Here is a 55,951-nt window from a genome sequence, read left to right as displayed (position 1 = left end):
GGTCGGTCACGATGATGGCCTCGCCCGGGCTCATCCATTGCCGAAATGCCTGCGCCAGCACATAGGTGTTCTGCGTGGTCGAGGGGCCAAAGCTGATCTCGTCGCTGTCCACCCCCAGCATCGCCGCCATCCGGGCGCGCGCCTCGTCCATCTCCTCCCCCGCCAGCCGGCTGGCCTCGTAGGGCGCATAGGGCTGCACCTTGCGCTGGGTGTAGAACCGGGTCAGCCGGTCGATCACGGGCTGGCAGGCATACGACCCGCCGGCATTCTCGAAAAACGCCTGCCCCTGCAATGACGGTTCGGCAAAGGCCGGGAACTGCGCCCGGACGAAATCGGTATCAAGACGGGTTTCGGACATACGGAGATCCCCTGCACGACAACAGCCCCGGCGACCAAGCCGGGGCTGTTGCATAAGGGCGCAATGCGCGCCGGGTTTCAAGCTTTGCGTGCAGGCCTATCGGGTTTCCGATTGCAACCCCTTCAGGACCGCCCAGCACATCAGCAGCAGGACCAGCGTGAACGGCAACCCGGTCGAGATCACCATCGCCTGCAACGCGCCCAGCCCGCCGCCGATCAGCAGCACGATGGCCACCGCGCCCTCGAAGGTGCACCAGAACACCCGCTGCGGCACCGGCGCGTCGATCTTGCCGCCGGCGGTGATGGTGTCGATCACCAGCGACCCCGAATCCGACGAGGTGATGAAGAACACGATCACCAAGACGATCGCGATGGTCGAGGTGATCGCCGCCATCGGCAGCCCTTCGAGCATCGCAAAGAGCGAGATCGGCGGGTTGTAGCTGTCGATCACCTGCGCCTTCACCGCGCTGCCGACCGGGTCGGAGAGAACCTGGTCGATCGCCGCGCCACCGAACACCGCCATCCACAGCACGCAGACCAGCGACGGGATGATCAGCACGCAGATCACGAATTCGCGCACGGTCCGCCCCCGGCTGACGCGGGCGATGAACATGCCCACGAAGGGCGACCAGGAAATCCACCAGGCCCAGTAGAAGGTGGTCCAGCCGTGGATATAGCCGGTATCGCTGCGCCCGTGCGGGTTAGACAGCGGCAGGATGTCCCGCGCATAGGCCCCCAGCCCGGCGATGAAATCCGACAGGATCGCCCCGGCCCCCGCCGCGAACAGCACGAAGAACAGCAGCAGCGCCGCGATCACCATGTTGATCTCGGACAGCACCTTCACCCCGCCATCCAGCCCGCGCAGAACCGAGATCAGCGCGATGGCGGTAATCACGGTGATCAGGATCACCTGCACGCTGACGCTGTTGGGCACGCCGTAGATATGCTCAAGCCCGGCATTGGCCTGCTGCGCGCCAAACCCCAGCGACGTCGCCAGCCCGAACAGGGTTGCGAACACCGCGAGCGTGTCGATGACATGCCCGGTCCAGCCCCAGATCCGTTCGCCGAAAATCGGGTAGAAGGCGGACCGGATCGTCAGCGGCAGGCCCTTGTTGTAGGTGAACAGCGCCAGCGCCAGCGCCACCACCGCGTAGATCGCCCAGGGATGCAGGCCCCAGTGATAGATCGTGGCCGCCAGCCCCATGCGCTTGGCCGCATCGACATTGGCGGCGATGATCGTGCCATCCTCGGCGATCGGCGACGGCACGCCCAGCGGTTCGGACACGGCCATGTGATAGACCGGCTCCAGCACGCCGAAGAACATCAGCCCGATCCCCATGCCGGCGGCGAACAGCATCGCGAACCAGCCGAGATAGCTGTAATCGGGCGATGCGTCGGAACCGCCGATGCGCACGCTGCCCCACGGCGTGACGATCAGCATCAGGCAGAACAGCACGAAGATGTTCGCCGACCACATGAAGAACCAGTCGAAATTCGACGTCAGCGTCGGCCGCAGCCACCCGAAGAACGCGGCGGCCTGTTCCGGAAGCGCCAGTGCGTAGAACACGAACGCGACGATGGAAATCCCGGACACCAGGAAAACCGGGTTGTGAATGTCGAACCCGAACGGGCCAAGATTGCCTTCGACGTTGTCCTGTCCGATTTCATACGAGGTGTCGATCACATCCGCGTCGCCCTCGGGTTCGGGTATTCCCTGGTTGGTGGTTTCGTCGACCATCTGTGGGCCTCCCGTTGCTTGGATTGTCGCGATGATCCCGGATCAGTGGCCTTCCTCGCGCACGATCATCACCGAGACCCCGGCATGTTGCGCCATGTGCCCGCCGTGGTTGGGCACCAGCCAGTCCGCGATTCCCGGCACATGACTGGCCATGACCACCAGGTCCGCGCCGGTTTCCTTGCGCGCCGCCAGCAGCGCAGTGTCCAGATCGACCGCCGGATCGTGGCTGACGACGCTGTGCGAGGTGGCCGTCACGCCGCGCCTGTCCGCCTCGGACCGCGCGAAATCGTCGAGCCGGGCCGCGAATTCCTTCGGATTGTGCGCCAGCGGCCCCGGCGTCGCCGCGGTGACCGCGACATAACAGATCTCGGCCCCGTAATGCCTGGCCAGGTCGGCGGCAACCTCCAGGGCGCGGCCCAGCTTGCCGCCATGCGTCAGGTCGACCGGCACCATGATCTTGCTGAACATTGTCCCCTCCTCCTGTCTTCGAAACCGCGCCGGCCGGGCCGAACCCGTCATGTTGGCCGGGGCCTCGGCCCGGCCTGCGGGGCGGTTCTTCGGCCACCAGCGTAACGTCATTCGGCGGCAACACGCAACCGGAGGCGCCGCAACGCGCCGCATCACCGGCACGCGCCCCGCTGCCGCGGCCTCTGAATTGACCCGGTCTTCAGGCGTTCACATCCACCACCACGCGGCCCTGCACCCGGCCCTTCAGGATATCCGCGCCCAGCTGCGGCAGATCGGCCATCACCGCCGGCCGCACCATCGCCTCCAGCTTGTCCATCGGCAGGTCGCGCGCGATCCGCTGCCAGGCCCGCAGGCGGTTGTCATAAGGCTGCATCACGCTGTCGATGCCCAGCAGGTTCACCCCGCGCAGCAGGAACGGGATCACGGTCGCAGGCAACGCCGCCCCGCCGGCCAGCCCGACCGCGGCCACCGGGCAGCCATATTTCATCTGCCCCAGGACGCGTGCCAGCATCGCGCCGCCCACCGCGTCGACGCAGCCGGCCCAGGTTTCCCCTTCCAGCGGCCTTTTGGTGGTCTCGTTCAGCTCCTCGCGCGGAACGATCCGCGCCGCGCCCAGCGCGGTCAGATACTCCGCCGTCTCGGGCCGCCCGGTCACCGCGGCCACGTCATGGCCCAGGTTGGCCAGGATCGCCGTCGCCACGCTGCCGACACCACCCGCCGCGCCGGTCACCAGCACCGGGCCGTGCCCGGGCTCCAGCCCGTGATCCTCCAGCGCCATCACCGCGAGCATCGAGGTGAACCCCGCCGTGCCGACCGCCATCGCCTGCCGCGTGCTCAACCCGTCGGGCAGCGGCACCAGCCAGTCGGCGCGCACCCGCGCCTTCTGCGCATAGCCGCCCCAATGGGCCTCGCCCACGCGCCAGCCTGTCAGCACCACCCGGTCGCCGGGCGCATAGCGGTCGTCCGACGACGTCTCGACCGTTCCGGCGAAATCGATCCCCGGCACATGCGGATACTTGCGCACCAGCCCGCCGCCCGGGCCGATACACAACCCGTCCTTGTAGTTCACGGTCGAATACTCGACCGCCACGGTGACTTCGCCCTGCGGCAGATCCTCGAGCGATACCTGTTCGACCGCGGCACCGGTCTTGCCGCTCTCCTCGTCCTTCCTCACAACCAATGCGTTGAACATCTCGTCTCCTGTCCGGGCGGTCCCGCCCCTTCCTCTTGCCAAAAATATCCCCGCCGGAGGCTCCCGTCGTCACCGCCCGCGCCGGCCTGGGCCGTCATTCAGCCCCCGGCATGAACACCAGGTCGCTGACCGGCGCGGCGCTGCCCGCCGCCGTCAACATGGCATGCACCTGGCCGCGGTGATGGGTCTGGTGGTTGAACATATGCACCACGCAGGTTGCCAGCGGACGCGTCGCCTCCTGCCCGGTCGCGCCGGAGACCCAGCGCAGATCGCCGCGCAGCGCGGCCTCGCCCACCCCGGCCGCCCAGGTTTCGATCCGCGCGTCCAGCGCCGCCCGTTCCCCGGCCCAGCCTTCGTATCCGTCATGCCTTGCGGTGCCGTCGCCGATCCCACCCACCGGGCGGTCGCTGCCGTCGAACCGCGCCATCCAGATCAGGTCGCCCCAGACCAGGTGATTGAGCGTGCCGAGGATCGACCCGAAGAACGCGCCCCGGTCGCGGGTCAGTTCGCCCGCCTCCATCCCCTGCAGCAACCCCGACAGCTGCCGGTTCTGCCAGGCGTTGTAGCGCGCCATTTCACGGCAGTAGCCGGGGGTGATCATCACCGCGGCCCTTGCCAGTCGATCTGGCAGATCTCGGCTGAACGGCCATCGAAATCCCACACCCGGCCAAAGGCGCGGACCCGGCCCCTGGTCGCGGTCGCCACGGTGATGTCGGGGCCCATCCAGTATTGGGTGTTGGTGACGACGATGTCCTCGCCCTTGTGGCCCTCGACCGGCACCACCTCGCCCTGGATCTTCTTGCCGACCATCAGGCGGCGCGCCTTGCCTTCGGTTTCGAACACCACCGGCGCGCGTTCCGCGCCCAGGAATTCGCTGACCAGCACCGAAAACAGCCCCGTCGTGCCGCGTGCCGCGCCGGAAAAGATGTTCACCAGCCCGTCATAGGCGGCATCGGTCGCCCGGTCGTCGATATAGGCCGCCGCCTTCCAGTTGCCGCGCCCCATCAGGCCGGGGATCTCCAGCATCAGCCCCACATTCAGCCCCGAGATATCCTCGTCGCCATACTGGCCCTCGTCGATGCGCACACCCGCCCAGGCCTGGCAGTAGCCTTCGGTCGGCGGATGCTGGCCGAGGCTGACCACGCAGGGGCAGAATACCGTGCAGTTGCAGTTCAGGATCAGCTCGCCCTTGATCGTCCAGGGCACCGTGCCGACCTCCAATGTGTCCAGAGCCATCTGTCTTCTCCCTTGTCTAAACGATTGTCGCCAGCCGCAGCGCCGCCGCCGCGATCAGCACGACCCCCAGCGGGCGGGTTACGAACCGCCCGATCCCGGGCAGTTTTTCCAGCACCATGATCAGCGTCGCCAGCCCCATGACGGCCAGGTTCATCACCCCGCCGACAAAGGCCAGCGCCATCAGCGCCCAGCAGCAGCCGAGACAGACCAGCCCCAGCCGCAGGCCGTTGCGCCACGGCCCCTCGTCCCAGTACTGCATGAAAAAGACCAGCGGCCGGCGACATCTGCTCAGGCAGGCCTCTTTCATCGGCGCGAACTGATAGACCCCCGCCCCGGCGAGCAGAAACGCCGACAGGACCGGCACCGCCCGCTGGCCCAGCGGGTCCATCAGCCCGGCCGAGAACAGCGCCAGCTGCGCCGCCGCGGCCAGCAGCGAATAGCCCAGCCAGACCGCCAGGTAACCGGCCACCAGCACCCCCGGTCGCGGCGCCGCCCCGGCATGGCGCAGGTCCTCGTATGTGGCCAGCGCCGGCAGCACGGTCGGCGCCATCATCGCCGCCGTCATCAGCGCCCACATCGCCGCCATGCGCGCAAACCCGGCCGCATCGGGTGTCAATGTGCAGAAATCGCGCCAGTAATCGCGGCCATAGACCGCCACCGCGTCGCGCAGCCCGGCCGGCTCGGCCATCAGGTAGAGCAGCAGCCACGCCCCCAGGATCATGCCGAACAGGGCCAGCCAATGCGGCGCCCCCATCGCCCTGATCCGGTCTGACAGCATCGAATCCCCCCGATTCCACTTGCGCTCTGAATGTCAGACTTTTAAATGTCAGACAAATGAAAAGTGACCCGACAGCCCCGGCGCCCCGCATGAAGCTGGACCCGCAGAGCCCGGCGGACCTGTCCGCCCAGATCGCCGCGGCGATCCGCGACGCCATCGTCGGCGGCGCATTGATCGTGGACGAACGGCTGCCATCCGAGGCCGAGCTTGCCGAACAGTTCCGCGTGTCGCGGCCCACCGTGCGCGAGGCGCTGAAACGGCTGGCGGCGCAGTCGCTGATCCGCACCCAGCGCGGGGCCGCGGGCGGCGCCTTTGTCAACCGGCTGAGCTATGAAGACGCCTATGCGCAGCAGGTGACCACCGCGACCCTGCTGCTGAGCATGAACGCGGTCAGTTTCGAAACCGCCTGCGAGGCGCGCTATGCGCTGGAACGCGCCTGCGCCCCGCTGTCGGCCCAACGCCGCAGCGCCGATCACCTCGCCACCATGCGCGCCGAATGCTTCCGGCAGGCGCAGCCGGGCCTGACCGACGAAGCCTTCTGCGCCTCCGACGTGGCGTTTCACCGGGCGCTGGTGGACGGGGCGGGAAACCCGGTCCTGTCCTACCAGCTGGCCGGCGCCGTCGAGGCGATGCAGCCGCTGATGAACATGATCACCTTCACCGCGCGGTCGCGGCAGGCCATCGTCGCGCTGCACAGCAGCATCGCCGACGCGATCGAGGCACGGGACGCGCAGAGCGCAGATGCCGCGCTGTGCGAACTGGCCGATTACACGCTGACGCTGGGGCGCGACGTGATGCAGCAGCGCAACGCGCGTGCCGATCGCGACGGCTGATCACCCGCGGAAACCGAAAAAACCGGTCGCCCTCGCCGGAACAGCGCCCTCAGGCCTGCGCCAGTATCCGCGCGGCCCGTGTCGCCGGCTGTGGCCGCGCGGCCTCGAACGGCTGGCCTCCGGTGACCAGCTCCGGGAACAGCGTGAACAGTTCGCCCCGCTGCGCCGCGGTCATCGCCAGAACCGTCCGCGCGGCGGGAAAGAAGCTCTCGGTTTCCAGGCCCTCGGACCAGATCACCTCGTGCCGGTCGAACGCGATATGGTAATAGGTGACGCCCTGCGACGCATGATCGACGGCCACCGAGCCATCGTTGCACATGGCAATGGCGGGCACCAGCACACCGTCATCGACACCGAACATCAGCGCCGCCCGCCAGTCATCGACCAGAACACGGTGCTGGCGCGACACATGCAGATCGGCGGCGGGCCGGTCCTTGCCCAGCGCCCCCTGCCGGATCACCACCGGGCGCAGTTCGGGCAGCCGCGCGATCTGCGCCGCCGAGACATGCGACACCCCGATCCAGCGCACCGGCTGTGGCCCGTGATCGCGGGTCATCACCAGGTCACCGACGCAGAGATCCTCGACCCTGACCTGCCCTTCCGGCGTCCGGATATGGGTGCCAAGCACGAAACAAGGCACAACCATCAGGTTATGGACCGTGGTCACGACCTGCGGACCCGAGCCGGGATTGCCCGGATCTTCGGCAAAGACACTGTTGACCGTAATCTCGACATTCTGACCCGAGGGAAAATCCGGATCGATCGGGAAACTGTCGAGCACCCAGCCCGACGGGTTCGACTTGATATAGGGCTGGCCGGTGTCGGGGTTGATGTCGGTGGGCAGGATCTGCACGGTCTGGGTGTGCGGGTTGCCGAATTCGTCCACCCCCTCGATCACCACCTCGACATAGTCCAGTTCGGCGGCGGACAGCGGCTTGACGATCTCGTCGATCAGTTCCTGCCCGGTCGACACCTTGGTGGCGCCGACCGTATTGTCGAGCTGGTTCAGCGCCGTGAGGCTGCTGTTGTCACCGACACCGATGCCCGCGATATCGACATTCCAGTCGTCTTCCAGCGTCTGCGCCGCCCCGGGGATATCCTGCCCGCCGGGACGGGGGCGGCCGTCCGACATGAAAACAAGTAGGTTGTTGTCGTTCGGATCGGCCCCGGCATCGGTAAAGGCGTCGCCGGCCGCCCCCAGCGCCCTTTCGTAGTTCGTCCAGCCGCCCGAGGTCATGCCGTCCAACACGTCCTCGAAATCGGACTGCCCGACAGAGTCGAGCGAAAACGGGCCATAATTCTGCGCGTTGGTCGAATAATCCACCAGCGAGATCGTAACCTCGCTGGGGTCATACCCGGCATCCACATAGGCCTGGAACAACTGCTTGGCGGCATAGACCTGGGCTTCGAGATAGGTATCCTCGACGCCGTCGCCATCGACATCCGATCCCGACAGGTTGCTGGTCGACCCAGAGGTATCAACGGCAACGACCACGTTGATCGGGTTGTTGATATTGCCGGTCACAAGGTTGGCGGACAGATCGAACCCGTCATCGTCAACGCTGTTGTTGTTGCTGTTCGTGGTTTCAACCATCGTCGTCTGCGAGACGCTGGTCGGGTTGTTGGAAGTCGGATCGATCGTTTCCGTGGTTGGCCCTTGAACGTCAGCCATGAACTGGTCCTCACCTAAACGCCCCGGCCCAGCGACCGCGGCAAAATTCGTTACACATCGTGGCAACATGCCACGCGCCCGCGAATCATCGGGATCAGCACCTAGGCTAGGACGCCGCCCAGATCGCAAAAAAGGGGAAAATACCGCCAAACTGCCCCAATTTTAAGGCAAAATCAGGACGACTTACGCCACGGGCTAAGTTTCCCCTACGTCAACTCGCCTGAGGATAGAGAGCCCTTTCATCCGGCCAGAGCGCAAGTGATCACCACGCCCCGGCCTGCGCGCCGATCCCGAATCACCCCCGCGACATGAGATCCGGGGCATTCTCTGTCCGCCGCCCTCAGGCCCGCGCCAGCATCCGCGCGCCCCGTGTCGCCGGCTGCGGCCGCGCGGCCTCGAACGCCTGACCGTTCGTGGCCAGTTCCGGGTACAGCGTAAACAGTTCGTTCCGCTGCGCCGCGGTCATCGCCTGGACGGTGCGCGCGGCGGGAAAGAAGCTTTCGGTTTCCAGACCCTCGGACCAGATCACCTCGTGCCGGTCGAACGCGACATGGTAATAGGTGACGGTCTGCGGGGCATGATCGACGGTCACGGTGCTGTCGTTGCACAGGGCGATGGCGGGCACCAGCACGCCGTCATCGGCGCCGAACATCAGCTCGGCCCGCCAGTCATCGACCAGAACACGGTGCTGGCGCGACACATGCAGATCGGCGGCGGGCCGGTTTTCGCCCAGCGCGCCCTGCCGGATCACCACCGGGTAGAGTTCCGGTTGCAGGGTCAACCGCGCCGCCGAGACCTGCGCAACCCCGATCCAGCGCACCGGCTGCGGCCCGTGATCGCGGGTCATCACCAGGTCGCCGACGCAGAGATCCGCGACCCTGACCTGCCCTTCCGGCGTCAGGATATGCGTGCCATGCACGAAACAGGGCGGCGCAAGAGTGCCGGGATCGAAGGGGTCGAAATTGCCGACACCACCTTTGTAGTTGGCAGGAAAGTCCGTAAGGTTCGGATCAAGAGGATCAATCGTGAGCAACATCGCCTGGGTCGTGGACTGGATACCCTGGTTGCTGGTGCTGTAGGCCACGGTCGGTTGCGGCCCGGTGCCATCATAGTCAACCTCGTATTCACCAAGATACCCTTGGTTGTTCGATGGATTCGGCGCGGTCGACCCGTTCAGCGCATCGCGCATTTCGGTCGCCGAAACCAGCCCGTCCGAATTGACGTCCACGATCACGATGTCGTAGATACCGGGATCGGGCAGTGCATTGTATTCAGCCTGAGTTCCGAACCAGACTTCGTATTGCACCGATTGGCTGGGGTCCACGTCCCAGTTCGGGGCGTTGCTGCCGCTACGGGTGATCGGGGTGAGATACCAATAGTTGACTTCCGCCATGCGTTGAACACCTTTGCTGCTACTACAATTCGCTCGCTCGGGCGATCACATCAGGCGCAGGCAATCCCGCCCATTTGCCAGGCGGCACCCTGCCCTCGAGCAGACCGCTTTCGTTAACTAATACCGTAACGTCACCTGTTTCTCCAAACGGAGAGTCGTATTAACACATTCAAAACATTGATGTTATTTCTATCACAGATGGCATATTTTCGCTAGCAATCTCCCACAGGTTGCGCCACCGGCCCGGCGCGACAGATGCCACGAACACATTGCAGCACGGCGCCAACCGTCCTATATACGTCCTGTCCTTCGGGACTATGGACATAAACGCGCTCGAAATAAGCGGATCGGACCCGGGGGCGGTACCCGGCGGCTCCACCAAAATCCCTTGTTGGGGGATCATGGGGCCGAAACAGGATCGACGAACGTGTAAAGGGGTTTGCTTTGTCCCGGCGGGGTACCACCGTTATCGGTCCGTAAAGCATAATTGCCAACAACAATCGTGCTCCGGTTGCTGTCGCCGCTTAAGCGGTGCCAAAAGCCGAAATCTAAGCCCTTGCACCTAGCCGTGTAAGGCGGGGTTCGCAGGCACCTGGCAACAGAAGCCTGCACTTTCCCCGGCCCCGACAGACCCCCGCGAGACAGATCCCGCAGAACAGCCCCCGCATTCGCGCAGGAACGGGGCCGCATTTCCTTTCCCGTTTCCCGACAATGGCGTTATCCTGCCCCGGCATATTGCCGCCACGAATTCATTGCCCAAGCGACCGGAGTTGTTCATGCCCGAAGACGTCAAATCCCTGACCAAGAAATGCGCCGACCTGGAAAAACGGCTCAAATCCGCCGAGGCCCGGATCAAGGCGCTGGCCGACAACATGACCAGCCCCAAGGACATCGAAAAGTATATCGACGTCGTGCGGAAGGAATCGTCCAACAGCGAAAAGGGCGTGAAACGCGAGCTCGAACTGCAGCAGAAGGCGAACGAGGCGCTGGTGAAGCAGGAAACGCAGAAGGCCCTCAAGCATGTCGAAAAGATGAAGCTCGAAAGCCGCCTGACGCGGCTGGAAGCCCTGGTGCACGCCGCGCTGGCAAAATAGGCGGCCGCCCGGGGGCAATCGTCAGGGCCACGGCGGGCATGGTTCCCGGAATGGTGCGGTGATCGCTATGCGCTTTCGCTTCGGCGCGAATCTCTTATAAGATGAGCGCAACAGATGCGGAGACCGCGATGAGCGCCCAGATCGACTATGGCAACCTGATGCACAGCGCGATGCGCGGGCTGATCAGGACCGTGCTGCGCGACGTGGCCGAACGCGGGCTGCCCGGCGCGCATCATTTCTTCATCACCTTCGACACCACCCATGACGGCGTGCGGATGGCCAGTTGGCTGCGCGACCGCTATCCCGAGGAAATGACGGTGGTGATGCAGCACTGGTTCGAGGATCTCGAGGTCGGAGAGGACGAGTTTTCGGTCACGCTGAATTTCGGCGATGCGCCCGAGAACCTGTGCATTCCCTATGACGCGATCAAGACCTTCGTCGATCCGTCGGTCGAGTTCGGCCTGCGGTTCGAAACCGCCGAGGACGACGAGGACGAGACGGCCGAGGCCATCGAAGACGCCGACCCCGACCAGGCGCCGCAGCCCGAAGACCCCCGGCCCGACGCCGAGATCGTGTCGCTCGACAGTTTCCGCAAATAACCCGGCCGGGCCTCACCTGCGGTCGAGGAAGGTATCGACCGACCGCATCTGCCGTCCGTTGCGGTGACTGGTGAACCGCAGCCGCAGCCCGCCCTCGGCCAGGGTCCGGTCGAACTGCTGCATCTCGTAATCGCCACGATCATCGACGAACAGCGAAAAGACGGTCATGGTGTCGCCCTCGATCCGCGCCCAGACAAAGGGATCGCCCTTCATCGGGTCCATCGGAACTTCGTGGCCGAACACGTTGGTCTGCATCTGGGCCGCGAAGATGCCGGGCCGGTCGCTGGGCCTGAAATCGATCTGGTAGCTTTTCGTGCGCGACGAGGTGTCGGGATAGAACGACGTCGACCCCCACGCCACCGAAAACCCGCCGCCCTTGCCGGCCGAAATCGTGACCGACATGTCGCGCGGCGTGACCGTGCCGTCGGACAGCACCAGATCGGCGGATCCCTCGTAGTGCCCGGCGAAACGGCTGGCATCCGCCATCGCCGCCAACGGCAGCGCCAGCAGCACCAGCGCCAACAGGTTTCGGACCGGCAGACAAGACATGGCACCCCCCGTTCGTGGCATCAGGCGCGGATCGCACCCCGACCCCGAGAATAGCAGCCCCGGGGCGCCGGGCAATGCGGTGCCTGCGCGCAACTGGCAGATTGCGCGCACCCGACCGGGCCGCTAAACGGCATGCGACAGTATTCCTGACGGAGCAGACCGATGGCCGAGACCCGCACCGAGACCGACAGCTTTGGACCGCTGGAGGTGCCCGCCGACAAATACTGGGGCGCCCAGACCCAGCGATCGCTGATGAACTTTCCCATCGGCTGGGAACGCCAGCCCGTCGCCATAGTCCGTGCGCTCGGCGTGATCAAGCAGGCCTGCGCCATGGCCAACAAGGCCAACGGCAAGCTGGATGCCCGGCTGGCCGACGCGATCATCGCCGCCGCGTCCGAGGTCGTCGCCGGCAAGCTGGACGAGAACTTTCCGCTGGTGGTGTGGCAGACCGGTTCGGGCACCCAGTCGAACATGAACGCCAACGAGGTGATCGCCAACCGCGCCATCGAGATGCTCGGCGGCGAGATCGGCTCCAAGGACCCGGTCCACCCCAATGACCACTGCAACATGGGGCAGTCGTCCAACGACACCTTCCCCACCGCGATGCATATCGCCACCGCGATGACCGCGCGCGACGTGTTGCTGCCGGGGCTGGACAAGCTGCACCGGGCTATGGCCCGGAAGGTCGAGGAATTCGACGGCATCATCAAGATCGGCCGCACCCACACCCAGGACGCCACGCCGCTGACGCTGAGCCAGGAATTTTCCGGCTATACCCACCAGATAGCCATGGGCATCCAGCGGGTCCGGGACGCGCTGGGGCGCATCTACGAACTGGCGCAGGGCGGCACCGCCGTGGGCACCGGCCTGAACACGCCCGAGGGCTGGGGCGAAACCGTCGCCGCCAACATGGCCGGGATCACCGGCCTGCCCTTTGTCACCGCGCCCAACAAGTTCGAGGCGCTCGCCGCCCATGACGCGATGGTGGAAATCTCCGGCGCGCTGAAAACCGTGGCCGCCAGCCTGTTCAAGATCGCCAACGACATCCGGTTCCTCGGCTCCGGCCCCCGCTGCGGCCTGGGCGAACTGATCCTGCCCGAGAACGAACCGGGCAGTTCGATCATGCCCGGCAAGGTGAACCCGACCCAGTGCGAGGCGCTGACCCAGGTCTGCGCCCATGTGATGGGCAATGATGCGGCGGTGGGCTTTGCCGGCAGCCAGGGCCATTTCGAACTGAATGTCTACAAACCGATGATGGCCTACAACGTCCTGCAATCGATGCAGCTCCTGGGCGACGCCGCCAGCGCCTTTACCGACAACCTGGTGGACGGGCTGAAGGCCGACGCGGACCGGATCGAGAAGCTGATGCGCGAGTCGCTGATGCTGGTCACCGCGCTGGCGCCCGAGATCGGCTATGACAACGCCACCAAGGTCGCCAAGACCGCGCACAAGAACAAGACCACGCTCAAGGAAGAGGCGATCGCGCTGGGTTTCGTGGACGCGGAAACCTTCGACCGCGTCGTGCGCCCGGAAAACATGGTCGGCCCCAAGGCCAAGTAACCGCCACGGCGGCTCGGCAGGCAAGACGCCCCCGCTGGCGCCATAAATCCGGCGGCCCCGAAACAACCTTCGGGGCCGCCACCGCGCCATCTACCGACCGTGGCAAGCCCGCCAAAAGGCGCTGGAACGCGTCACATAACCCGTTGCCCCCGTCTGGCCACGATCACGACTGCCGCTGGCCATTGGTTTCGAGGGCGGAGGTGACGGCATCCGTCGTGCGCTGGATGTGACTGGCGATCACCTCCTGCGCACAGCCGACATCGCGGGCGATGCAGGCTTCGAACAGGGCTTCGTGTTCGTCATGGATGGCCCGCGTGGTGACCGACATGATGCGGCTGAAACGTCGATAGCGTTCATGCTGGCGGAACAGCTGTTGGCGCACCCGCAGCAGCCAGAGACTGTCACAGGCCGCCACCGTCGCCTCGTGAAACTCGAAATTCCGCTGCTCCCATACAGCCAGTTCCTCGATGCCCTGATCGCGCTTGACCTCTTGGCGCGAAAGCCGGTGATAGGCGGCGATCAGGCGTTCTTCCCAGGCGCTGTCGCCGCGCGGAATGGACCGCCCCAGGGCCTCGGCCTCGAGCATCTTGCGGAGATCGCCGATTTCCTCGGCATCGCGTGGATAGATCGGGGCGACGGCAAACCCCCGCTGACCCAGAACCTCAACCAGATTGTCGCCGGCGAGCCGCGACAGGGCCTCGCGCAGCGGCCCCGCGTTCAGGCCGTATCGCTGGCGCAACATGTCGATCTTCAGCTTCTGGCTGGGCACAAGCGCGCCTGAGACGATATCCTCGCGGATCGCGCGATAGGCCCGTTCGGACAGCGTCTTTTCCGGCTCTTCGGAGTCAAACTGGTTCAACGCAGGCGATCCCTCGTGTTTGGCATGTCGCAGCAAGACTACCCGAGCCGCCGGGCAAGAGCAATAATATCGATTTTAAGTTTGACAGCCCAAAAATATCGATATTTATTCATGCGGCGGAGAGGGCCGGCCAGAACATGGGTCACCCGCAAGGAATAGGGGGGATGATGGCCGAGGTTCGACGGATGGCCGGGCAAGGGCCGCTGCAACGGCTCAGCGCGGCTATTGTATGGGCAGAGGCGCGAGTGACGGGATTGATGATCTTCGCGGTCCTCGCGCTGCTGCTGGCAAATGTCGTGTCGCGCGCATTCGGGCGACCGTTGATCTGGACGGATGAACTGGCCGTCTACCTGATGGTCGTGGGCGCCTTTTCCGGGGCCTCCCTTGGCATCGCCAAACGCCATCACCTGGCGGTGACGCTGCTGGCCGACAGGCTTGGTCCGGCAGCCCGGACAAACCTGCTGCGCGTCGTCGATGCCGTTCTGCTGGCGATCCTGCTGGTCTTTGGCATGACATTGTGGAACTGGTTCGACCCGCCCGGCGTCATGGCGGCGGAAAACATGTCGGACTACGCCCGCGAGAGCTTCAATTTCCTCTACCAGGAACCGACGACGACGCTCGGCATCCGCAAGCTGTGGTTCTGGCTGATCATGCCGCTATTCTGCGTCGCCGGCCTGATCCACGTCCTTGCCCGCTTCGGCCAGCCGGCACCGGACCCGCTACGATGACCGGGCTGTCATTTCTTGCCCTGCTCGTCATCGGCCTGCCGATTGCCTTTGCCCTGATCGCCTTGGCGATGATCATGATCTGGACCAGCGGGAACCCCATCCTGTTCCAGAGCTTTCCGCAACAGTTTTTCGGCGGGCTGGAGAATTACGGGCTTCTCGCCCTGCCGCTGTTCATCCTCCTGGGAGAATTCATGAATGCCGGCGGCATCGGACGGCGGCTGATGAACGTTTCCGTGGCGCTGCTGGGCTCGGTCAGGGGCGGGCTGGCCTATGTGAACCTCGTGGCGAACATGATGATGGCCTCGATCCTCGGCTCTACGGTCGCGCAGATCACCATCATGTCCCGCGTCGCGGTGCCAGAGATGGAACGCACCGGCTATCCCCGCGATGTATCGGTCGCGATCACGGCAGCGGGCGGGATGCTGGCGCCGATCATCCCGCCCTCGATGCTGTTCATCATCTTCGGGGTCATCGCGCAGCTTCCCATCGGCGATCTGTTCATCGCCGGGATCCTGCCGGGCGTGATCCTGTTTGTCGTCTTCCTGGCGGTGATCGGCTGGCTTGGGCAGCGCCACAACTTCCCACGCAGCGAAAAGGTCGCACTGGCGCAGCGTCTCCGCGCCATGCGCGATGCACTGCCCGCCGTGCTGATCCCGGTGGTGATCATCGGCACCATTCTCGGCGGTGTCGCCACGCCCACCGAATCCGCCGCCGTCGCCAGCATTCTCGCCATACTGATTGGGCGGTTCGTGTATCGGGAAATGAACTGGTCCGATATCTGGTCTTCATTCATCCGGGCCGGCGCCTCGTCGGCGGTGGTGCTGTTCCTGATCGCGGCGGCGGGGCTGTTTTCATGGGTCATCACCTTCAACAACCTGCCTGCCATCGTCTCGGACTGGTTGCAGGGCGTGACGTCATCGCCGCTGATCTTCCTGCTGCTGATCAACCTGATGCTGCTGTTTCTGGGCATGATTACCGACCCGATCCCGGCGATCATACTTGTTGTGCCGGTTTTCCTCCCGGTTGCGGTAAATGTCTATGGCATCGACCCGTTCCAGTTCGGCGTCATCGTCTGCCTGAACCTGACCGCCGGCCTGCTGACGCCGCCGGTTGGAACCGGCCTGTTCGCCGCGGCCATGATGGGCAATGTCCGGGCAGAGCGTCTGGCCGTGCTGATCACACCCTTCTTCGTTGCAGTCGCTTTCGTGCAAGCGCTGCTGGTCCTGTTCCCGCCGCTGACACTGGGGCTCAACAATTGGCTCCGCTAGCGCGCATAGCCGTGCTTGGCGGCGGGCTGATCGGGACGGGATGGGCCGCAGCCTTTGCGTCGACAGGTCATGATGTCGTGGTGCTGGACCCTGATCCGGCGGCAGCGGACAGGCTGGACGATTGCTGGCAACAGGCACGGTCGGTTCTGGCACAGGTGGGACGAGGTTCCCCAAACGCCACGCCCCCACGGATGGGCCGCGCGGAGGAGGCCGCACAGGCGGATTTCCTGCAAGAGGCACTGCCCGAAGATCTTGCTCTCAAACAGCGCGCCCTGCGCGATCTGGCGCCGCATCTGGCTGAGGTGCGGGCCATCGCCTCCAGTTCGTCAACCTTTACGGCAGACCAGATTGCCGAGGCCACGGGCCTCGGGAACCGGCTGTTGATCGGCCACCCCTGCAATCCGCCCTGGTTGATGCCCATCGTCGAGATCTCTCCGGGATCGGCCTGCAATCCCCAGGCGATCGAGGCCGCGCGGGGGATATATGAAAACGCCGGCAAGACTGTCCTGACGCTGCGCAAGCCGATGAAAGGCCATCTGGTCAACCGCCTGCAGATCGCGCTGTGGCGGGAGGCCCTGCATCTGGTCGTGAGCGGTGCCGCCAGCCTTGAGGACACCGAACGCGCCGTGACCGAGGCGCTTGCCCCCCGCTGGTGCGATATCGGCCCGCATTCGGTCTTTGCCCTGTCGGGCGGCCGGCAGGGCATGGCGGGCTTCCTGGACGCGCTCGGCCCTGCCTTTCAGCAGATCTTCGATGATCTCGGCCAGCCGCAACTGGACGCCCCGACCCGCGCCGCGTTGCTCGGCGCCTATGAAACAGCCGATTTGCCGCCCCTGACATCACTTGCGAGGCTGCGCGATTCCAATCTGCCGCAACGCCTGGCGGCGAAAACGCCGGTCTCGCGCAAATAATATCGATTTTTTTGTTGATATTCTAATAATATCGATATTCAATAGCGTTGCCGCCCTGCGCCAGAGGCAAGGCCGGCCAAAAACTGGGAGGAAGAAATGACCAAGTTCACCCTGGCCGGGATCGCCGCCGGCAGCCTGATGCTTGCCGGCATGACCTCGGCAGAAGAATACCGGATGGGCCTGATAACACCGCCCCCGCATCAGTGGACGGTGACGGCAGAGGCGCTTGCCGATGAGATCCGCGAAAAGACCGAAGACCGCGTCGATATCCTGATCTTCCCCTCGGGGCAGCTGGGGAACGAGGCTCAGATGCTGCAGCAATTGCAGACCGGCGCGATGGATTTCGCCTTTTTCACCCTTGGCGAGTTCGCCAATCGCGACCCGAATTATGGCATCTTCCTGGCCCCCTATATCGTCGATGACGTGGCGGGCGCCCGCGCATTGCTGAAGGGTGAAACCGCGCAGAAACTGCTGGACGGGATGAGCGAGTTCGGACTTGTCGGCCTTGGCTGGGGGATGGCCGGGATGCGGATGATCGTAACCGGCGACAAGGTCGAGACCGTCGAAGGGTTGGCCGGCAAGAAGATCCGCACCATTCCGTTCGAGCCGGAGCTGGATTTCTGGAAACAGGTCGGCGCCGCACCCACGCCGATGCCATTGCCTGCGCTTTACGATGCCTTCGCCAATGGCCAGATCGACGGGATGCAGATCGATGTCGAGGGGACCTGGAATTCCAAATATTATGAACACGCCAGGTCGATCATCATTTCGGATCACATGATGTTCCCGATGGCTGCGATCGCATCGGGCCGGAAATGGGCCACCATGTCCGAAGAGGACCGCGCCTTGGTCGAAGAGACCTTTGCCACGCATATCGACGAACTGGTCGGTCGCTATGCCGATATCGACGCCGATTACCGTTTAAAACTGGAGGGCACCGATGTTCCGGTGACCGAGGTCGGGCGCGCGTGGTTCGGATCGTCCATCGATGACTGGTACACGGCATGGCGCGAACGCGCACCTATGCTTGAAGCACTCGAAGCCGAAGCGGAAAATCTCTGATCATGGCGCGGGTCGGGCGCGTGGCCCGACCCATGCGGAAAGGTGAAACATGACCTATCGCGACCTCAGATATCTGCGGCTCAGGGTCGATGATCTCGATCAGGCACGGCGTTTCGCCGGCGAGGTCTTCGGGTTGCAGCCCGCCGATCAGGGCGAGGATTTCGCCATGTTCCGATCCGACGCCCGCAACTATTCGTTGTGCCTGACCGGCGGCGCGGTCGACGATGCCGTGGCGCTCAGCGTGGCGCGGTCCGAAGACCTGGATGAGATCGAGGCGCAGCTGCGCGCAACCGGGCATGATCCGCAGCGCCTGACCGGCGCGCAGGCGACCGCGCGTCAGTCGAAATCCGGGCTGGCGGTCAAGGCACCCAATGGCGTGACGATCGAAATCGTCTGGCGTCCGCTGACATCCGGCTGGCGCTGTCACGGGCCGCGCGATGCCGGGATCGTCGATTTTGCCGCCGTCCAGCTATGCTGCACGGATATCGCCGCAAATGAAACGTTCTGGACACGGGGGCTGGGGCTTCGCGTGTCTGACTGGGCCGGTGATGCGGCCTATCTGACACTGGATGATGCCCATCACCGCATCGCGCTCTATCCGTCCGACCGCGACGGTATTCTGGGGGCCCTGTGGGAGGTCGATGACAAGGACAGCCTCATGCGCAACCGGTATTTTCTGGAGAAATCACAACTGCCGATCATCGCCGGCCCGGATCGGCAAGCCGCATCGAACGGCTTTTACGTCACCACGCGCGGCCCCGCCGGAATGCTGTTCAGCTATGTGACCGAATTCGACAAGGGCCCCCATATCGCCGCGCGCGGACCACGCCAGTTCGCGGGCACCGCGCAAAGCCACGGCATCTGGGGCGCACCCACCGAACAACCCGAATTCCTGGGGAGGGACGGGCTGTGATCGAACTCAAGGACGTTGTCTATTGCCGCCTCGGCACCCGCGATCTGGAAGGGGCCGAATGGTTCGCGCAGAACATCCTCGGTCTGGAAGTGGCCGAACGCCGCAAGGGAGCGACCTATTTCAGGTCCGATGAGCGCGCGCATACGCTTTGCTATTTCGAAGGCGCGGCCGAGGACCAGATGACCGCCTTTGAACTCGGCAGCGGCGAGGACCTGCAACGGGCGGCCGCCACGCTGGAAGCACTTGGCAAGGATGTGCATTCCGGAACGGCCGCGGAATGCGAGGCGCGGCTGGTGCGCGAATTCATCCGTTTTCGCGACCCGACCGGAAACCTGATCGAATTCGTCGTCCGGCCCGAAACCACCGGCCACCGGTACCATGGCACGCGCGATGCGGGGATTACCGGGTTCAGCCATGTCGGCCTCTGCACCACCGATGCCGCGCGGGACGAGGCGTTCTGGACCCAGGTCTGCAACGCCCGCGTCAGCGACCGGATCGGCGATGCGCCCCTGATGCGGCTGGGAACGATCCACCATTCCATCGCGCTGTTCCCGTTCCACAAGGCAGGCATCCAGCATATCAACCACCAGGTCGGCGGCACCGATGACATTCAGCGCAGCTTCAACTTCGTGCGCGACAATCAGGTGAACATCACCTTCGGGCCGGGCCGGCACCCCACATCATCCGCGGAATTCCTGTATTTCACCGGCCCCGACGGGATGACATTCGAATACTCGACCGGCGTTTGCGAAATCCATGACGAACCGCTCTGGCGGGACCGCCAGTTCCATTTCGAACCCAAGGGTTTCTGCCAATGGGGCGCCGCGCCGCGCATCGAAGCCTTTGGCGACAAGAAACGGGGCCGGGAATGAGCGACGCCACCACGGTGCGCATCGCCGCGCGCGCGCTGGGCCGGGCCGGGCTGGTTCATGCCTATGGCCATTGCTCGGCACGGATTTCGGCGGATCGCTTTCTGGTCTGTCCGGCCCGGCCCATGGGCCTGATCCGGCCGGGAGAGGCCTGTCCCGACGTGCCGGTCACGGGCCCGCTGCCGGATGGCGTGCTGGGAGAGGTCAGGCTGCATCAGCGCATCTATGCCGCGCGACCCGATGCGGGCGGGGTGGTGCGTTTCATGGGGCCGAACGTCATGGCGCTCGGCGCGCTTGGGCTGGTGCCGGAGATGCGGCACGGTTTTGGCTGCTATTTTCATCCGCGCGCCGGTCTTTGGGACGATGTCCAGCTGGTGCGCGACGACGAAAAGGCCGATGCGGCCTTTGCCGCGATGGGCCAGAGCGTCGGCTTGATCCTGAAGGGGAACGGCGCCGTGGTGGCAGGTAAAACGCTGCAGGAAGCGGTGATGCTGGCCTACTACCTGGAAGATGCCTGCCGGATCGAACTGTCGGCGAGAGTGGCCGGCCGCGCCGATGATGCGCTCGTGCCACTCGATCAGGCGCGGGCAAGGGCCACGCGCGCGGGCGGGATCGTCGAACGCATGTGGGATTACCTGACCGACGGAGACGTCGAAAAGCCGTCGCGGGATGAGGGATAGAAATTGACGGAATTCAACAATTTTATCGACGGCCGGTTCGTCGCGGGCCGGGGCGACGCCTTTGCCAATCATTTCCCGACTACGGGCGAGGTCATCGGCCAGATCCGCGCCGCCGATCGCGACCAGGTCGATGCCGCCGTGGGCGCGGCGCGCGCGGCGCTGAAAGGCCCTTGGGGAAAGATGAGCACGCCCGACCGAATGGGCCTGTTGCGCAAATTGGCGGATGCCATCACCGCCCGGTTCGACGACTTCCTCGCCGCCGAGATCCGCGATACCGGCAAGCCGCGTTCGATTGCCAGCCATATCGACATCCCGCGCGGGGCGGCGAATTTCGGCGTCTTCGCCGACCAGGTCGCGGTGCTGGGCACGGAATGTTTCGACCAGCCGACACCCGACGGAGCCGGGGCACTGAACTACGCCATCCGCACCCCGCGCGGCGTCATCGCGGTGATCTGCCCGTGGAACCTGCCTCTTCTGCTGATGACCTGGAAGGTCGCCCCCGCGCTCGCATGCGGCAATACGGTGGTGGTCAAGCCGTCGGAGGAAACCCCGGCAACGGCCACCCTGCTGGGCGAAGTCATGAACGATGTCGGCATCCCGCCCGGCGTCTACAACGTGATCCACGGTCGCGGGCCGGGATGCGCGGGTGAGTTCCTGACCTCGCATCCCGACGTGGACGGCATCACCTTTACCGGCGAAACCCGCACGGGCGAGGCGATCATGAGAGCCGCGGCAAGCGGCGTGCGCCCGGTCTCGCTGGAACTCGGCGGAAAGAACCCCGGCATCATCTTCGACGACGCTGATTTCGATGCCACGATGGAAGGGATCGGACGGGCCTGTTTCGCCAATACCGGGCAGGTCTGCCTGGGGACCGAGCGGATCTATGTCCAACGCGGCATCTTTGACCGCGTGGCCGAGGGGCTGGCGCAGCAGGCACGCGGCTATCGCCTTGGCGATCCCTTCGACGATGCGACGACGATGGGACCGGTGATCTCGGCCGGGCACCGCGAAAAGGTTCTGTCCTACTACGACAAAGCCCGCGCCGCGGGTGCCGATATCCTTGCCGGGGGCGGCACGCCCGAGATGCAGGGATATGAGGGCGGCTATTGGGTCCAACCAACGGTCTGGACAGGCCTCGCAGAGGATGCCGCTGTCGTCACCGACGAAATCTTCGGCCCTTGCACCCATCTGCAGCCCTTCGACAGCGAAGACGAGGCCGTGGCCCTTGCCAACAATTCGCCCTACGGCCTTGCCACTTCGATCTGGACCACCAACCTTGCGCGCGCGCATCGCGTGGCCGCGCAGGTCGAGGTCGGGATAAGCTGGGTCAATTGCTGGTTCCTGCGCGATCTCCGCACCGCGTTCGGCGGCGCGAAATCCAGCGGGATCGGCCGCGAGGGCGGCATCCATTCGATGGAATTCTACTCCGAACTTCGCAATGTCTGCGTCAAGCTATAGGTCAGCCCATGTTAACTGATGCGCAACGCCACGAGGCCGTCGCCTCGCTTCTCGAAAGCCATCGCACCAAGGTGCAGGGCAGGCGCCCGTCCGAGATGTTCCCCGAAATCGAGATCGAGGACAGCTATGCGATTTCCTCGATGGTGGCCGAGGCGAGGATCGCGGAAGGGCGCAGGATCGTAGGCCACAAGGTCGGGCTGACATCGAGGGCCATGCAGGCCGCGTCGAAGATCGACGAGCCGGATTACGGCTACATGTTCGACGATCTGGTGCTGCAGGACGGCGCCGAGGTGCCGTTCAACCGTTTCTGCGTGCCGCGCGTCGAACCCGAACTGACCTTTGTCCTGAAAGACGCGCTCAAGGGGCCGGGCGTGGGTCTGGTCGATGTGCTGCGGGCGACCGAATGGGTGGTGCCCTCGATCGAAATCATCGACGCCCGCGTCACCGAACCGCGCCGTATCTTCGACACCGTCGCCGACAATGGCGCGGCGGCCGGCACCGTTCTGGGTGGTCGCCCGGTCAGGCCCGATGAGGTCGATCTGCGTTGGGTCGGCGCCATCTTTCATCGCAATGCGGCGATCGAGGAGACGGGCATTGCCGCCGGCGTGCTGGGCCACCCGGCGATGGCGGTCGCGTGGCTGGCCAACAAGCTGGGCGCTTTCGGCACCACGCTGGAACCGGGCCACATGATCCTGTCGGGATCCTTCACGCGGCCAGTCTGGGCCAACAAGGGCGACACGCTGCATGCGGATTTCGGGCCGCTCGGCTCGGTCGCGGTGAGGTTCGTCTGATGCCGGCGCCGCGAAACCTGTTCAAGCAGCGCCTGCTCGCGGGCGAGACCCAGCTTGGCCTGTGGATGAGCCTCGCCAGCCCCGTCGCAGCCGAGGCTCTGTCGCTGCTGGATTTCGACTGGCTGTTGTTCGATACCGAACATGCGCCGGTCGAGATCGCGCAGTTGCAGGCGCTGCTGCAGGCGGCTGCCGCCGGAACCCCGCATTGTGCCGCACGTCCCGCATGGAACGACAAGGTGCTGATCAAACGCATCCTGGATGTCGGGGCGCAGACCTTGCTGGTGCCTTTCGTTCAGACTGCCGAGGAGGCGGCCGCCGCCGTCGCGGCCACCCGCTATCCCCCGGACGGAATTCGCGGCGTCGCCGGTGGCACGCGGGCAAGCCGATACGGGACCGAGCCAGATTATCTGACCACCGCGAACCGGGAGATCTGCACCATCGTTCAGATCGAAACCCGCGCAGCCCTCGACCAGATCGAGGCAATCTGTGCCGTGGATGGTGTCGACGGCATCTTCATCGGCCCCTCCGATCTTTCGGCATCGCTGGGCCATCTGGGCAACCCGTCCGCGCCGCAGGTACAGGAGCAGTTGAGGCTGGCCGCCGACAGGGTCATCGCCTGCGGGAAATCGCCCGGCATCCTCGCCACCACCGCGGCGGACGCGAAACGTTATCGCGAGATGGGCTATCTCTTCATCGCGTGCGGTGTCGACCTGGGGCTGCTGTCTGGCGCGGCAAGGGGTCTGCTGGCCGAGATGGGCAAAGCCTGAAGGGTTCTACCCACGCCCCACGGGGCCGCATTGGCGCGGTCCTGCGGCGGCAGAAAGCTCTGCGGGCCGCAGGAAAAACGGCCCGGTTGTCAGCTCCAGTGCACCTTTGGCCGGTGGCAACGCAAGAAGCCCCTCCGGCACGACATGCGGCGCAACCACCCCGCTCGTGACATTGCCGCGCAAAGCACTGCCGGGCAGTGATCGAGATCATGTTTGGCAGTCCGAAAGACTTGCGATGCGTCGCAAATCCATACAACAGACGGCCGATAGTCTTCCTGTCCGCAATCGCCCTCGCTGCAATCGTCATTTCCCGGCATTGTGACATGTGCCTAGGATTTCGGCTGCGTTTCTGTCAGCTTGGAACGGCAGTGTTTGGAGATCAAAGTTGAATGACACGGAAGTCGGACTCTCACGTCCGAGGCATGACACCGGCTGGTCCCGGGAAGTCGTCACAGTAAAATCGGCGATTGTCGTGCCACCCAAGAACGCGCGGTATCGAAAGCCCGCAGGTGTTCTCTATCCTGATGGGCGGCACTGCCTTCACTCCGCAAACTGGCGCTTTGACAATGCGCTGACGACGCCTCCTGAGATGCCCGATCAGATCCAGGGACGCGCGAAGGGCAAATGGCTCTGGGGTGGTGTCCTGTTTGACCATTTCGGGCACTTTCTCATTGAAAGCTTGTCGCGCCTGTGGGCACTGGACCGGACGACCGGTCTGCGTGGCGTGATCTTCATCCCCAGGCGTCCGAGGCGAGGCTCCCAACTTCTTGGCTTCCAGAGGGCTGTATTGCAATGCCTTGATGTTGATCTGCAATTCCGAATTGTCCGCCGGAACGCTGTGGTGGACGAGCTTGTTGTTCCCGGCCAGGGCCTGGGACTTGGGCCACCGGATGTCGAAGGGGTCAACCTAGCGTGTGGCACGCCAGAGACACGTCAATATTTCAAGAACCATTTTGCGACAGAGATTGAACCCGACGGTCCCGATATGCTGTATGTCTCCAGGGCCCGGCTGGAACTCGCAACTGGCGGTTTGGCCGGAGAAGATCAACTGGAGATCTTGATGGCCGAGCAGGGATACGAGATTTTTCATCCCGAAACGGTTGATATCGCGACCCAGATCGCCCGGTACAAGGCGGCGCGCAAGATCGTTTTTTCGGATGGTTCGGCGGCCCATTTGTTCGCATTGGTCGCCCGCCCGGACCAATCCATCGCCTATATTCGACGGCGCAGCTATTGGAGCGAAGGGCCGATCGATCACATCACGGGTTTCAGCGGTCGCCACCCGATCGCCATTGATGCTCTTTCCGGTCAATGGGAACCGCTTCCGAATTCGCAATACAAACGAACCTCAATCGGTCAGTTGGATCTGCCAATCCTTGGCAGACAGCTTGAGGCCGCCGGTTTTGTTGACGACGGAAGCAACTGGCCCGAACTGGATGTGGTGAAGCTCAGCAAGCTCATGAACCAGCAAGGCTTGACCGACGCTTTCGCGTTCAACCCCACCTGAAGCCGCAATAGGTGACCCCGATGTTCCAACGACCGTCAGATCTGCGTTACTATGACTTCCTCTCCAGAATCCACGAACACATGCTGTTCGATTGGTATCTGGAAATCGGCTGCCGCAAGGGTCGGTCTTTTGCAAATGTCAGGGGCAAGACGATTGCCGTTGATCCTTATTTCGCAATCGACAGAAACGTGGTCAATCACAAGCCGGCCTTGCACATCTTTCAGCAAACCAGCGACGATTTCTTTGATAGCGGCTTTATCGAGGCTCTGGGAATCGAGATCGGTGTGACCTTCCTTGATGGCATGCACCTGATCGAGTACCTGCTGCGGGATTTCGCCAACACCGAGGCGCGTAGCGGCAAAAACGGCGTTGTCGCCATTCATGATTGCTGCCCGTTCTCCCATGAAATGACCGCACGCGAAATGGAGCCGGGCTCAAAAGCCGCCTGGACCGGTGATGTCTGGAAGATCATTCCCATATTGCAGCGATACCGCCCGGATCTTGAACTGACAGTGATGGGCTGCAAACCAACCGGGTTACTTCTGGTAAGCAATCTCGATCCGACGAACAGAGTTCTTTCCGAGAACTACGAACAGATCGCGGATGACTGGATTGAGCTCTCACTCGGAGACTACGGGACAGACAGGTTTTTTGGTAGCTTCGAATATACATCGGTGGAAAGTCTCATCGCCGAAGATTTCCCGATGTTCCGGAATATTCGCTTGCCGCATGGGTTGGTGACAGCTCCGAGTTTCGTTTCTTAAGGTCAGGCGCCACTGAATTCCGGAAATCGGGGTGGTTCACGACTCGAAACCGGACGGGGAACATGTCCGCCTTTTCTGATTGAGCAACGCGCAGATGGCGCGTCTGGTGCTGTCGGGCGGAGCTATCCACGACAACAACACGACCCCAAGACGCCATAACAACCTCGGATTCCGGCAGGGGTATTGGCGATGAAACATCGCCGAGCCTGAACTGCCGACTTGCCCAAAGCCATATCTATGACATATCATATAACTCGCAACGGGGAGCGTTCAGGTGACACGGGCAGATCACATTCATGGGCTCGACCCGCTCGACCTGACCAATGTGCCGTCGGGGACGAGCGAGATCGCGATGGCCGTCTATCGGCTGTCGCGGATCCTGCGTCTCGGTTTGTCGCAAGCCCTGAACGACCCGGAGCCTCTGAATCTGGTTACCTGGCGCATTCTCCTGGGTCTGTCGGATGGAGAACCGGTGCCACAACGCGATCTCGTCGCCTTTACCGACATGGAACAGGCACAGGTGAGCCGTGCGCTCAAGCGGCTGGAGACGGACGGGCTGATCCGGTCGTCAACCTGTCGTAGCGACGGGCGCGTTCGGCTCGTCAGCCTGACCCAGCGGGGCCGCGTCACCTTCGAGGCGGCGCTGCCCGCGGTGCAGCACTACCACCGGGCGATTGATGTTGCGCTTGGCTCGGAGGAGCGGGCGCAGTTCATCGCCATGTCGCGACGGGTGGCCGCAGCCACCCGGCTGAGCATGGCGGATGTCGAAAACAGAAAGGGAGGAAAACCATGAGAATATCCAGCATATTGAAGGGCCTCGTGACCGGCACGGCACTGTTCGCCGCAAGCGTCGGCGCGGCACAGGACTGGACGCCCCCGGGTCCGGTCAAGCTCCAGATCGGCTTTGGGGCCGGTGGCGAAACCGACACGATCGGCCGGGTGATCGCCACCGTGATGAAAGAACAGACCGGTTGGAACGTGATCGCGGAAAACAAGCCCGGCGGTGGCGGCGTGGCGATGTTCACCGGGATCTCCGCCGCGCCTGCGGACGGAACCGTGATCGGAATGGGCGTCACCATGCCGGTCATGATCAATCTCGTCCTGCGCGGTGACGAACTGCCCTTTGACGTGGACAGTTTCGACTATCTCGCTACGGTCGCGCGCGCGCCGCTTGCGATCGTCGCAAAGGCCGACGCGCCCTTCGAAGACATGAAGGGGCTGGTGGCCCATGCCAAGGAGCATGGCGGCGCGGTGGCCTTTGATGCCAAACCGCAAGAGCTGCTGATGCGGGCCATCGACAACCAGGAAAGCGCGGGGTTCAAGCTCGTCCCGACCAAAAGCTCGGCCGAGATGCTGCAACTCGTGCTTGGCGGCCAGGTCGATGCGTCATTCTCTGCCGGGGTGCATATTCCCTATGTGAAAAAGGGCGACCTCAAGATGATCGCCACGGCAAATGATGGCCGCCACGGCTATGCGCCGGATGTGGCGTCGCTGCCCGAGCAGGGCTATGCGTTCTATGTCGATCCCATCTTCTACTTTGCCGCGCCGGCGGGGCTGCCGGACGATGCCAAGGCCGCCCTGGCCGCTGCGCTCGATGCCGCAATCCAGTCCGACCGGGTGGTTGAGGTCGTGACCAACGTGTTTTCCTCCGAGCCTGACAATCGCGGGCCCGATGGTACCCGAAAGGTGATCGTCGACGGCGTTGCCAACGTTCGCAAGCTCTTTGGAAAATGACAGGGAGGTGCAGTGGCCGCGCCGCTGCACCGTTTTGCGGGCAATGACACAAAGCCGCCTTTCGGGCCTGATCGTGGCGGGCTTCGGCCTGATCCTGCTACTGGTTCTGATCCCCTACGGGACCGAGCGGGTCGACTATGGGTGGCTGCGCCCGTCGGGCCTGCCCTCGGCGCTGGCATGGGTGTTGATCCTGTCGGGGCTGTGGGCCGCATGGGAAAACGCGGGCACTCGGGCAGATGCCGGACAGCTGCTGCGCGCGCTGGGTCTGCTGGGGTTTTTCGCGGTCGAGCTCTGGCTCATCGGGCGGATCGGTTTCATGATCGCCGCTCCGGTCATGACGCTGGCCCTGATGCTGCTGGTCGGAGAACGGCGCCCGGGCTGGCTCGCGCTCGGGGCGCTGGGCGTGCCATCGGCGATCTGGCTGACCGTCTCGCAGCTTCTCGACCGCCCTCTGCCATAAGGTGCCACGGTGATGGATACAGCGACCATTCTGGCCGGTTTCGGCGATGCCGTGGGGCTGGTCAACCTGGGCTTTGTTCTGGCCGGGGTGGCGCTGGGGCAGTTCGTCGGAGCCGTGCCGGGGATCGGGCCGGTGATGGCGATGGCCATAGCCATTCCCTTCACCTTCGGTCTCGATCCGCTGCCCGCCATCGGGTTTCTGGTCGGCGTCAACAAGGGTGGCCTCGTCGGGGGGGCGATACCCGCGATCCTCATCAATACGCCCGGCACCCCCGACGCGGCGGCAACCGCGCTGGACGGGCACCCGCTGGCCCGGCAGGGAAAGGCGGAAAAGGCCACCAGGATGGCGCTCTATTCCTCGGTCACCGGGGACACGTTCAGCGACATCGTGCTGATCACCGTCTCGGCCCCGCTTGCGGTTCTGGCGCTCAACATGGGGCCGGTCGAGGTCTTTGCCCTCATGATTTTCGCCTTCTGCATCATTGCGGGCCTGATCGGCGACTCGATCGCCAAGGGGATTGTCGCCGCAGCGCTCGGGCTGCTTTGCGCGACGGTGGGGCTGGACCCTGAACATGGCACGCCCCGGCTGATCTTTGGTTGGTTCGAGCTTTATGACGGGTTGCCGCTGGCGCCGGTCGCGATCGGGATGCTGGCGATATCAGAGATCGTTCGACGCCTGTCGAGTTCGCAAGGCGCCATGCGCGCAACGATCGAACGGGCCACCGGACGCCCGGATGACCGCCGTGTCAGCTGGGCCGAATACTGGGCCTGCCGGGGCACGCTGGCCCGCGGGGCGTTGATCGGGACCGGGCTCGGCGCCCTGCCGGGGATCGGGTCGACGGCGGCGGCATTCATGTCCTACGCCTTTGCCCGCCAGACCTCGGCACATCCCGAGGAGTTCGGCAAGGGAGCGCTGGAAGGGATTGCCGCCACCGAATCCGCCAATTCCGCGGTGGTCGGCGCAAATCTCATTCCACTGCTGACCCTGGGCATTCCCGGCAGCGTCAGCGCCGCGCTGATCATCAGTGCGTTCATGATCCACGGCATCCAGCCCGGGCCGCTCCTGTTCGAGCAGCAGGGCCGGCTGATCTATGGGCTGTTCGGCGCGATGGTCATGGCCAATGCGGTCAACCTGCTGGTCGGGCTGCTGGGCCTGCGGCTCTGGACACGGGTCGTCGGCGCACCGGAATCGCTCATCTTCTCGGCGGCCCTGCTGTTGTGCATCGTCGGGGTCTTTCTCGCGACCGGCGGGCTCTTCGGGGTGGCCATACTGCTGGTCTTTGCCGGCCTGGGCTATCTGATGACCTGTTTTGGCTATTCGACCGTGATCTTCATCATCGCCTTCTTCCTCGGCCCCCGGTTCGAGGTCTCGCTCTCGCAAACCCTGGTGCTGACCGATGGCAACCCGGCCGCGCTGACCGGCTATCCGATCGCGGTGGTGCTGCTGGTCCTGAGCGTCATCAGCCTGTTCTGGCTTACATCGCGCAGGCGCCATGAACACGGCTGATGTCCTGATCATCGGCGGCGGCGCCGCCGGTCTGACCCTGGCGGCCGAACTCGCCGGCTCTGCGCGGGTCGTGGTTCTGGAGGCGGAACGCAATCTGGGCGTCCATGCCAGCGGCAGGTCGGCCGCGGTCTTCGTTCCCAGCTATGGGCATGGCCGGCTGCGCGACGTGTCGGCGCTGAGCCTTCCCATGTTGAAAGACCCCGAGCCCGAATGGTTCCCGGAGCCGCTGCTGACCCCCCGCGGCATCCTGCGCCTGGTTCTTCCCGGAGGCGGCCCCTCGCATGATGCGATGACAGCGGGCCAGCCGGACATCGAACGGCTCGCCCCCGGGGAAGCCGCAAGGCTGTTCCCCCTGATCCGGGTCGATCGGCTGGAGGCCGCGAGCTATGAACCCGGCGCCTGCGACATCGACGCCGATGCGCTCATGCAGGGCGCGGCACGCAAGGCGCGCGCTCTCGGCGCCCGGATCTGCACGGGCGCGCAGGTGACGGATATCCGCCGCACTGGTTCAACCTGGCGCGTCGGCACGGCCACCGACCGGTACGAAGCCCCGACGCTCGTCAACGCGGCCGGCGCATGGGCCAACCATGTCGCGACCCTCGCAGGCGTGCCCGCCCTGCCGATCCAACCCTGTCGGCGCAGCGTTGCGGCGCTCCCGCTGCCGCCCGGCCTGGGGCGCACGCCCTTTACGGTCACGGCCCCGCTCCGCTGGTATGCCAAGACCGAAGCGGGCCGGTTGCTGGTATCGCCCGCCGATGAAGATCCGGTCGAACCGCATGATGCCCATGCGGATGACATGGTTGTCGCCGAAGGGCTGGACCGTTTCAGCAACGACACCGGTTTTCATGTGACCCGTGTCGAGACCACATGGGCGGGGCTTCGCATGATGACCCCCGATGGCTACCCGGTCACGGGGTTCGATCCGCGGGCCGACGGGTTCTTCTGGCTGGCCGGGCAGGCGGGTTTTGGCATCCAATGCGCGCCCGGACTGGCCCATCTCGCCGCGGCATTGCTGGAGTGCCGCCATAACAGCCTGGCAGATGCCTTTACGCCGGACAGGTTCCTTGCCGGGTGACGCGCCTACGGCGTGAACCGGCCCGCGTTTCCCTTTCCGGCCATTGCCCGGGCGATGGTATCGAGGTGGGACGCCATGGCCGTCTGCGCGGCAATTCCGTCGCCGCGCGCGATCGCGTCGACGATGCCCGCGTGCTGGTCCGAATGCAGGTGTCGGAATTCATCGACGCCGACGCTTGCATAGGTGTGTTCCCATTCACGCTGCCAGACGCCCCGGCAGCGTGCGCTCGAGAAATGCCGCAGAAGCGCGATCAGGACCGGGTTGCGCGTCACATGGGCGATGGCTTGGTGAAACGCGTCGTCCGCGCGTTCGCAGGCGGCACGGTCACGCGCCTTTCTGCCGTCCTGAACGCGCTGGCGCAGCAACGCGACATCGCGCGTTTCACGACATTCCGCGGCCGCCCTGGCCACCTGTGGTTCGAGCATTCGCCGGGCATCCATGAGATCGCGGGGCGTGGTCGCATCGATCAGGATCGTATCCCGCGCGACCTCGCCCGGCGGGGCGCGACCGACAAACGTGCCCTGCCCGACATGCCGCCAGATCCGTCCCTGGGCTTCGAGCGCGTCCAGCGCGGCTCTCAGGGTTTCCCGGCTGCACCCGATGAGGCCCGCCATCCGCCGCTCGGAGGGCAGACGATCTCCGGGCGCAAGCCCCGCTTCCGCGAGGTAGCCTTGCAGCCGCCGCAAGGCCTCGGACCTGCTCATGCGCATCACTTGAATTCCAGACCAATTTGCAGACCATTGGCAGTTTCCGGCAGGAACGGCTGAACTTCAACCGGAGATTCGCCATGTTGTCCCTTGCGCTCCTTGCTCTTGCCGGTCTCGCGGCCGGCGGCGTCAACGCCATTGCCGGCGGCGGCACATTGCTCAGTTTCCCCGCCCTCGTATGGATCGGTGTTCCGCCGATCATGGCCAACGCCACGGCAACGCTCACCGCTCTGCCGGGCTACATGAGCAGCGCCTGGGCATTCCGGCACGACATCCGCGCAGAGGGAACGCTTGGCTTGCGCGCGATTGCAATCGTTGCGGCTTGCGGCGGGTTGGTTGGGGCGGGGCTGCTTCTCGTCACGCCGGGCGATGCGTTCACGGGCATCGTGCCCTGGTTGCTGCTAACGGCGACGGCGCTTTTTGCGTCTGGCCCACGCCTGCTGCGGGCGGTGCGCAAGCGAAGCCTGCACCCCGCCGGTCCGGTGCTCTCCGCAAGCGCGGTCGGCGCCGTCGCCATCTATGGGGGATATTTCAATGGCGGCCTCGGCATCATGCTGCTCGCGGTCTTCGGCCTCATCGGCTTTGAGAACCTCAATGGCATGAATGGCCTGAAAAACCTTCTCTCCGCGGTCCTGTCCCTGGTGTCCGTGATCACATATGCAACAGCCGGCCTTATCGCCTGGGAACCGGCGGTGATCCTTGCCATCGCCACGACGATCGGCGGCTATCTCGGCGGGCATTACGCGCGCAGGATTTCACCCGAGTTGCTGCGCTATGCCATCATCACGGTCGGCGCCGTTCTTACGGTCGTGTTCTTTCTGCAATGAGGGGAAACCATACGCCCTGACCGCCAGCTGTGCAGGTGTTCAGGGCCGTCACGGGCAGGATCTGCCCACCGGTCGGGATGCTGCTGTCCGGGACAACCGGCATTCGCCGACTGGTTCAATCCGGCCGCCGCAGGCGCTCGGCCATGGCCGTGAACCCGCGGCTTTCGGCATGTTGCAGCGGCGTCACGCCATCCCGGTCCGCGAGGCTGCGGTCAGCCCCCGCCGACAAGAGCGCGTCCAGCACGGCCAGATGGTCGGGGCCGCCGTCTCCCAGCACGACGGATTCCATGACCGCCGTCCAGTGCAGGTTGTTGACGTGGTCCAGCGGCGCACCGGCCGCGATCAGGCGCCGGACGACCTCCACATGACCGAGATGCGCCGCGGCGATCAGCGCGGTGCCGTCATAGGGGCTGGTTGTCAGGCCGGGATCGTTGCCAAGTTCGATTGCCAGCGACATCAATGCCGGATCGTCGGCAACGGCGGCGATGGTCACCACGTCATACGCCCTGCCCTCGCGCGCGTTCATGTCGGCACCCGCCTTCGCCAGGAGCCGGAGAACGTCGTCCTCCGAGGCAAAGGCCGCGACATGTGCGGGCGTGCGCCCGCGCGGATCGCGCGCGTTCACGTCGGCCCCGGCGGCAACGAGTTCGCCGACCGCGGCGATATCGCCGGAATGCGCGGCGGCGAACAGGCCTTCATATCCGGCGATGTCACCTGCCGAAGGCGCGGTCTGCGCGACGGCTGCATGGGCAAGGCCGCCAAACAGCAGAGCCAGGCCGATGATCGGAATTCGTCTCATTCGCGGTTTCCCCTTTCGATTTGGGATGGATCGGGCCCATGCCGTGACCCGTTCGTCCTGCGGGATCGGCGGGTGCGTCAGGTCAGGCCGCGGCGTGCCTCGACCGCCGCGATCGCCGCGCGCACCGCCTCGTCGATGGACAGATCGGACGTGTCGATCATCACCGCGTCGCTGGCCGGTTTCAACGGCGCGTCGGCGCGGGTCATGTCACGCTCGTCCCGCGCGATCACATCGGCCAGCACCGCCGCGCGGGTCACGTCCTCACCCTTGTCGCGCAGTTCGAGGAACCGCCGCTCGGCCCGGGTTTCGGCGCTGGCGGTGACATAGAGCTTGGCCTCGGCGCCGGGGCAGATCACGGTGCCGATATCGCGCCCGTCCAGCACCGCGCCGCCCGGCCGGCGCGCGAACTGGCGCTGGAACGCCACCAGCGCCGCCCGCACCCCGGGATCGGTCGCAACCCGGCTCGCAGCCTGCGCCACCTGCGGCGTGCGCAGCCCGTCCGCCTCGAGATCGCCGGGCCGCAGCGCCCGCGCCGCCACCACGGCCTCGGCCCCCGCCAGAACCCTGGCCCCGACCGCGCGATAGAGCAGGCCGGTATCGAGATGCGCAAACCCGAAATGCGCCGCGACCGCCCTGGCGACCGTGCCCTTGCCCGCCGCGGCAGGCCCGTCGATGGCGATGGTGAAACTCACGCGCCGCGCCGTTCGATCCGGGCGCCCAGCCCCGCCATCAGCGGCTCGAACACCGGAAAGGACGTGGCGATGGGCGCGCCGTCATCGATCGCAACCGGCGCCTGCGCGCCCAGGCCCATAACCATGAACGACATGGCGATCCGGTGATCCAGGTGACTGGCACAGGTTGCGCCGCCCGGCACGCCACCCGCGCCCAGCCCCTCGACCGACCACCAGTCCTCGCCCGCGTCAACGGTTACCCCGTTGGCCCGCAGCCCGGTGGCCATGGCGTCGATCCGGTCGCTTTCCTTCACGCGCAATTCCCCGACCCCGCGCATCATCGTGACACCGCGCGCATTCGCCGCGACCACCGACAGCACCGGGTATTCGTCGATCATGCTGGCGGCGCGTTCGGGCGGCACCTCGATGCCGCGCATGTCAGGCGAATAGCGCGCCCGCAGATCGGCCACGGGCTCGCCACCCTCGTCGCGGCGGTTCTCGAAACTCAGATCGGCCCCCATGTCGCACAGCGTATCGAACAGCCCCGCCCGCGTCGGGTTCAGCCCGATCCCCGGCACCAGCACATCCGACCCCGGCACGATCAACGCCGCGCAGACCGGGAATGCCGCGCTCGACGGATCGCGGGGCACCACGATGGCCTGCGGGCGCAGTTCCGGCCGGCCGGTCAGCGTGATCACCCGCCCCTCGGCGGTTTCCTCGACCGAGATCTCCGCGCCGAACCCCGCCAGCATCCGTTCGGTGTGATCGCGGGTTGCCTCGCGTTCGATCACCACGGTCCTGCCCGGCGCATTGAGCCCCGCCAGCAACACCGCCGATTTCACCTGCGCCGAGGGCACCGGCACCTCGTAGCGCACCGGCACCGGGTCGGCCGCGCCCACGATGGTCATCGGCAGCCGCCCACCCCTCCGCCCGACCGACCGCGCCCCGAACAGCGCGAGCGGATCGGTCACGCGGGCCATGGGGCGGCTGTTCAGGCTCGCATCACCGGTGAACGTGACCGTGATCGGGCTCGTCGCCATCGCCCCCATGATCAGCCGCACGCCGGTCCCCGAATTGCCGCAATCGATCACGGCCTCCGGCTCTGCGAACCCGCCGACGCCGACCCCGTGCACCGACCACGCGCCGCCGCCGTGATCCACCACCTCGGCGCCAAAGGCCCGCATCGCGCCGGCCGTGTCCAGCACGTCCTCGCCTTCCAGCAATCCGGTGATCCGCGTCTCGCCCACCGCGAGCGCGCCCAGGATCAGCGACCGGTGCGAGATCGACTTGTCGCCCGGCACCTCGGCCACGCCGCTCAGCCCGCGAACAGGATGCGATACCATCGGGATGGGAGAACCGTGACCGGACATGACGCGCCTTTCCTGCTGCAACCCGGACCTGTTAGCGCAACGCATGAGACGGGTCCACCGGCCCCTTCCTCTTGCCGGAAATATCCCCCGCGGAGCGATGCGGCGCAGCCGCATGTCCCGCTCAGAGCCGGCGGAAGGTCAGGTAATGGGGCACCCGGCCCTCGCGCAGCGCCTTTTGTTCATAGCGCGTCGACAGCCAGTCATCCCAGGGCTCGCGCCAGTCCTGCGGACGCTCGGCCAGCCATGCGAACCCGGCCTTCGGCACCTCTTCGAGGCTCTGGCGCACATAATCGGGAATGTCGGTCGCAACCCGCAGCACCGCCCCCGGCTTCATCGCGCGCGCCAGCGGCTCCAGGTGCTCGGGTGTCACGAAACGGCGGCGATGGTGGCGTTTCTTCGGCCAGGGATCGGGATAGAGCAGAAAGGCCCGGTCGACCGAGGCCGCCGGCAGGACATCCATCAGGTCGCGGGCATCGCCCGCGTGAATGGCCAGGTTTCGCACCCCCGCCCGCCGGATCTTGCCCAGCAGCATCGCAACGCCGTTGATATAGGGTTCCGCCCCGATGATGCCGATACCCGGATGGATCCGCGCCTGGTGCACCAGATGTTCGCCGCCGCCGAACCCGATTTCCAGCCAGACCGGTTTCCCCCCGAACAGCGCCCCGAGATCGAGCGGTTCGCGCGCGGGGTTCTCGCACCAGCCCACGGGACCGGGCGACAGCGCATCCAGGTCTTCTTCCAGATAGGTCTTCTGGCTCTGTTTCAGGGCCTTGCCCTTGAGGCGGCCATAGAAATTGCGATGCGGGCGTTTCGGCGTGCTCATGGCGCGGGGGTGTAGCGCCGCCGCAACGGCAACGCAACGCCCTGGTTCCGAAACGCCCCGCCAGTCAGATCGAACTCGTCAGACCGCGCCAGTCAGCGCATCCGTCAGGTCGGTGCGTTCCCACGAGAACCCGCCATCCGCGTCGGGGTCGCGCCCGAAATGGCCATAGGCCGCGGTCCGCTGATAGATCGGCCGGTTCAGGCCCAGATGCTCGCGGATCCCGCGCGGGGTCAGGTCCATCACCTGCCCGACCGCGGCCTCGATCCGGTCATCCGGCACGGTTCCGGTGCCATGGGTATCGACATAGATCGACAACGGGCGCGACACGCCGATCGCATAGCTCAACTGCAGCGTCGCCCGGTCGGCCAGGCCGGCGGCAACGATGTTCTTGGCCAGGTAGCGCGCGGCATAGGCGGCGGAACGGTCCACCTTGGTCGGGTCCTTGCCCGAGAACGCGCCGCCGCCATGCGGTGCGGCACCGCCATAGGTATCGACGATGATCTTGCGCCCGGTCAGGCCGGCATCCCCGTCCGGGCCGCCGATCACGAACTTGCCGGTCGGGTTGACGTGCCATTCGGTGGCATCGCTGAGCCAGCCTTCGGGAAGCACGTCCTGGATATAGGGCGTGACGATGGCGCGGATGTCACCGCTCTCGAGCGATTCGTCCAGGTGCTGCGTCGACAGGACCAGCGACGACACGCCCACCGGCTTGCCGTCCTTGTAGACGACCGAAAGCTGGCTCTTGGCGTCGGGTCCGAGCGCCGGTTCGGCGCCGGACTTGCGGGCCTCTGCCAGCCGCCGCAGGATCGCGTGGGCATACTGGATCGGCGCCGGCATCAGCGCGGGCGTCTCGTTGGTGGCATAGCCGAACATGATGCCCTGGTCGCCGGCGCCTTCGTCCTTGTTGTCGGCGGCATTGACGCCGATGGCGATATGCGCCGACTGCTCGTGCAGCAGGTTGGTGATCTCGCAACGGGCATGGTGGAACTTGTCCTGCTCGTAGCCGATATCCTTGATGCAGGCGCGGGCGATCTCGTCGATCCGGCCCATGTAGTCTTTCAGCTTGGTCTGATCCGACAGCCCGACCTCGCCACCGATGACCACCCGGTTGGTGGTGGCGAAGGTTTCGCAGGCGACACGCGCCTCGGGTTCCTCGGCGAGAAAGGCGTCGAGAACGGCATCGGAAATGCGGTCGCAGACCTTGTCGGGATGCCCCTCGGAAACGGATTCCGAGGTGAAAACATAATTCTGTCGGGACATGTGGTGCTCCATTAACCCAAAAAATAGGCGCCACGCCAGGAAGCCGTTGTGGCGACCCCGAACGGTTACGCGCCCGCCGGGCGCAGGTCAACTGCCAATCGAACCGGCGTTAACGCGCCGCCAGATCAACGCCAGCGCCAGCGCGGCCAGCAACACCAGCAGCGGCCCGTCGCCCAGACGCGCATAGGCGGTGGGCCCAAACGGCGCCGGCAGTGCCGCGTCGGCAAAACCGGTCGCGCCCAGCGGCAGCGATGCGGTCACGCGGCCCAGCGGGTCGATCACCGCCGATACGCCGGTATTGGCGACCCGCACCATCGGCAGCCCCTGTTCGGCCGCCCGCATCCGCGCCTGCGCGAGATGCTGATACGGCCCCGCCCGGGTGCCGAACCACGCATCGTTGGTGATCTGCAACAATGCCGCCGGGCGTTCCGGCGCGGCGTTCACCTCGCGCGGGAACACGGCCTCGTAGCAGATCAGCGGCAGCACCGGGCCGATGCCCGGCAATGCCAGCACCCGCGGCCCCGGCCCGGCGCTGTAGCCGTCGCCTTCGCGGGCGGCAAAGCCCCGCAGACCGAACCGCGCCGCCAGATCCCCGAGCGGGACATATTCGCCGAAGGGCACCAGGTGATGCTTGTCATAGATGCCCGCCACCGCGCCCGCGCCGCCGAGCACGGCGAGCGAATTGTAGATCCGCACCCCGTCGCGCCGCTGCACCCCGAACACCACCGGCACGCCCTCGGCCGCCTGGGCGATCACGGCGAGGGTTTCTTCGGCATGGCCGAGCAGAACCGGGATCGCGGTTTCGGGCCAGACGATCAGGTCCGGGCGTCCGCCGGTGTCGGCGGGCGCGGCGGTGGCCGCGATCTGGCGGTCGAAGAACACCGGGATCATCGCCGGGTCCCATTTCTGATCCTGCGGTGCGTTGGGCTGCACCAGCCGCACCACCGTCGGGGTGTCGGTCACCTCGGGCGATGCCCAGCGCGCCAGCATCACGACCGCGATCAGCAGCAGCGCCGGTGCGGGCGCGGCCCATCGCCGCCAGCCCGGTCCGGTGATCATCGCCCCCGCCGGCAGGGTGACCAGCAGCGTGGCCAGCGCCAGCCCCTGCGGCCCGATCCAGGCCAGCAGCAACCGCGCATCGGTGTCGACCCAGACCTGCGCCAGCGCGGCCCAGGGAAACCCGGTCAGCAGCACCGCCCGCGCGATCTCGGCCAGGGTCCAGCACAGGACCAGCGCCAATACGCGGTCCGCCCGTCCCCGTCCCAGCGCATGGGCGGCGGCGAACCCGGCGGCCCAGAACAGCGCCAGCCCCCCGGCCAGGAACACCAGCGCGAACGGCGCCATCCATCCGTGGCGGTCCGGTTCGACCAGGAACGGCTCGACAATCCAGAACAGCGCATGTGCGAAATAGCCCGCCCCGAACGCCCAGCCGGTCAGGGCCGCCGCCCGCGTGCCCGATGCGGCCAGGAACAGCCCCGGCACCAGCAGCAGCGCCAGCAGCGTCAGCGGCCAGAGCCCGAGCGGCGCCAGCCCGGATGCGGCCACCGCCCCCGCCAGCACGGCCGCGGCGAACCGTGCCGCGGCAGGCCGGCGCGCGATTGGGCTCATGTTGCGATCACGCGGCGGCGTCCGGCAAGCGCACCCGCAGCCGCTTGATCCGCCGGGGATCCGCGTCGATCACCTCGAATTCCGGGCCATCGGGATGCACGACGACCTCGCCGCGCGCCGGAACCCGGCCGGCGAGCATGAAGACCAGCCCGCCGAGCGTGTCTATCTCTTCGCCGTCGACCTCGTCCGCCTCGGTGAGCGAACACCCGGTTTCGGCTTCGAATTCCTCGAGCGGGGTCTTGGACAGCGCCAGGTAGCAGCCGGGTTTCTCCTTGACCCAGCTCTGCGCCTCGTCGGTGTCGTGTTCGTCCTCGATTTCGCCGACCACCTGTTCGATCAGGTCCTCGATGGTCACCAGCCCGTCCACGCCGCCATATTCGTCGATCACCAGCGCCATGTGCCGCCGTTCGGTCTGCATCTTGGCCAGCAGCACCCCGATCGGCATCGAGGGCGGCACGAACAGCAGGGGCCGCAGCAGCGATTCGAGATCGAAATCGCCGCCATTGCCGTTGAACCCGTGATTCAGGGCGAAATCCTTGAAATTGACCAGCCCGATCGGGGTATCGAGCGTGCCGGAATAGACCGGGATCCGGGTCAGGCCGTTTTCACGGAACACCCTGACCAGCTCGTCCTTGCCGATGCTGTCCGGGACCGCGACGATATCCGCCTTGGGAATCGCCACGTCCTCGACCCGCATCCGGCGCAGATTGATCATGCCATGCGACGGCGCCGGGCTGCTGCCCGTGCCGTTGAGCCGTGGTCCGGTTTCGTCTTCTGCCGGGCTCAGCGCCTCGAAGATGCGGCCGAAAAATCCGGGCCTGTCTTCGGGTTCTGGTGCCATGTCGTTCTCGGGCTGCGCGCGCTGCGCCGCGCCAGAACTGCCTTCGATGTCGTCCATCTGTCCTGTCCAGAAAGGGGGCCTGCCCCCGGTCTAATCCCTATATGGGTCATCCAACCCCAGTCTGCCAAGTATCTCTGTTTCGTGACGTTCCATCAACGTGGCATCGGTATCACGCACATGATCGTAGCCCAGCAGGTGCAACAGCCCGTGAACGAGCAGATGGGTGGCGTGATCCGAGAGCGGTTTTCCGGCGGCCTCCGCCTCGCGCGCGCAGGTGTCATAGGCAATCGCGATGTCGCCCAGCGCGGTCTCGCCCATGATATCGGGCACCGGCGGGCGCGGCGCGGCACCGGCCGCCTCCGCCGCCAGATCGGCGGCCGGCCAGCTGAGCACGTTGGTGGGCGCGGACCGGTCCCGGAATTCCGCGTTCAGCGCGGCGATGCGGTCGTCATCGCAGGCCAGCAGGCTGATTTCGCAGCCGGTGCCGTCAATGCCCAGATGCGCCAGCGTGGCGGCAAAGGCGGTTACGGCCAGCATCGCGATACCCGGCCGCGCCCAGCGGTCGTCCTCGATCGTCAGGTCGAGCTGCATGGGATCAGCGGGCCCCGCCCCCGGTATCCGCCTCGTAGGCCTCGATGATCGCGGCCACGAGCGGGTGGCGCACCACGTCGGCGGAGGTGAAGTAGTTGAAGCTGATGCCGCCGATCCCGCCGAGCAGCCGTTCGGCATCGGCCAGCCCCGACGGCACGCCGCGCGGCAGGTCGACCTGGCTGCGATCGCCGGTGATCACCATGCGCGACCCTTCGCCCAGCCGGGTCAGGAACATTTTCATCTGCATGGTGGTGGCGTTCTGCGCCTCGTCCAGCACCACGAAGGCATTCGCCAGCGTGCGCCCGCGCATGAAGGCCAGCGGCGCGATCTCGATGCGCTTTTCCTCGATCAGCTTGGCCAGTTGCTTGCCGGGCAGAAAATCGTTCAGCGCGTCATAGAGCGGCTGCATGTAGGGATCGACCTTGTCCTTCATGTCGCCGGGCAGATAGCCGAGTTTCTCGCCCGCCTCGACCGCGGGGCGCGACAGGATGATCCGGTCCACATGGCCGTTGATGAACATCGAAACACCCGCGGCCACGGCGAGATAGGTCTTGCCCGTCCCCGCCGGGCCGATCCCAAAGGCCAATTCATGTTCGAACAGCGACCGCACATAGGCCTTCTGCGCATCCGTCCGCGGCTCGACCAGTTTCTTGCGGGTGCGGATCTCGACCGGGCCGCCGCGGAACATCTCGAGCTGGTCGCCCGCGCGGGCGCCGATATCCGGCTCGGTGCTGCCCATCCGCAATTCGCGGTCGATATCGGCCGCCTCGACGGGGCGCCCGGCCTCGAGCCGGGCATAGAGCGCCGACAGGGTTTCCACCGCCTGCTGGCGCGGCGCCTCGTCGCCCAGCACCACCAGCTGATTGCCACGGCGCAGGATCTGCACACCCAGCTTGCTTTCGATTTCGGCCAGATTGCGGTCAAATTCGCCACACAGGTCGATGAGAAGCCGGTTGTCGGGAAATTCCAGCAGCGCTTCGGTCGCGGCGTCGCCGGTTTGCGGGGGGTCAGGACGCCAATGGCCAATCCGGTCTCCTGTTGTGGCGGTCTGGACAAAGCGTGCCAAGATTCGCAGGTCTTGCGCAAGCATCAACAGGCAGAAAGTGTATCGGCGTGATCACGATCCCCGCGTTCACGCCATGCACGGGCAGGATCAGAAGCGGAAGTTCAGGCCGACGCGGAAATTGTTGTATTTCGGCGTGGCCTTGGTCGACGACCCGCCCGCGTCGAACAGGACCACGGAATCGAATTCGGTGTATTCCCATTCGAATGTCAGCGACAGGTTTTCGTTCAGCATCCGTTCGGCGCCCAGGCCGGCCGACCAGCCGTCGGTGTCGAACCCGGTATCGAGGTTGATGGTATCGCCCGCGGCGGTCCCGGATACGCGATAGTCGAGATCGCCCCGCGTATAGCCCACCATGCCGTAGAACCAGGTGTTCCGCGATTCGTTGGTGAACCCGCTTCTCAACCGCAGCGACAGCGCGCCATTCAGTTCGACTGCCGCGTTGTGGGTCGCGGTGCTGAAATCGTCCTCGATGCTGCCCCCGTCATAGCCCAGTTCGACGCCATAGACGAAGGACCGGGTTTCCAGCAACCGCTCACCGCGCCAGCCAAGGCGCAGGCCATAGTTGAAACCGCCGGGATTCAGCGTTCCGGGGCTGGCGACATTGACGCCGGCCGGGGTGCGATGGCCGACCCGGTCGTCACCGCCGCTGGCATAACCGAGCGAACCGCCCGCATAGAAGCCTTCCCAGACAAGGACCGGTTCCTGCACCGCAGGTTCCACGACCACCGGCGTGATATTCCCGGCCACGGCCGCGGTCGACGCCGTGGCCAGCATGGCCGCGCAGAACAACCGGCCAAGGATGGACGAAGAGATCCGACGACTGCCCATGATGTAACCAACCTCCCGGACATACGACCCAAAACACGACGGGCCACCATGAATTCAGGTCAATCAATGCGTCAGGTGGAGGGCAGGAATCCAGAAAAATCCGTGCCATGGCCGTGTTTTTCAGGTGCCCGGGGCGGCAAAGTTGCAGATTCGCACCACATCGCGGGCGGATCGGCGCCCCGTGCCGCACCCGCGCAACAGCCGGTGCTACAGCAGCTCGCCCGCGAGCGAATTGGCCCCCGAGGCGGTAATCCGCACCCGGCGCAGATCGCCCGCCGCCAGATCCGGCGCCTGGACATGCACCGCGTGCAGATGGTCGGACTTGCCGACCATCTGGCCCGGCTGGCGGCCCGGTTTCTCGAACAGGACCCCGACCTCGCGCCCGACCATGGCATCCTGCACCGCGCGTTGCTGACGCGTGATCAGCGCCTGCAGCCGGTGCAGCCGGTCGGTCGCGACCTCGTCGGGCACCTGGGGACGTTCGGCCGCGGGCGTGCCCGGGCGGGTGGAATAGCGGAAGGAATAGGCCTGCCCGTAATTCACCGCTTCGATCAGGTCCATCGTAGCCTGGAAATCGGCATCGGTTTCTTCGGGAAACCCGGTGATGAAATCGCCCGACAGCAGGATGTCGGGACGCGCCGCCCTGATCCTCTCGATCAGCCGGACATAGCTTTCGGCGGTGTGCTTGCGGTTCATCCGCTTGAGGATCCTGTCGCTTCCGGACTGCACCGGCAGGTGCAGATAGGGCATCAGCGCGGCACAGTCGCCATGGGCGGCGATCAGATCGTCCTCCATGTCGTTGGGGTGGCTGGTGGTATAGCGGATACGCTCCAGCCCGTCGATCCGGGCCAGTTCGCGGATCAGCCGCGCCAGCGACCAGTCGCCGCCTTCGCCGGCACCGTGATAGGCGTTCACGTTCTGCCCCAGCAGCGTGATCTCGCGCACACCGCGTTCGACCAGCCCGCGCGCCTCGTCGAGTACCCGGCCCGCGGGCCGGCTGACCTCGGCGCCGCGCGTATAGGGCACCACGCAGAAGGCGCAGAACTTGTCGCAGCCTTCCTGGACGGTCAGGAACGCGGTCGGGCCGCGCGCCGCGCGGGGCCGGTTCTTCAGCCGCTCGAACTTGTCCTCCTCGGGGAAATCGGTCTCGAGCGCCTTTTCACCGTTGCGCGCCCTTGCCTCCATCTCGGGCAGGCGGTGATAGCTCTGCGGGCCGACCACCAGGTCGACCAGCGGCTGCCGGCGTATGATTTCCTCGCCCTCGGCCTGGGCGACACAGCCCGCGACGCCGATCTTCAGGTCGGGCTTCTCGGCCTTCAGCCCCCGGAACCGGCCCAGTTCCGAATAGACCTTCTCGGCCGCCTTTTCGCGGATATGGCAGGTGTTGAGCAGGATCATGTCCGCATCGTCGGGACGGTCGGTCGCCACATAGCCCTGCCCGCCCAGCGCCTCGGCCATGCGTTCGCTGTCATAGACATTCATCTGACAGCCATAGGTCTTGATAAAGAGCTTCTTGGGCGCGGTCATGGCAACGGCTTTCGCGGGTGGTCGGGAACGGCCCCCCTAAACCGGACGGGGGCGGCTTGCAATGACGGCCCAATTAGCCGAATTCTTGCGACAGGACCAGAGCAGGGGCACAGATGGGCAGGCCATACACGTCGCTGAACGACTTTCTGCAACGGGAACGGCAGCGGCTTGCGCCCGGCCCGGTCGCCATCCTCTTCGTCGAGGACGAGGTCGAGATCGGCTCCACGCTGCGCCACCTGCTCGCGCGCGGCTTCGACCCGGTGCTGGCGCTGGCGCCGCCGGAACTCGAGCTCCCGCCCGGGCCCGACGACCGGGTCTGCCGGATCGACTGCGATACCGGCGCCCCGGACGCCCTGCCCGAGGCCGTGAACCGGCTGATCGCGGCGGCTCCGGGCACCTGGTTCCACTACTGTTTCAACGCCGAATACCTGTTTCACCCGTTCTCGGAAACGCGCAGCGTCCGGGAAATGCTGAGCTTCCACGCCGAAGAACGGCGCGACGCCATGATCACCTTCGTGATCGACCTCTACGCCGCCGATCTCGCGGCCGACCCGACCGGCGTGGCGCGGGATGCCTGGCTGGACGGCACCGGCTATTACGCGCTGGCCCGAACCGACCCGGAAACCGGCTGGCCCCGGGAACGGCAGCTGGATTTCTTCGGCGGGTTGCGGCGGCGCTACGAAGACTTCGTCCCCGAGCTTCACCGCCGCATCGACCGGGTGTCGCTGTTCCGCGCCAGGCCCGGCCTGGAACTCCTCCCCGATCACAGGTTCAACGACCAGGAATACAACACCTATGCCTGCCCCTGGCACCACAACCTGACCGCGGCGGTCTGTTCGTTCCGCGCCGCCAAGGCGCTCAAGCGGAACCCCCGTTCGTCCGAGACCATCGAGAGCTTCCGCTGGCGCAGCTCGGTGCCGTTCGACTGGCAGTCGCGGCAATTGCTGGATCTCGGGCTGATGGAACCGGGCCAGTGGTTCTGAACCGCCCCGCCTTCCTCTTGCTAGAAATATCCTGGGGGTGAGGCCGCAGGCCGAGGGGGCAACGCCCCCTATCGCCGCAGCAGGGTCGGGAACCAGTCCTCGCGCAACCGCTGGCCCGGCTGCATGTCATGGCCCGGAAAGGGCGGCGAGGTCGGGCCCGGTCGCTCGACATAGCGCGCGTCTTCCCCCACCAGCCGCAGCGAAAACGCCCGCCGCCGGGTCGGACTGTCATTGCCGCGCGCGCCATGCAGGGTGCGGAAATTGAAGGCCACCGCGTCGCCGGGCTCCATCTCGAACTCGACGATCCGCATCCCCTCGGCCTCGGGATCGGGGACCGGCATGTAGTCGCCGCCGTCAAAGAACGCCACCTCCGACGCCCAGCGCGTCGGCAGCACGTCCTTTTCCCAGCGATGCGACCCGGCCACGCAGCGCAGCGTCGCCTCGCGCACCGGATCGAGCGGCGACCAGAAGCTGATCGTCTGCATCCCCTCGACAAAGTAATAGGGGCTGTCCTGGTGCCAGGGCGTCGCCATCGACGTGCCGGGTTCCTTGACCAGAACATGGTCGTGGAACATCTGCACGCTGGGCGATTGCATCAGGTCGGCGGCCACCTCGGCGGCGGGCGAGGTTTCGATCGCGTCCCGGAACTGCGGGATCCGGGTCCAGTTGCAGTAATCGTCGAAGAACCGCCCGCTCTGGCCCGCGCGCTTGTTCTCGGATGCGTAGGGCCCCGGATCGTCCATGTTTGCGGCGATCCCGTCGCGCAGGGTGGCCACCTGGTCGGCGAACAGCCCCCGCACGAGGACCACGCCATCGCGGTCATAGGTCTCAATGTCCTGGTCGGTCAGCAGCGGGTGGGTCATCGTCGGTCTCCGTTTCAGGGGTCGGTCGGGATCTCTGGCACCGGGATAGCCCCCGCGCGGGCACGGTTTCAATTCATATGTTTGGAAGTTATATTTAGTCCTATGTTATACCTTACCCTGCGCCACTACGAATATGTCGCCGCCATCTACCGCTTCGGCAGCCTGTCGGCGGCAGCCGAGCAGGTGAACGTGTCGCAGCCGGCCATGTCCGCTGCCCTGACCCGGATCGAGGCGCATCTGGGCCATCCGCTGTTCGTCCGGCGGCGCGGCGCGGCGATGAAGCCGACACCGCAGGGCCGCCGGTTTGCCGAACAGGCCGAGGCGCTGCTGGCCCATGCCGCGCGGATCGAAAACCCGTCGCATCCGCGCCCGCCGGCGACACGGCTGCACCTGGGCTGCTTCGTCGATCTCGCCCCGTTCGTCCTGGCGCGGGCGCTGGCGCTGCTGCGCACGGCCCTGCCCGAGACCACCGTCACCTTCCAGGCGCCCCGTTTCGAGGTCCTGATCGCGGGGCTGCACAAGGGGCGGATCGACCTTGCGCTGACCTATGACCTGGGGCTGGATGCCGGGTTCGGCCGCTATCCGCTGTTCCGGATGCGGCCCCGCGCGCTGGTCGCGGCGGATCATCCGCTGGCCGCCCGCGCGCAGGTCTCGCTGGCCGAACTGGCCCGGTACCCGCTGATCCTGTCCGAAGAAGGGCTGTCGGCCCAGCATGTGCTGGGCCTGTTCCGGCGCCAGGGGCTGGTTCCGGTCGTGGCGCACCGCGCCGCCACGCTGGAATTGCAGCGCAGCCTCGCCGCCCATGGCGAAGGCGCGGGCATCAGCTATGCCGCGCCGCGCGGCGGCACCAGCTATGACGGCATGCCGCTGGTCAGCTTGCCGGTGCAGGACCCCGAGACCGAAGAACCGGTGATCCTCGCCCGGCACGGCACCGGCCCGGCGGACCCGCTGGTCGCCGATGCCATATCCGTTCTGACAACAGAGCTGCGCGGCGCCTGATCAGCGCTTGCGGCGCAGGCGGATCACCACGTCGACCGAGGCGATCTCGGCCCCTTCGGGCGCATCGGGCAGCCGGGCGATCCTGATCTGGTCGGCGGGCGCATCGGTCAGGCGGCCTTCGTCTTCCCAGTAGAAATGCGGGTGATCGCTGGTGTTGGTATCGAAATAGCTGCGCTGGCCGTCCACCGTCACCTCCTGCAGCAGCCTCGCATCGCAGAAGGCCCGCAAGGTGTTGTAGACCGTGGCCAGCGACACCGGCGCGCTGCCGGCGCTCGCGGCCTCGAACAGGCTTTCTGCGGTGACATGCCGGTGCTGGCCGTCGCCCACCAGCAACTCGGCCAGCGTGACGCGCTGCCGGGTGGGGCGCAATCCTGCGCCGATGAGCCATTCGCTGGCGATCCGGGTCGATTCACTCGTCATCGATGCTGTCCGTCGCTTGCTTGCGTCCGATATATAAGGCCGCGGGTGGCCCGAGTTCAAATGAAAATCACTTGCAGCCGCGATCGCGGCAGTGACGCCGCGACCAATGCGCCGTTGCCGTTCCCGCCCTTGCGGGACCGACGGGGCCGGTGATAGAGGGGTCGGCGAACCCGCGCCGCAAGGAGAGCCGCCGCATGCCCCAGTACCCGACCCGTTTCGACAAGGACGACCTGTTGAAATGTGCCCGCGGCGAACTGTTCGGCCCCGGCAACGCGCAGCTGCCCGAACCGCCGATGCTGATGATGGACCGGATCACCGATGTCAGCGCCGATGGCGGCGACCACGGCAAGGGCCATATCGTGGCCGAACTCGACATCAAACCCGACCTCTGGTTCTTTCCCTGCCATTTCCCCGGCAACGAGGTGATGCCCGGCTGCCTGATGCTGGACGGGCTGTGGCAGCTCACCGGGTTCAACCTGGGCTGGCGCGGCTGGCAGGGCCAGGGGTTCGCGCTGGGCGCGGGCGAGGTCAAGCTGTCCGGCATGGTCCGCGGAGACCGCAAACTGGTCACATACCATGTGAATTTCACCCGCGTGATCGACCGCCGCCTGAAAATGGGCGTTGCCAACGGTCGCGTGGAAGCCGATGGTGAGACCGTCTGCGAAGTCAAGGACATGAAAGTGGGGCTGGCCGCCGCGGCCGGCGCCTGAACCAAGTCTGGGAAGGAAGCCGCACATGCGCCGTGTCGTCGTCACCGGTCTGGGCATCGTTTCGTCCATAGGAAACAACGCCGCCGAGGTCGAGGCCGCGCTGCGCGCGGGCAGATCCGGCATCGAGGCCTCGCCCGAGATGGCCGAACACGGGTTCCGCAGCCGCGTCGCGGGGACGCTGAAGCTGGACGTGAAAGAGCATGTGGACAAGCGCGCGCTGCGCTTCATGGGGCCGGGCGCGGCCTATGCGCATATCGCGATGGGCCAGGCCATCGCCGATGCCGGGCTGGACGAGGGTGACGTGGTCAACCCGCGCACCGGTCTGGTGGCCGGTTCGGGCGGGCCGTCGACCAGTTCGATGCTGGCCGCCCACCAGGTGGTGCTGAAAACCGGCGCGACCAAGCGGATCGGCCCCTTCGCGGTGCCGAAATGCATGTCCTCGACGATCTCGGCCAACCTGGCCACCGCCTACCGGATCAAGGGCATCAACTATTCCATCACCTCGGCCTGTTCGACCTCGCTGCACTGTATCGGCAACGCCGCCGAACAGATCATGCTGGGCAAGCAGGACGTGATGTTCGCCGGCGGCGGCGAGGAACTGGACTGGACCCTGTCCTGCCTGTTCGACGCGATGGGCGCGATGTCATCGAAATACAACGACACACCGGACCGCGCCAGCCGCGCCTTCGACGCCGATCGCGACGGGTTCGTGATTTCGGGCGGCGGCGGCATCGTGGTGCTGGAAGAACTCGAACATGCCCGCGCCCGTGGCGCCAGGATCTATGCCGAGGTGACCGGCTATGCCGCCACTTCGGACGGGCATGACATGGTCGCTCCGTCGGGCGAAGGCGGCGAACGGGCGATGCGGCTGGCACGCGCCACGCTGCCCGAGGGCCGCGCGGTCAGCTATATCAACGCCCATGGCACCTCGACCCCGGTCGGCGATGTCGGCGAGGTCGAGGCGGTGCGCCGTGTATTCGGCGAAGGCAGCACGCCCCCGATCAGCTCGACCAAGTCGATGACCGGGCACGCGCAGGGCGCCGCCGGCGCGCTCGAGGCGATCTTCTGCCTGCTGATGCTGGACGGGGATTTCATCACGCCGTCGATCAACGTGGACAGGCTCGATCCGGGCATCCGCAGCGGCGAGATTGCCACCGACTATGTCGAGAATGCCGGCCTGGACAGCGTGATGACCAACAGTTTCGGCTTTGGCGGCACCAACGGGTCGATGATACTGTCGAAGGTTCACGGGTGAGCATCATGGGTGACGCACTGAAAGGCAAACGCGGGCTGATCATGGGGGTCGCCAATGACCGGTCCATCGCCTGGGGCATCGCCCGGGCGATGCACGAGGCCGGTGCCGAGCTGGCCTTTACCTATCAGGGCGAAGCCTTTGGCAAGCGGCTGGAGCCGCTGGCCCAGAGCATCGGCTCGGATTTCATGGTCGATGTGGACGTGACCGATGATGCCTCGCTCGATACGGCGTTTGCGCAGCTGGCCGCCCGCTGGCCGACCATCGACTTTCTCGTTCATGCCATCGCCTTTTCGGACAAATCCGAGCTGACCGGCCGGTTCCTCAACACCACCCGCGCGAATTTCAAGAACTCGCTCGATATCTCGGCCTATTCCTTCATCGAGGTGGCGCGGCGCGCGCATCCGCTGATGCGCGACAACGGCGGCACGCTGATGACGCTGACCTACCAGGGCAGCAACCGGGTGGTGCCGAACTACAACGTGATGGGCGTGGCCAAGGCGGCGCTGGAATCGATCACCCGCTACCTGGCCAACGATCTCGGCCCCGACGGTATTCGCGTCAACGCGATCTCGCCCGGGCCGATGAAGACGCTGGCCGGCGCCGCGATCGGGGGCGCGCGCAAGACGTTCAAATACTCCGAGGCGAACACGCCGCTGCGCGCCAACGCGACGCTCGAGGCCGTGGGCGGCACCGCCGTCTACCTGGCCTCCGAGGCCGGGGCCTGCACCTCGGGTGAAATCATCCGCGTCGATGGCGGGTATCACGTTCTGGGCATGCCGCAGCCGGAATCGATGTAACCCGGCCGGGCGCCGCCTTTCGCCCTTTCACCGTCCCCGTCTCTGTGCCAGTCTCGGGCCAGTCTGCGGTCGAACCGGGCCGCGCGGACGGGGAACGCCACAGCCGATGCCGATCACGACCTGCGTCTTCGATGCCTATGGCACCCTGTTCGACGTGTCCGCCGCCGCGCGGCAGGCGGCCGGCGAAACCGGGTTTCCCGCCCTCGCCCATCGCTGGCCCGAACTGGCGAAGCGCTGGCGGCACAAGCAGTTGCAGTATTCCTGGCTGCGGGCGATCACCGGGGCACATGCGGATTTCTGGCAGGTCACGCAGGACGGGCTCGACTGGGCGCTCGAGGCGACCGGGCTGGATGGCGACCCGGCGTTGCGGCGGCGGCTGCTGGATCTCTACTGGGAACTGAAGTGCTTTTCCGAGGTGCCGGACATGCTGGCAACCCTGAAACGGGACGGGATGCAGACCGCGATCCTGTCCAACGGCTCGCCCGCCATGCTTGATGGCGCGGTCCGGTCCGCCGGGATCGCGGCGGATCTGGACGACACGCTGTCGGTCGAAAGCGTCGGCATCTTCAAACCCGATGCCCGGGTCTATGATCTCGTCGGGCAGCGGTTCGGTTGCGCCCGCGACGAGGTGCTGTTCGTGTCGTCGAACGGCTGGGACGCCGCCGCGGCGGCCGGCTACGGCTTTGTCGCGGCCTGGGTCAACCGGTCGGGCGAACCGGTGGACCGGCTACCCTGGCGCCCGGCGCATATTGTGACCGACCTGACCACGATACCGGAACTGACGAGGACAAATTCATGATGCTTGGTCTGATCGAAGCGGCGGAAAAACGGCTGCGCGGCGCGGTGCGGCGGACACCGCTGCTGTTTTCGCCCTTTCTCGACCAGATCGCCGGGCGCCGGGTGATGATCAAGCCGGAATGCCTGCAACATACCGGCAGCTTCAAGTTCCGTGGCGCGATGTCGGCGGTCACCGCGCTGGACCCGGCCGAGCGCGAACGCGGCGTGATCGCCTTTTCCAGCGGCAACCACGCGCAGGGCGTGGCGCTGGCGGCGCGGCTGCACCGGATCGGCGCCACCATCGTGATGCCGTCCGACGCCCCCGCGCAGAAGATCGACAATACCCGCGCCCTCGGGGCCGAGGTGGTGCTCTACGACCGCGCCACCGAGGATCGCGACGAGATCGGCGAAACGCTGGCCGCCGAGCGGGGGCTGACCCTGATCCGGCCCTTCGACGAGCCGCAGGTGATCTACGGGCAGGGCACCGCGGGGCTGGAGATCGCCGAACAGGCGGCCGAAGAGGGCATCGAAACCGCCGATGTGCTGATCCCCTGCGGCGGCGGCGGGCTGACCTCGGGCATCGCGCTCGCGCTCGAGGGGCGCGGACCGGGCCTGCGCGCCCGCCCGGTCGAACCCGAAGGTTTCGACGATGTCACCCGGTCGCTGGCCTCGGGGCGGATCGAGCGCAATGACCGGCTGTCGGGGTCGCTGTGCGATGCGATCATTACGCCATCGCCCGGCACCCGGACCTTCCCGGTGATGGCGCGGCTCTGCGGGCCGGGGATCGTGGTTACCGAGGACGAGGCGCTGCGGGCCATGGCGCTGGCCTTTGCCCGGCTCAAGATCGTGATCGAACCGGGCGGGGCGGTGGCGCTGGCGGCGGCGCTGTTCCACCCTTCGCAGGTCGAGGGCGGCACCGTGATCGCCGTGGCCTCCGGCGGCAATGTGGATGCCGGGGTGTTCCGCATGGCGCTGGAACGGTTCGGCTGACGCGCGCCGGCACTTGGCGGGAAACAGGGAGAGACAGCGATGCAGATGGCCGTGTTCGACGATGTGCAGTTGCATTACCGGATCGATGGCGACCCGGATGGCGCGCCGGTGGTGTTCGCCAATTCGCTGGGCACCGATCTGCGGCTCTGGGACGCGGTCCTGCCGCTGCTGCCCGCCGGGTTGAGGATCATCCGCTACGACAAGCGCGGCCACGGGCTGTCGTCGCTGCCCGACGCGCCCTATTCGATGGGCGCGCTGGTGCGCGACGCGGAACGGCTTCTGGACCTGCTGGAGGTGCGCGACAGTCTGTTCGTCGGCCTGTCCATCGGCGGCATGATCGCGCAGGGGCTCGCGGTCAAGCGCCCCGACCAGATCCGCGCCATGGTGCTGTCGAACACGGCGGCCAAGATCGGCACCCCGCAGATGTGGCAGGATCGCATCGACGCGGTGCGCCGCGGCGGGATCGAGGCGCTGGCGGATGCGATCATGGAACGCTGGTTCAGCCGCGGTTTTCGCGACCGGCCCGACATGGCCCTGTGGCGCAACATGCTGATCCGCCAGCCCGCCGACGGCTATGCCGGCTGCTCGGCGGCCATCGCGGGCACCGATTTCTACACGCCGACTTCGGGGTTGCGCCTGCCCACGCTGGGCATTGCCGGGGACGAGGACGGATCGACCCCGCCCGACCTGGTGCGCGAAACCGTCGACCTGGTGCCGGGGTCGCGGTTCGAACTGATCCGCCGCGCCGGCCACCTGCCCTGCGTCGAACAGCCCGCCGCCTATGCCGAGGCGCTGAACCGGTTCATCTCCGGCACGGGACATCTCTGAGCCATGGCCGGATCGGTATTCGACAGCGCCCTGCTGGCGCGGCTGTTTCCCACCGGCGATGCCGGACGGCTGTTCGGCGACAGCGCCCAGATCCGCGCGATGCTGCTGGTCGAAGGCGCGCTGGCCAAGGCCCAGGGCGGGCTGGGCGTGATCCCGGAAACCAGTGCGCAGGCGATCGCGCGGGCGGCGATGGAGGTGCAGATCGACCCCGGCCAGCTGGCGCCCGCCACCGGCGACAACGGTGTCTGCATCCCGGCGCTGGTCGCGGCCTTCCGCGCGGCGATGCAGGCGCCGGAACACGCTCAGTATATCCATTGGGGCGCCACCTCGCAGGATATCATCGACACCGGGCTGATGCTGCGGCTGCGGCAGGCGCTGACGCTGGCCGAAACCGGGACCCGCGCGGTGCTGACCCCGCTGGCGGCGCTGGCACGAACCCATGCCGAAACCCCGATGGCCGCCCGCACCTGGGGGCAGGAGGCGACGCCGACCAGCTTTGGCGCGGTGGCCGCCGGATGGGGGGCGCCCCTGCTGGCGCTGCTGCACGAATTGCCCGCGCTGCGGCAGAGCTGCCTGCTGGTGTCGCTGTCGGGCGCGGCCGGCACCGCCTCGGCGCTGGGACCGAAAGCCGCCGAAACCCGGGCCGCGCTGGCCGAAGGGCTGGGGCTGGGCGATCCCGGACGCAGCTGGCACACCGACCGCACGCCGGTGCTGCGCATTGCCGACTGGCTGGGCCGGATCACGCTCGCGCTGGGCAAGCTGGGCGAAGACGTTGCCGCCCTGCGCCAGAGCGGGATCGCCCAGCTCGCGCCCGCGGGCGGCGCGTCCTCGACCATGCCGCAGAAACAGAACCCGGTCGACGCGGCGGCGCTGGTCGCGCTGGCCCGGACCGGCGCCGGGCTGTCGGCCACGCTGCAGGGCGCGGCGATGCAGCGCCAGCAACGCGACGGCGCGGCCTGGTTCACCGAATGGATGTGCCTGCCGCAGATCGTGCTCGGGGCTGCGGCGGCGCTCGATATCGCCGCCCGGCTCTGTTCCGGGTTGCAGCCCGATCCCGCCCGGATGGCCGCCCCCCTGCAGGCCGGGACCGGCCTGATCCATGCCGAGGCGCTGTCCTTTGCCCTCGCCGCGACGATGCCGCGCGCGCAGGCGCAGGCCGCGGTCAAGGCGCTTTGCGGTGAAGCGCAGGACAGCGGCACGCCGCTGGCCCGGCTGGCCGCCCGCGACTGGCCCGACCTGGACCTGACCGCAATCTTCGACCCCGCCGCGCAGATGGGGCAGGCCCCCGCCGACGCCCGCGCCTTTGCCGCCGGCGTGGCCGCCCTGCCCGCGCCCAGGACATGACCAAACGCCGGACCGGCACCAACCCCGATCACCCGGACCCTGCCCCGTGCGCCTGCCCGTTCTCTTCATCCTCGTCACGGTGATGCTCGACGCGATGGGCATCGGGCTGATCATGCCGATCATGCCCGACCTGATCCGCGAGGTGCATGGCGGCGACCTGGCCAATGCGGCAATCTGGGGCGGCGTGCTGTCCACCGTCTTTGCGGTGATGCAATTCCTGTTCTCGCCGGTCGTCGGCAACCTGTCGGACCGGTTCGGGCGGCGCCCCGTGCTGCTGGTGTCACTGGCGGCGATGGCGCTCGATTACCTTGTGATGGCGCTGGCCGGGTCGATCTGGCTGCTGCTGGCCGGGCGCATCGTCGGCGGCGTCACCGCGGCCACCCATGCCACCGCCAACGCCTATATGGCCGACCTGTCCGAACCGCATGAGAAGGCCGCCAATTTCGGCCTGGTCGGCGCCGGGTTCGGGATCGGCTTCGTGCTCGGCCCGCTGGTCGGCGGGCTGCTGGGCGAATGGGGCACCCGCGCGCCGTTCCATGCCGCCGCCGCGCTGTCGGCGCTGAATTTCGTCTTTGGCCTTCTGGTCATGGGCGAAACCGTGACCGACCGCACCCGCCGCGCCTTTACCTGGGCGCGCGCCAACCCGTCCGGGTCGTTTCGCGCCGTGGCCCGCCTGCCCGGGCTGAAGCCGCTGCTGGCGGTCTATTTCATCTACTCGGTGGCGCTCTATGTCTATCCGGCGATCTGGGCCTATTTCACCCAGGAACGGTTCGGCTGGGGCGCGCAGATGATCGGCCTGTCGCTGGGCCTGTTCGGCATCGCGATGGCGCTGGTGCAGGGCGGGCTGATCCGGGTGGTGCTGAGACATTTCGGCGAACGGTTCGCGGTGATCTGGGGCCAGGTGATCGACGGCGTCGCCATGGCCGGGCTGACGGTGATCACCTCGGGCACGCTGGCGCTGATCCTGACACCGCTCTCGGCGCTCGGCGCGGTGGCCGCCCCGGCGCTGCAGGGGATCATGGCCCGCCGGGTCAGCGACGACGCGCAGGGCGAGCTTCAGGGCGTGCTCAACAGCGTGCATGCGCTGTCGATGATCGTCTCGCCGCTGCTGATGGCCTGGGTCTTTGCCGCCTTCACCGGCAACGGGGCGCCGGTCTACCTGCCGGGCGCACCCTTCCTGGTGGCGCTGGTGCTGCTGGTGCTCGGCCTCGTGATCTTCCTGCGCAGCGAAGCGGACGCGCCCTAGGCCGCATTGGCGCTTGCGCCCCGCAACGCCCCGGTCCACGCTGAATGCGAAACGAGGGAGGTTCACATGCAGACCATCAAGGCCGCCGTGTGCCGTGAATTCGGTGCCGCTCTGACCATCGAGGACATCACCATCGCGCCACCCGGGCTGGGCGAGGTCGAGGTCACCCTCGACGCGGTGGCGATCTGCCATTCCGACATATCCTATGCCGAGGGCGCGTGGGGCGGGCACATCCCCGCCGTCTACGGCCACGAAGCGGCGGGACAGGTCACCGCGATCGGCGGCGGGGTCACCGATTTCGCGATCGGCGACACGGTGCTGGTCACGCTGATCCGCGCCTGCGGCACCTGCCCGAACTGCGCCGGCGGTCGCCCGACCATCTGCGACACGCCGCATGACAACATTGCGCACCCGCTGCGCGATGCGGCCGGCGAACCGCTGATGCAGGCGATGAACACCGGCGCCTTCGCCGAAAAGGTCGTCGTCGATCACAGCCAGGTCGTCGCCATCCCCGCCGACATGGACCGCGCCACCGCCTGCCTGCTGTCCTGCGGCGTGATCACCGGCGTCGGCGGGGCGGTGAACGCGGCCAGGCTGCGCGCGGGCGAGGACGTGGTGGTGATCGGCGCCGGCGGCGTCGGGCTCAACGCCATCCAGGGCGCGCGGATCGCCGGCGCACGCCGCATCGTCGCCGTCGACATGACCGAGGAAAAACTCGAAACCGCCCGCGAATTCGGCGCCACCGACGGCGTTCTGGCCACCCAGCCGAAACCGTGGAAAGCCGCCCGCGCCGCCCTGGGCGGGCGCGGCGCCGACGCGGTCCTCGTCACCGTGGGCGCGCTGCCCGCCTATGACCAGGCGCCCGCCTATCTCGGCTGGGGCGGCCGCGCAGTGATGATCGGCATGCCCCACGCGGGCGGCAAGGCCGCCTATGAACCGATGGCCATGTCCTTCCAGGGCCAGGGGATGATCGGCTCGAAAATGGGCGACGTGGTGCTCC

Annotated in this window: 58 protein-coding genes, 1 other RNA gene, 1 pseudogene and 1 riboswitch (2 of these 61 running past the window's edge); of the genes and pseudogenes, 35 read left to right on the top strand and 25 right to left on the bottom strand. The window is 66.3% G+C overall.

The genetic code is table 11. From position 1 onward, the window contains the following. The 7 genes from C6Y53_RS11150 to C6Y53_RS11120 form a co-directional block, all read right to left on the bottom strand. A protein-coding gene (locus C6Y53_RS11150) for an aminotransferase class V-fold PLP-dependent enzyme (protein ID WP_106472506.1) crosses the window boundary here: on the bottom strand, nt 1-358 show its 5' end (the start). Its footprint begins 875 nt before the window's first position; the window shows 358 of its 1,233 coding nt (coding positions 1-358); its start codon is at nt 356-358; the stop codon falls past the left edge of the window. A 96-nt stretch (nt 359-454) separates the two neighbouring features. Then, nucleotides 455-2,095 carry a BCCT family transporter gene (locus tag C6Y53_RS11145; protein WP_106472505.1) on the bottom strand — a complete coding sequence of 547 codons (1,641 nt, stop codon included), beginning with the start codon at nt 2,093-2,095 and terminating at the stop codon, nt 455-457. Between the two features lie 42 nt (nt 2,096-2,137). Continuing rightward, nucleotides 2,138-2,563 (bottom strand): universal stress protein, encoded by a 426-nt coding sequence (locus C6Y53_RS11140; RefSeq protein ID WP_106472504.1) that lies wholly within the window; start codon nt 2,561-2,563, stop codon nt 2,138-2,140. Nucleotides 2,564-2,762: 199 nt separating this feature from the next. Continuing rightward, a complete protein-coding gene (gene acuI / locus C6Y53_RS11135) occupies nt 2,763-3,755 on the bottom strand; it encodes an acryloyl-CoA reductase (RefSeq protein WP_106472503.1) in 993 nt (330 codons plus the stop codon). A 94-nt stretch (nt 3,756-3,849) separates the two neighbouring features. Then, a complete protein-coding gene (locus C6Y53_RS11130) occupies nt 3,850-4,356 on the bottom strand; it encodes a DinB family protein (protein WP_106472502.1) in 507 nt (168 codons plus the stop codon). Further along, a complete protein-coding gene (locus tag C6Y53_RS11125) occupies nt 4,356-4,991 on the bottom strand; it encodes a DUF1326 domain-containing protein (protein WP_106472501.1) in 636 nt (211 codons plus the stop codon). Before C6Y53_RS11125 ends, C6Y53_RS11130 begins: the two co-directional genes overlap by 1 nt. Before the next feature lie 16 nt (nt 4,992-5,007). Continuing rightward, nucleotides 5,008-5,769, bottom strand: a complete 762-nt coding sequence (locus tag C6Y53_RS11120; protein ID WP_244614808.1) for a DUF2182 domain-containing protein — start codon at nt 5,767-5,769, stop codon at nt 5,008-5,010. An 89-nt stretch (nt 5,770-5,858) separates the two neighbouring features. Here C6Y53_RS11120 and C6Y53_RS11115 point away from each other — a divergent pair, with 89 nt between their 5' ends. Further along, complete coding sequence (locus C6Y53_RS11115) at nt 5,859-6,602, top strand: FadR/GntR family transcriptional regulator (RefSeq protein ID WP_106472500.1); 744 nt, start codon at nt 5,859-5,861, stop codon at nt 6,600-6,602. A 49-nt stretch (nt 6,603-6,651) separates the two neighbouring features. On the opposite strand, the gene C6Y53_RS11110 is transcribed toward C6Y53_RS11115, so the two are convergent. Together C6Y53_RS11110 and C6Y53_RS11105 are read right to left on the bottom strand one after the other, a co-directional pair. Next, complete coding sequence (locus C6Y53_RS11110; RefSeq protein ID WP_211299357.1) at nt 6,652-8,274, bottom strand: Hint domain-containing protein; 1,623 nt, start codon at nt 8,272-8,274, stop codon at nt 6,652-6,654. Nucleotides 8,275-8,614: 340 nt separating this feature from the next. Then, a complete protein-coding gene (locus C6Y53_RS11105; protein ID WP_106472498.1) occupies nt 8,615-9,667 on the bottom strand; it encodes a Hint domain-containing protein in 1,053 nt (350 codons plus the stop codon). Nucleotides 9,668-9,932: 265 nt separating this feature from the next. On the opposite strand from C6Y53_RS11105, the gene ssrA reads away from it, so the two are divergent. From ssrA to C6Y53_RS11090, 3 genes are all read left to right on the top strand, one after another. After that, nucleotides 9,933-10,280, top strand: a transfer-messenger RNA (tmRNA) gene (gene ssrA / locus C6Y53_RS11100). Nucleotides 10,281-10,443: 163 nt separating this feature from the next. Then, nucleotides 10,444-10,761: a hypothetical protein gene (locus tag C6Y53_RS11095; RefSeq protein ID WP_106472497.1), complete on the top strand. Its 318-nt coding sequence runs from the start codon at nt 10,444-10,446 to the stop codon at nt 10,759-10,761. Between the two features lie 128 nt (nt 10,762-10,889). Then, nucleotides 10,890-11,360, top strand: coding sequence for an SspB family protein (locus C6Y53_RS11090; protein WP_106474055.1), 471 nt, complete (start codon nt 10,890-10,892; stop codon nt 11,358-11,360). A gap of 12 nt (nt 11,361-11,372) precedes the next feature. Here the strand turns inward: C6Y53_RS11090 and C6Y53_RS11085 are convergent, their stop codons facing one another. Further along, entirely contained in the window at nt 11,373-11,909 is a 537-nt protein-coding gene (locus C6Y53_RS11085) for a hypothetical protein (RefSeq protein ID WP_106472496.1), read from the bottom strand. Between the two features lie 162 nt (nt 11,910-12,071). Between C6Y53_RS11085 and fumC the strand changes: the two genes are divergently transcribed. Beyond that, nucleotides 12,072-13,469, top strand: a complete 1,398-nt coding sequence (fumC, locus tag C6Y53_RS11080) for a class II fumarate hydratase (protein WP_106472495.1) — start codon at nt 12,072-12,074, stop codon at nt 13,467-13,469. A gap of 163 nt (nt 13,470-13,632) precedes the next feature. On the opposite strand, the gene C6Y53_RS11075 is transcribed toward fumC, so the two are convergent. Continuing rightward, nucleotides 13,633-14,328, bottom strand: a complete 696-nt coding sequence (locus C6Y53_RS11075; RefSeq protein ID WP_106472494.1) for a GntR family transcriptional regulator — start codon at nt 14,326-14,328, stop codon at nt 13,633-13,635. 257 nt (nt 14,329-14,585) lie between these two features. Here C6Y53_RS11075 and C6Y53_RS11070 point away from each other — a divergent pair, with 257 nt between their 5' ends. The 18 genes and pseudogenes from C6Y53_RS11070 (at nt 14,586) to C6Y53_RS10985 (ending at nt 30,821) form a co-directional block, all read left to right on the top strand. Further along, nucleotides 14,586-15,056, top strand: coding sequence for a TRAP transporter small permease (locus tag C6Y53_RS11070; protein ID WP_211299356.1), 471 nt, complete (start codon nt 14,586-14,588; stop codon nt 15,054-15,056). Next, the gene (locus tag C6Y53_RS11065) at nt 15,053-16,324 is read left to right on the top strand and encodes a TRAP transporter large permease (RefSeq protein ID WP_106472492.1); all 1,272 of its coding nucleotides are present in this window, start codon (nt 15,053-15,055) and stop codon (nt 16,322-16,324) included. Before C6Y53_RS11070 ends, C6Y53_RS11065 begins: the two co-directional genes overlap by 4 nt. Nucleotides 16,325-16,335: 11 nt before the next feature. After that, entirely contained in the window at nt 16,336-17,235 is a 900-nt protein-coding gene (locus tag C6Y53_RS11060) for a 3-hydroxyacyl-CoA dehydrogenase NAD-binding domain-containing protein (protein WP_244615009.1), read from the top strand. A gap of 96 nt (nt 17,236-17,331) precedes the next feature. Beyond that, nucleotides 17,332-18,297: a TRAP transporter substrate-binding protein gene (locus C6Y53_RS11055; protein ID WP_106472490.1), complete on the top strand. Its 966-nt coding sequence runs from the start codon at nt 17,332-17,334 to the stop codon at nt 18,295-18,297. 49 nt (nt 18,298-18,346) lie between these two features. Then, complete coding sequence (locus tag C6Y53_RS11050; RefSeq protein ID WP_106472489.1) at nt 18,347-19,210, top strand: VOC family protein; 864 nt, start codon at nt 18,347-18,349, stop codon at nt 19,208-19,210. Continuing rightward, nucleotides 19,207-20,082 carry a VOC family protein gene (locus tag C6Y53_RS11045; RefSeq protein WP_106472488.1) on the top strand — a complete coding sequence of 292 codons (876 nt, stop codon included), beginning with the start codon at nt 19,207-19,209 and terminating at the stop codon, nt 20,080-20,082. The genes C6Y53_RS11050 and C6Y53_RS11045 overlap by 4 nt, the downstream gene beginning before the upstream one ends. Further along, a complete protein-coding gene (locus C6Y53_RS11040; RefSeq protein ID WP_106472487.1) occupies nt 20,079-20,759 on the top strand; it encodes a class II aldolase/adducin family protein in 681 nt (226 codons plus the stop codon). Before C6Y53_RS11045 ends, C6Y53_RS11040 begins: the two co-directional genes overlap by 4 nt. A gap of 3 nt (nt 20,760-20,762) precedes the next feature. Beyond that, on the top strand, nt 20,763-22,217 hold the full coding sequence (locus C6Y53_RS11035; protein WP_106472486.1) for a 2-hydroxymuconic semialdehyde dehydrogenase: 1,455 nt from the start codon (nt 20,763-20,765) through the stop codon (nt 22,215-22,217). An 8-nt stretch (nt 22,218-22,225) separates the two neighbouring features. After that, nucleotides 22,226-23,008, top strand: a complete 783-nt coding sequence (gene hpaH, locus C6Y53_RS11030; RefSeq protein WP_106472485.1) for a 2-oxo-hept-4-ene-1,7-dioate hydratase — start codon at nt 22,226-22,228, stop codon at nt 23,006-23,008. Next, complete coding sequence (locus C6Y53_RS11025; protein WP_106472484.1) at nt 23,008-23,775, top strand: HpcH/HpaI aldolase family protein; 768 nt, start codon at nt 23,008-23,010, stop codon at nt 23,773-23,775. The genes hpaH and C6Y53_RS11025 overlap by 1 nt, the downstream gene beginning before the upstream one ends. A gap of 200 nt (nt 23,776-23,975) precedes the next feature. Then, nucleotides 23,976-24,083, top strand: a pseudogene (locus C6Y53_RS21450) (IS5/IS1182 family transposase); the annotation flags it as partial. 77 nt (nt 24,084-24,160) lie between these two features. Continuing rightward, the gene (locus C6Y53_RS11015; protein ID WP_149615514.1) at nt 24,161-25,282 is read left to right on the top strand and encodes a glycosyltransferase family 61 protein; all 1,122 of its coding nucleotides are present in this window, start codon (nt 24,161-24,163) and stop codon (nt 25,280-25,282) included. Nucleotides 25,283-25,302: 20 nt separating this feature from the next. Next, complete coding sequence (locus C6Y53_RS11010; RefSeq protein WP_106472481.1) at nt 25,303-26,046, top strand: class I SAM-dependent methyltransferase; 744 nt, start codon at nt 25,303-25,305, stop codon at nt 26,044-26,046. Between the two features lie 274 nt (nt 26,047-26,320). Next, nucleotides 26,321-26,839 (top strand): MarR family winged helix-turn-helix transcriptional regulator, encoded by a 519-nt coding sequence (locus tag C6Y53_RS11005; RefSeq protein ID WP_106472480.1) that lies wholly within the window; start codon nt 26,321-26,323, stop codon nt 26,837-26,839. Further along, a complete protein-coding gene (locus tag C6Y53_RS11000) occupies nt 26,836-27,780 on the top strand; it encodes a tripartite tricarboxylate transporter substrate binding protein (RefSeq protein WP_106472479.1) in 945 nt (314 codons plus the stop codon). The genes C6Y53_RS11005 and C6Y53_RS11000 overlap by 4 nt, the downstream gene beginning before the upstream one ends. Before the next feature lie 43 nt (nt 27,781-27,823). Beyond that, a complete protein-coding gene (locus tag C6Y53_RS10995) occupies nt 27,824-28,240 on the top strand; it encodes a tripartite tricarboxylate transporter TctB family protein (RefSeq protein WP_106472478.1) in 417 nt (138 codons plus the stop codon). A gap of 12 nt (nt 28,241-28,252) precedes the next feature. Then, on the top strand, nt 28,253-29,746 hold the full coding sequence (locus C6Y53_RS10990; protein WP_244614807.1) for a tripartite tricarboxylate transporter permease: 1,494 nt from the start codon (nt 28,253-28,255) through the stop codon (nt 29,744-29,746). Further along, nucleotides 29,733-30,821, top strand: coding sequence for an NAD(P)/FAD-dependent oxidoreductase (locus tag C6Y53_RS10985; RefSeq protein ID WP_106472476.1), 1,089 nt, complete (start codon nt 29,733-29,735; stop codon nt 30,819-30,821). The genes C6Y53_RS10990 and C6Y53_RS10985 overlap by 14 nt, the downstream gene beginning before the upstream one ends. Nucleotides 30,822-30,826: 5 nt before the next feature. Here C6Y53_RS10985 and C6Y53_RS10980 read toward each other — a convergent pair whose 3' ends face one another. Then, the gene (locus C6Y53_RS10980) at nt 30,827-31,525 is read right to left on the bottom strand and encodes a FadR/GntR family transcriptional regulator (protein WP_244614806.1); all 699 of its coding nucleotides are present in this window, start codon (nt 31,523-31,525) and stop codon (nt 30,827-30,829) included. 83 nt (nt 31,526-31,608) lie between these two features. Here C6Y53_RS10980 and C6Y53_RS10975 point away from each other — a divergent pair, with 83 nt between their 5' ends. After that, entirely contained in the window at nt 31,609-32,355 is a 747-nt protein-coding gene (locus tag C6Y53_RS10975; protein ID WP_106474054.1) for a sulfite exporter TauE/SafE family protein, read from the top strand. Between the two features lie 115 nt (nt 32,356-32,470). On the opposite strand, the gene C6Y53_RS10970 is transcribed toward C6Y53_RS10975, so the two are convergent. The 11 genes from C6Y53_RS10970 to miaB form a co-directional block, all read right to left on the bottom strand. Then, nucleotides 32,471-33,154 carry an ankyrin repeat domain-containing protein gene (locus C6Y53_RS10970; RefSeq protein ID WP_106472474.1) on the bottom strand — a complete coding sequence of 228 codons (684 nt, stop codon included), beginning with the start codon at nt 33,152-33,154 and terminating at the stop codon, nt 32,471-32,473. Nucleotides 33,155-33,231: 77 nt separating this feature from the next. After that, nucleotides 33,232-33,846 (bottom strand): (d)CMP kinase, encoded by a 615-nt coding sequence (locus C6Y53_RS10965; RefSeq protein WP_106472473.1) that lies wholly within the window; start codon nt 33,844-33,846, stop codon nt 33,232-33,234. Further along, nucleotides 33,843-35,195 carry a 3-phosphoshikimate 1-carboxyvinyltransferase gene (gene aroA / locus C6Y53_RS10960; protein WP_106472472.1) on the bottom strand — a complete coding sequence of 451 codons (1,353 nt, stop codon included), beginning with the start codon at nt 35,193-35,195 and terminating at the stop codon, nt 33,843-33,845. Before aroA ends, C6Y53_RS10965 begins: the two co-directional genes overlap by 4 nt. Before the next feature lie 121 nt (nt 35,196-35,316). Further along, nucleotides 35,317-36,018, bottom strand: coding sequence for a tRNA (guanine(46)-N(7))-methyltransferase TrmB (trmB, locus tag C6Y53_RS10955; protein WP_106472471.1), 702 nt, complete (start codon nt 36,016-36,018; stop codon nt 35,317-35,319). A gap of 78 nt (nt 36,019-36,096) precedes the next feature. Then, entirely contained in the window at nt 36,097-37,278 is a 1,182-nt protein-coding gene (gene metK / locus C6Y53_RS10950; RefSeq protein WP_106472470.1) for a methionine adenosyltransferase, read from the bottom strand. Between the two features lie 4 nt (nt 37,279-37,282). Then, a riboswitch (SAM-SAH riboswitch) is annotated at nt 37,283-37,336 on the bottom strand. A gap of 29 nt (nt 37,337-37,365) precedes the next feature. Then, the gene (gene lnt, locus C6Y53_RS10945) at nt 37,366-38,886 is read right to left on the bottom strand and encodes an apolipoprotein N-acyltransferase (protein ID WP_106472469.1); all 1,521 of its coding nucleotides are present in this window, start codon (nt 38,884-38,886) and stop codon (nt 37,366-37,368) included. A gap of 7 nt (nt 38,887-38,893) precedes the next feature. Then, nucleotides 38,894-39,784, bottom strand: a complete 891-nt coding sequence (locus C6Y53_RS10940; RefSeq protein WP_106472468.1) for a hemolysin family protein — start codon at nt 39,782-39,784, stop codon at nt 38,894-38,896. A 33-nt stretch (nt 39,785-39,817) separates the two neighbouring features. Further along, entirely contained in the window at nt 39,818-40,318 is a 501-nt protein-coding gene (gene ybeY / locus C6Y53_RS10935) for an rRNA maturation RNase YbeY (RefSeq protein ID WP_106472467.1), read from the bottom strand. Between the two features lie 4 nt (nt 40,319-40,322). Next, nucleotides 40,323-41,345: a PhoH family protein gene (locus C6Y53_RS10930; protein WP_244615008.1), complete on the bottom strand. Its 1,023-nt coding sequence runs from the start codon at nt 41,343-41,345 to the stop codon at nt 40,323-40,325. Nucleotides 41,346-41,471: 126 nt separating this feature from the next. Next, nucleotides 41,472-42,212 carry an outer membrane protein gene (locus tag C6Y53_RS10925; RefSeq protein ID WP_106472466.1) on the bottom strand — a complete coding sequence of 247 codons (741 nt, stop codon included), beginning with the start codon at nt 42,210-42,212 and terminating at the stop codon, nt 41,472-41,474. A gap of 207 nt (nt 42,213-42,419) precedes the next feature. Further along, complete coding sequence (gene miaB / locus C6Y53_RS10920; protein WP_106472465.1) at nt 42,420-43,739, bottom strand: tRNA (N6-isopentenyl adenosine(37)-C2)-methylthiotransferase MiaB; 1,320 nt, start codon at nt 43,737-43,739, stop codon at nt 42,420-42,422. Between the two features lie 113 nt (nt 43,740-43,852). Here miaB and C6Y53_RS10915 point away from each other — a divergent pair, with 113 nt between their 5' ends. After that, entirely contained in the window at nt 43,853-44,722 is an 870-nt protein-coding gene (locus C6Y53_RS10915; RefSeq protein ID WP_106472464.1) for a hypothetical protein, read from the top strand. A 68-nt stretch (nt 44,723-44,790) separates the two neighbouring features. On the opposite strand, the gene C6Y53_RS10910 is transcribed toward C6Y53_RS10915, so the two are convergent. Continuing rightward, nucleotides 44,791-45,585, bottom strand: a complete 795-nt coding sequence (locus tag C6Y53_RS10910) for a phytanoyl-CoA dioxygenase family protein (protein WP_106472463.1) — start codon at nt 45,583-45,585, stop codon at nt 44,791-44,793. Nucleotides 45,586-45,687: 102 nt separating this feature from the next. Between C6Y53_RS10910 and C6Y53_RS10905 the strand changes: the two genes are divergently transcribed. Continuing rightward, nucleotides 45,688-46,584 (top strand): LysR family transcriptional regulator, encoded by an 897-nt coding sequence (locus C6Y53_RS10905; RefSeq protein ID WP_106472462.1) that lies wholly within the window; start codon nt 45,688-45,690, stop codon nt 46,582-46,584. On the opposite strand, the gene irrA is transcribed toward C6Y53_RS10905, so the two are convergent. Next, entirely contained in the window at nt 46,585-47,004 is a 420-nt protein-coding gene (gene irrA / locus C6Y53_RS10900; protein ID WP_106472461.1) for an iron response transcriptional regulator IrrA, read from the bottom strand. Between the two features lie 194 nt (nt 47,005-47,198). Here irrA and fabA point away from each other — a divergent pair, with 194 nt between their 5' ends. The 9 genes from fabA to C6Y53_RS10855 all read left to right on the top strand — a co-directional run. After that, nucleotides 47,199-47,714: a bifunctional 3-hydroxydecanoyl-ACP dehydratase/trans-2-decenoyl-ACP isomerase gene (gene fabA, locus C6Y53_RS10895; RefSeq protein ID WP_106474053.1), complete on the top strand. Its 516-nt coding sequence runs from the start codon at nt 47,199-47,201 to the stop codon at nt 47,712-47,714. Between the two features lie 25 nt (nt 47,715-47,739). Then, nucleotides 47,740-48,969, top strand: a complete 1,230-nt coding sequence (gene fabB, locus C6Y53_RS10890; RefSeq protein WP_106472460.1) for a beta-ketoacyl-ACP synthase I — start codon at nt 47,740-47,742, stop codon at nt 48,967-48,969. A 5-nt stretch (nt 48,970-48,974) separates the two neighbouring features. Further along, on the top strand, nt 48,975-49,766 hold the full coding sequence (locus C6Y53_RS10885; RefSeq protein WP_106474052.1) for an enoyl-ACP reductase FabI: 792 nt from the start codon (nt 48,975-48,977) through the stop codon (nt 49,764-49,766). 106 nt (nt 49,767-49,872) lie between these two features. Further along, on the top strand, nt 49,873-50,565 hold the full coding sequence (locus tag C6Y53_RS10880) for a haloacid dehalogenase type II (protein WP_106472459.1): 693 nt from the start codon (nt 49,873-49,875) through the stop codon (nt 50,563-50,565). Then, a complete protein-coding gene (locus C6Y53_RS10875) occupies nt 50,562-51,533 on the top strand; it encodes a threonine ammonia-lyase (RefSeq protein WP_106472458.1) in 972 nt (323 codons plus the stop codon). Before C6Y53_RS10880 ends, C6Y53_RS10875 begins: the two co-directional genes overlap by 4 nt. Nucleotides 51,534-51,572: 39 nt before the next feature. Beyond that, nucleotides 51,573-52,361, top strand: coding sequence for a 3-oxoadipate enol-lactonase (gene pcaD / locus C6Y53_RS10870; RefSeq protein WP_106472457.1), 789 nt, complete (start codon nt 51,573-51,575; stop codon nt 52,359-52,361). A 3-nt stretch (nt 52,362-52,364) separates the two neighbouring features. After that, on the top strand, nt 52,365-53,705 hold the full coding sequence (locus tag C6Y53_RS10865; RefSeq protein WP_106472456.1) for a class-II fumarase/aspartase family protein: 1,341 nt from the start codon (nt 52,365-52,367) through the stop codon (nt 53,703-53,705). 46 nt (nt 53,706-53,751) lie between these two features. Beyond that, nucleotides 53,752-54,951, top strand: coding sequence for a TCR/Tet family MFS transporter (locus C6Y53_RS10860; protein ID WP_106472455.1), 1,200 nt, complete (start codon nt 53,752-53,754; stop codon nt 54,949-54,951). Nucleotides 54,952-55,017: 66 nt separating this feature from the next. Continuing rightward, on the top strand, nt 55,018-55,951 hold the 5' portion of the coding sequence (locus C6Y53_RS10855) for an alcohol dehydrogenase catalytic domain-containing protein (protein ID WP_106472454.1). It continues 155 nt past the right edge of the window; 934 of the gene's 1,089 nt are visible here — the first part of the coding sequence; it begins with the start codon at nt 55,018-55,020; its stop codon lies off the right edge, out of view.

Source organism: Pukyongiella litopenaei (assembly GCF_003008555.2).
GTDB lineage: Bacteria > Pseudomonadota > Alphaproteobacteria > Rhodobacterales > Rhodobacteraceae > Pukyongiella > Pukyongiella litopenaei.
Note: the sequence above shows the minus strand (reverse complement) of the source record. Positions and strands in the feature narration are given on the sequence as shown.

Coding starts and splice junctions, on each gene's coding strand:
- C6Y53_RS11085 (WP_106472496.1), bottom strand. CDS start 11,909: ATGTCTTGTCTGCCGGTCCGAAACCTGTTGGCGCTGGTGCTGCTGGCG.
- irrA (WP_106472461.1), bottom strand. CDS start 47,004: ATGACGAGTGAATCGACCCGGATCGCCAGCGAATGGCTCATCGGCGCA.
- C6Y53_RS10990 (WP_244614807.1), top strand. CDS start 28,253: ATGGATACAGCGACCATTCTGGCCGGTTTCGGCGATGCCGTGGGGCTG.
- C6Y53_RS11105 (WP_106472498.1), bottom strand. CDS start 9,667: ATGGCGGAAGTCAACTATTGGTATCTCACCCCGATCACCCGTAGCGGC.
- C6Y53_RS10880 (WP_106472459.1), top strand. CDS start 49,873: ATGCCGATCACGACCTGCGTCTTCGATGCCTATGGCACCCTGTTCGAC.
- pcaD (WP_106472457.1), top strand. CDS start 51,573: ATGCAGATGGCCGTGTTCGACGATGTGCAGTTGCATTACCGGATCGAT.
- C6Y53_RS11095 (WP_106472497.1), top strand. CDS start 10,444: ATGCCCGAAGACGTCAAATCCCTGACCAAGAAATGCGCCGACCTGGAA.
- fabA (WP_106474053.1), top strand. CDS start 47,199: ATGCCCCAGTACCCGACCCGTTTCGACAAGGACGACCTGTTGAAATGT.
- C6Y53_RS11055 (WP_106472490.1), top strand. CDS start 17,332: ATGACCAAGTTCACCCTGGCCGGGATCGCCGCCGGCAGCCTGATGCTT.
- C6Y53_RS11000 (WP_106472479.1), top strand. CDS start 26,836: ATGAGAATATCCAGCATATTGAAGGGCCTCGTGACCGGCACGGCACTG.
- C6Y53_RS11115 (WP_106472500.1), top strand. CDS start 5,859: ATGAAGCTGGACCCGCAGAGCCCGGCGGACCTGTCCGCCCAGATCGCC.
- C6Y53_RS10970 (WP_106472474.1), bottom strand. CDS start 33,154: ATGAGACGAATTCCGATCATCGGCCTGGCTCTGCTGTTTGGCGGCCTT.
- C6Y53_RS11110 (WP_211299357.1), bottom strand. CDS start 8,274: ATGGCTGACGTTCAAGGGCCAACCACGGAAACGATCGATCCGACTTCC.
- C6Y53_RS11040 (WP_106472487.1), top strand. CDS start 20,079: ATGAGCGACGCCACCACGGTGCGCATCGCCGCGCGCGCGCTGGGCCGG.
- C6Y53_RS10985 (WP_106472476.1), top strand. CDS start 29,733: ATGAACACGGCTGATGTCCTGATCATCGGCGGCGGCGCCGCCGGTCTG.
- C6Y53_RS11125 (WP_106472501.1), bottom strand. CDS start 4,991: ATGGCTCTGGACACATTGGAGGTCGGCACGGTGCCCTGGACGATCAAG.
- C6Y53_RS10940 (WP_106472468.1), bottom strand. CDS start 39,784: ATGGACGACATCGAAGGCAGTTCTGGCGCGGCGCAGCGCGCGCAGCCC.
- C6Y53_RS10995 (WP_106472478.1), top strand. CDS start 27,824: ATGACACAAAGCCGCCTTTCGGGCCTGATCGTGGCGGGCTTCGGCCTG.
- C6Y53_RS10975 (WP_106474054.1), top strand. CDS start 31,609: ATGTTGTCCCTTGCGCTCCTTGCTCTTGCCGGTCTCGCGGCCGGCGGC.
- C6Y53_RS10865 (WP_106472456.1), top strand. CDS start 52,365: ATGGCCGGATCGGTATTCGACAGCGCCCTGCTGGCGCGGCTGTTTCCC.
- C6Y53_RS10980 (WP_244614806.1), bottom strand. CDS start 31,525: ATGAGCAGGTCCGAGGCCTTGCGGCGGCTGCAAGGCTACCTCGCGGAA.
- C6Y53_RS11090 (WP_106474055.1), top strand. CDS start 10,890: ATGAGCGCCCAGATCGACTATGGCAACCTGATGCACAGCGCGATGCGC.
- C6Y53_RS10915 (WP_106472464.1), top strand. CDS start 43,853: ATGGGCAGGCCATACACGTCGCTGAACGACTTTCTGCAACGGGAACGG.
- C6Y53_RS11120 (WP_244614808.1), bottom strand. CDS start 5,769: ATGCTGTCAGACCGGATCAGGGCGATGGGGGCGCCGCATTGGCTGGCC.
- miaB (WP_106472465.1), bottom strand. CDS start 43,739: ATGACCGCGCCCAAGAAGCTCTTTATCAAGACCTATGGCTGTCAGATG.
- C6Y53_RS11070 (WP_211299356.1), top strand. CDS start 14,586: ATGATCTTCGCGGTCCTCGCGCTGCTGCTGGCAAATGTCGTGTCGCGC.
- C6Y53_RS11140 (WP_106472504.1), bottom strand. CDS start 2,563: ATGTTCAGCAAGATCATGGTGCCGGTCGACCTGACGCATGGCGGCAAG.
- C6Y53_RS11130 (WP_106472502.1), bottom strand. CDS start 4,356: ATGATCACCCCCGGCTACTGCCGTGAAATGGCGCGCTACAACGCCTGG.
- fumC (WP_106472495.1), top strand. CDS start 12,072: ATGGCCGAGACCCGCACCGAGACCGACAGCTTTGGACCGCTGGAGGTG.
- C6Y53_RS10925 (WP_106472466.1), bottom strand. CDS start 42,212: ATGGGCAGTCGTCGGATCTCTTCGTCCATCCTTGGCCGGTTGTTCTGC.
- trmB (WP_106472471.1), bottom strand. CDS start 36,018: ATGAGCACGCCGAAACGCCCGCATCGCAATTTCTATGGCCGCCTCAAG.
- acuI (WP_106472503.1), bottom strand. CDS start 3,755: ATGTTCAACGCATTGGTTGTGAGGAAGGACGAGGAGAGCGGCAAGACC.
- C6Y53_RS11065 (WP_106472492.1), top strand. CDS start 15,053: ATGACCGGGCTGTCATTTCTTGCCCTGCTCGTCATCGGCCTGCCGATT.
- C6Y53_RS10875 (WP_106472458.1), top strand. CDS start 50,562: ATGATGCTTGGTCTGATCGAAGCGGCGGAAAAACGGCTGCGCGGCGCG.
- C6Y53_RS10910 (WP_106472463.1), bottom strand. CDS start 45,585: ATGACCCACCCGCTGCTGACCGACCAGGACATTGAGACCTATGACCGC.
- fabB (WP_106472460.1), top strand. CDS start 47,740: ATGCGCCGTGTCGTCGTCACCGGTCTGGGCATCGTTTCGTCCATAGGA.
- metK (WP_106472470.1), bottom strand. CDS start 37,278: ATGTCCCGACAGAATTATGTTTTCACCTCGGAATCCGTTTCCGAGGGG.
- C6Y53_RS11145 (WP_106472505.1), bottom strand. CDS start 2,095: ATGGTCGACGAAACCACCAACCAGGGAATACCCGAACCCGAGGGCGAC.
- C6Y53_RS10905 (WP_106472462.1), top strand. CDS start 45,688: ATGTTATACCTTACCCTGCGCCACTACGAATATGTCGCCGCCATCTAC.
- C6Y53_RS11010 (WP_106472481.1), top strand. CDS start 25,303: ATGTTCCAACGACCGTCAGATCTGCGTTACTATGACTTCCTCTCCAGA.
- C6Y53_RS11050 (WP_106472489.1), top strand. CDS start 18,347: ATGACCTATCGCGACCTCAGATATCTGCGGCTCAGGGTCGATGATCTC.
- lnt (WP_106472469.1), bottom strand. CDS start 38,886: ATGAGCCCAATCGCGCGCCGGCCTGCCGCGGCACGGTTCGCCGCGGCC.
- aroA (WP_106472472.1), bottom strand. CDS start 35,195: ATGTCCGGTCACGGTTCTCCCATCCCGATGGTATCGCATCCTGTTCGC.
- C6Y53_RS10885 (WP_106474052.1), top strand. CDS start 48,975: ATGGGTGACGCACTGAAAGGCAAACGCGGGCTGATCATGGGGGTCGCC.
- ybeY (WP_106472467.1), bottom strand. CDS start 40,318: ATGCAGCTCGACCTGACGATCGAGGACGACCGCTGGGCGCGGCCGGGT.
- C6Y53_RS11025 (WP_106472484.1), top strand. CDS start 23,008: ATGCCGGCGCCGCGAAACCTGTTCAAGCAGCGCCTGCTCGCGGGCGAG.
- hpaH (WP_106472485.1), top strand. CDS start 22,226: ATGTTAACTGATGCGCAACGCCACGAGGCCGTCGCCTCGCTTCTCGAA.